This window comes from Salmonella sp. JXY0409-18 (assembly GCF_020268625.1).
Lineage (GTDB): Bacteria > Pseudomonadota > Gammaproteobacteria > Enterobacterales > Enterobacteriaceae > Salmonella > Salmonella enterica.
The window spans coordinates 633948-691618 of the sequence record NZ_CP084216.1 but is presented as its reverse complement, the minus strand read 5'-3'; the positions used below and the strand labels follow the sequence as shown (position 1 = coordinate 691618).

Genomic DNA, 57671 nt, shown 5'->3' with positions numbered 1-57671 from the left:
GCCAGAATTCGTGAGGCATAAATACGGAGCACTTCTGCCGGATGGTGTTCGGCCTGGGTCGATCTGTGGGCCTGATAAACACAGCGCCATCAGGCAAAATAATCGCTGGATCGCGGCTTCGCCTTATCCAGCCTGACAGGATACCTGTAAAACCGTTTAACGCCCCGCGCCTTTCCCGCGCTTCTTATTCGCAGCAAGCCCCTGCCGCTGATGTTCCACCGGCGTATGCTTGGTCAACGCCGGGCGCGTGTTGCGGTTCTGGCGACGCGCTTCGCGCATCTCTTCAATGGTCGGCGCAGGCACCAGACACTCACGGCGACCGCCAATCAAATGCTTTTTCCCCATCGCTTCCAGCGCCTGGCGAATCAGCGGCCAGTTCGCCGGATCGTGATAACGCAGCAGCGCCTTATGCAGGCGACGTTGCCTGTCTCCCTTCGGCACCACCACATCTTCACTCTTATAACCAATTTTACCCAGCGGGTTTTTGCCGGTGTAATACATGGTGGTCGAATTCGCCAACGGCGACGGGTAGAAGTTCTGCACCTGATCCAAACGGAAGCGGTGGCGCTTGAGCCACAGCGCCAGATTCACCATATCCTCGTCCCGCGTGCCCGGATGCGCGGAGATAAAATATGGGATCAGATACTGCTCTTTTCCGGCCTGTTTAGAGTAAAGGTCAAATAACTCTTTAAAGCGATCGTAGCTGCCCATACCCGGCTTCATCATTTTCGACAGCGGACCTTCTTCAGTATGCTCCGGGGCAATCTTCAGATAGCCGCCCACATGATGGCTCGCCAGCTCTTTAATGTAGCGAGGATCTTCTACGGCGATGTCGTAGCGCACGCCGGAGGCAATTAAGATTTTCTTAATGCCTTTCAGCTCACGGGCGCGGCGATAAAGATTGATCGTCGGCGTATGGTCAGTATCCATATGCGGACAGATATCCGGATAGACGCACGACAGGCGACGACAGGTCTGCTCCGCACGCGGCGACTTACAGCGCAGCATATACATGTTCGCGGTAGGACCGCCCAGATCGGAGATCACGCCGGTAAACCCCGGCACCGTGTCGCGGATCGCTTCGATCTCGTTGATGATAGAGTCTTCCGAGCGGCTCTGAATGATGCGCCCTTCATGTTCAGTGATCGAGCAGAAAGAGCAGCCGCCAAAGCAGCCACGCATGATATTGATCGAAAAGCGGATCATCTCATAGGCCGGAATACGGGCATTGCCGTAAGCCGGGTGCGGCACGCGCTGATACGGCAGCGCAAACACGCTATCCATCTCTTCAGTGGAGAGCGGTATGGCGGGCGGGTTGATCCAGACATAGCGGTCGCCGTGTTTTTGCATCAGCGCCCGCGCGCAGCCAGGGTTAGTTTCGTGATGCAGAATACGCGACGCATGGGCGTACAGCACCTTGTCGCCTTTCACCTTTTCAAAGGATGGCAGCAGGATATAGGTTTTTTCCCACGGCTTCGGACGCGGCGGCTGCACGGTAATCGCCTTAGCTTCCTGCTTTTTCGGCGCGACCGGCTTGTTATCCGCGCACGGCAGATCCTCGCCATAGGGATGGGGAATTGGATCGATTTTACCCGGCGTGTCCAGACGAGTGGAGTCGACGCCGCTCCAGCCAGGCAGAGCTTCTTTAACCATAATCGCAGTGTTACGCACGTCGCGAATCTGATCGATGGTTTCGCCCATTGCCAAACGGTGCGCCACTTCCACCAGCGGACGCTCGCCGTTGCCAAACATCAGCATGTCGGCTTTGGAATCGACTAACACTGAACGACGCACAGTATCAGACCAGTAGTCGTAATGCGCGGTACGACGCAGACTGGCCTCAATGCCGCCGAGGATCACCGGGACGTCTTTCCATGCTTCTTTGCAACGCTGGGTATAGACCAGCGTCGCGCGATCCGGGCGCTTGCCCGCGACGTTGTCCGGGGTGTAGGCGTCGTCATGGCGCAGCTTACGGTCGGCGGTGTAGCGGTTGATCATCGAGTCCATATTGCCGGCGGTCACGCCGAAGAACAGGTTCGGTTTACCCAGACGCATAAAGTCGTCTTTGCTGTTCCAGTCCGGCTGGGCGATGATCCCCACGCGGAAGCCCTGCGCTTCCAGCATACGACCGCAAATCGCCATGCCGAAGCTCGGATGGTCGACATAGGCGTCGCCGGTTACCAGAATGATGTCGCAGCTATCCCAGCCAAGTTGATCCATCTCTTCACGTGACATCGGCAAAAACGGCGCCGGCCCAAAGCAGGCGGCCCAGTACTGCGGCCAGGAGAAAAGGTCGCGATCCGGTTGGATCAGGGAGATAGCGCTCATAATGCTTCCAAAAAATTGGCAAAAAAATAATCAAAGGTCGGGGATTATAAGCCGGAATGGAAGAGAAATCGAATTGATTGGTGAGGCAGCACTCTGTAGCGGGGCCGATTGCCTGCCCCGCCGGTTATCGTACTTATGGACGAGCAGGCATATCTGCTACTTTGATAATAGGATTTTGTTCTTCGAGCAAATTCAACAGTACCGGCGTGACATGATACATGGATTCTGCAATCATGACTTTCCCTCGCAGGGTGATTCTCTCCCCTATAAACCGTTGATAATAATTGTATTTTTCAGGAGGAAGAATGAGCTGGACATAGCGATCCCAGTCAGGTTGGTCCATCATGGCCCCTGCCACACACTGAAGGTTTATTGTTTTTAATTCGAGATCTTTATCCGAGTGTTGGCCTTGGTTATCTTCAATGACGTGCTCGCGTTTGACCATCATACCTTCCAGTTCAATCGTGTCACCCTCTTTGTTGCAGGAAGAATCAAAGTTCACATAAGTGAGAACATATTTCCCTTTCTTTTCATCAAACTCAAAAGTGGAATTGTAATAAATACCTAAAGGTTCGCTGTATAAAAAGGAGTAGCGCTTATAGCTCTCGATATCGCGTTGACAGTTTCCGCCGCCATTGATCATTAAGTCTCTGTATTTTTGCCATACTTTTTCTAAATTGATTGGCTGATCTGCGCCAGTCGTAAGGTATTCTGCCGTATTGTCCATGACATATTTGATATTATTCGCTTTCAGCGCCTCACAAAAATCGGTTGTGTTCTGAATATACAGCGCCTTTTTACGCTGTGACTCAGGAGAAAGCAGCTCTTTGAGGAGTTTGATATTACGATGCTCTGTCTTGGTAATTAGGTAATCAACGTTCGCATAGCGTGGGCGATACCACGGCTGCTGTCGGAAGTACCGATCCATCTCACCGCCCGGTCTGAAAATATAACCGTGGCGAGCATAAATCTCATTAAGCATAATTTTAAGATCGGCTATCGAGGTTGCCCTGGTTTGCACGCTTCTTACAGGAAGCCAGGTCCGCGAGGCTTCAGGAAATCGGCCTTCCAGCGTGATGTGCTCTATCTGCGGTGCGAAAGCAAGATAGCTGCCGTAATCCATCAGCGTTCCCTTTGTCCCCATAGGAATGAGCCCTTTTCTTTTAGGCGTCACGAGAAAATCGATACAGCGCATATGTTCACTTCCAGTAATCACCGAATGATCATTCTCTTGTTCAAAAAACTGGATGTCACACCACGGCGCGCCATACATCGTAGAAAAATCGTCAGGAACCACGCGCTGCCATTTTCGAACGTCGGGCAACTCAGCGTAAAATCCGAGCCACTCATCTGCAGTGGCGGTATAATCATCGTTTTCGCTGCCATAAAAGGGTTCGCGACTGTCACCGAAAAAGGTAAAGTCATTTAGTGTGTAGTCTGTGACCTTGCCCTGAAAATAGATTTTTTTATTTTCGAACTCAGGGCGGAATTTTAGTTCCGCATTAGCTGAGAAGATAAACAGGCACACAAATATAAATAAAAAACATTTTTTCATTATTTACCACTCCCTGTACTTCTATTAACAATCAATGTAATTTCAATTATCAGAGCACGGCATATCAGTCTAAATCGGCGCACTGCTGTGCTAATTTTATACGCGCATTGGTACGCCGCGTATCTTCTGGTGGATACACCTTATCGATCATTGCGTTAAGCTTGTTACAGTCCAACCAAGCCATCCGGTAGGCAGTCATCAGGCTATGTATTTCATCCTGGTAATCAAGGCTGGCTACAATAAGGGCTTCCGGCAACGCCGTATGTTGCTGTTGCATGCTTTGCAGTATCCCCGCCAGAATATCCGGCGGCAGCGCGTCCTCTTTCGAGGCTGTATGCAATGTGCGTGAAATCAGGAAATTCCAGCCGTCCGTCAACTTATCCTGAGGGATGTGCTGCCAGTTCAGCATCTGCCCTTTCACCAACGCACGCAGCGTCTCGCCATCCGCATCACTAAACAGCGACGCCAGCAGATTTTTATTCGGATAAACTGATTGTCCCAGCACCTGCGGCGTCAGTTTTATCTGGGCAAGCAGCGCTTTAGTTTGCCCCTGCAACAAGAAATAATATGCGCGATACAGCGGATTTTGCGCTTCACGCCGCTGCCAGAAAAAGGCCAGAGTCTCTTTATCCTGAAGCTGTATCGCCCCCGAATAGGCTTCATCGGTGAGGAGATCGGGCATGACCCGTAGTAGAACGTCGGCCATCTCAAAAAAAGTCTGGCGAAATTCCTCAGGCTTAAAATGGGGCGTGGGGAGATATTCCAACGGATTTTGCTGCCGTACGATGGTGCGATTTGCCTGCGCCTGCTGAGAGTCGCCCGTGAGCTGCTCGCTAAAAATACGCACCGCAGTGATATTGCCACTCTCAAAAGCTGCAAAAAATGGCGCATTGACGAAATAGCCATCTTCCCGCGAAACACTAAAAGGCGATGCCACACGTGCAGTCAGAGCGCGCAAGTTTTTTTCTGATATGCCTGGCGCTTTTACCGCCTGAACCAGTGTCTGTTCCAACATACTGTTATCATGAATGCTCTCTAACTGGTCCAAGTCGCCTGCCTGAGCAACTGCGCAATATTTTGCTGTTGCCATTGATGGCTAATAGCACGCCACAGCTCCGGCATCACCGGGCACAGCACCCCAATGAACACAATATGGCACAGCAGCCATGCGGGCCACGGCTTGCGCAGCCAGGTTCCCAGCAGCAGCGCGGGCAGCAAGCCCGCCCAACTCAGAATCGGCAACAGGAGCATCAACATCCATACCGTGCCTGTTTGGCTCAACAACTGGGTGTACTGCAACGTGAGTAACAGCAATACCACGACTGCCCACTGTGGTAGTAATACCCACAGCAAAATCTGTCGGCTGCGTTTTTTGGAAAACATCAGGATCAGCAGTAATGCCACCGCAGCGGCATACCCCCACGGTAGAATACAAAACATCAGCAGTTCAGAGCCAAGCCATCGATTAATATAATCCATTTACTATTCCTTTAGTCACTTCGCGACTGGACATAGCGCATTCAGCCGTTGCCGCGTATCGTTTCGTGCTTGTTCGCCCCCCGCCACTGAAGCATTCAACACCTCACGCAATTGCTCACAGGAAAGCCCAGCCTGTAAAAAAGCGGCAGGAAACGTCGGTGTCCAGGGAAGATAGTGGGCGATTTGCTCGTTGGATAACGCTTTCTGCGCTTGCATCGCCTTAATGATCTGTATCAGCAATGCGTTCTCTAACGCTCCACCACGCAGTCGCAATATGGCCTGATGCAGAGGCTCATTATTTCCGTCTTCCATTGCTCGTTTCCAGTCCACTACGTTTGCATCAATAAGCGACTGAATCATTACCAGATTGCCATTGCTCAGTATGAAAGTGAGCAGGTTTTCACGATCCCACCTCTCAATCGGCGGTGTGATCAATATTTCTGGATTATGGGTTACCTCGCTTATTAGCGGTTCCGTTTTGGCTAACAACACCATCGCTTCGAGCCTGCGCAGAGGAATAGTGGGCGGATGTTTCTGCCAAAAATAAGCAACCAACTCGGTGTTACGTTGGATAATGGGATAAATATAGACAGCATCATTCAACAGTTCTGGCATAATATTCAGCAATAAATGACTAATTTCTAGCCTGTACTGCTCGCGATACTGTGATATATAGTTAGATTTATAAAGCGTCAGCAGTGGATTTTCTTTACGAGCGACAATGTTGCGATTCTCTCTGGCGGAAGATGTCTCGCCCACCAGTTGCTGGCTAAAAAAGCGTACTATCGGTACGTTATGTTGGCGAAGAGCGGTAACAAATGGCGTATAAAGAAATTCGGCATTCGGGATCGCCGCTTCAGGGCAAGATTCTGCCGCTGTCAAAAATGGCGAAATACCTCGTATTTTAGCCAGATAACGCAATAAATTTTCCGGTGTATCGCGGTGTTCTGCAGCCAGCGTCAAAACACTTGCCAATTGATAACAAGAGGCATCCTGCAAAACCTGAACATCCCCCTTCGCGCGCTCAAACAGTCGGGTAATTTTATAGTTATTCCAGTCTTCACCAATGTGATGCCATAATCGCGGGCCGTCCATCACATAAACGAAAACGAACAAAAAAATAGTATGGGACACGATAGTTCCCAGAATAAAAAATGGAGACTCTCGACTAGAAAAAATAGCAATTATTATCGAGGGCATCAATCCTAATATCAATAAATATACGATATAAATATTTTTTGAATCGATCCAGAATAATCCTCCCCACAATATACAAACAACGCTCACCTGCGGAAGAACAACACGCAAGAAAACCCGCCGATAGCGCAAAGAATCAAATGCGCCGACAATTAACCTCAATAATACGACGCCATAAATCCCCCACGCGCTCATCAATATTACTGAGTCCCACATCATCCACGCAAGTGATTCAACCATAAAGCATCCTTACTTTCCATGCTCACTACCGAATTCAAATCTCTCGTTTCTATTTTCTGATAACACAGCGAGCTAAACGCACTAATAACTATAGCCAATACGATGATTGTATATATTGCCCAGCACGGTGGATATTATCATCAACAACAAACTCCATCCGTTTCCAAAATTCATTATTGCCCGTTATTTTTTCTGATGATAAAACACATCGAATTCAAACTGCCATGAGAAAGGTTTCGGTTTGTTGCTATTATCAAAGGCAACGGCTTGCGCATACAGTTCGTCCGTCAATAATTCCGGCACGACGCTAATCAAACTGGTACAAATATCTCGCGCCAAAAGTTATTGTTGCAGAAAAATTTGTTCGTCAGCCATACTATCATTAAAAATACGATTCAGTAGGTCCAATAATGGATTGTTTTGTAAGAGCTGATGCCGATATTGCTTTGCCTGTACAGAATCGCCAATAAACCAGGAGGCAAACGCCCCAACGGCAGGGCGATTAAGCCGGTCGATGGCCAAAACCAACCAAATTTTTTCAGCTCCGTCCGCAATATCAAAAGGGGAAATGCGTTTTGCGACTGCATTGCTTGCGACATCAAATGATTTAAAAAAGCGCGGTCATCGGTCGTATCGATTTTTTGTAACAGCGTTTCTTCCGCCGCCTGCTGTGCCCGATAGGCATCGCGCCGATGATGCCTCTCGAGAATATCCCCTATGTGCGCTAACAACAGCAGCAATACGACCGCATGGCACCCGGCCCAAAGGTGGTGTGGTTGGCGTAATCGGTGGCTAAACAGTAGCGCCAGCAATAAACTAAGCCCCAGTATCCACCCTGCGCCAATCGGGAAGAAAAGCGTTTCATCACCCGCAGCAAACCATAGCAAAAGAACCAGCGTAATCTGTGGCAAAGCAATCCACAGCAACACGCGACGAGGCGTTTGGAACAAAAAAGCCAGGCAAATAACAATGAAGAACAGAATAAGATAGCCGCCTGCAGTAAACATCCAGAACGTCAGCAGCCGCCATCCCTCCTCACTGATTCTCATCGAATATCACTGGTCCGCCTTTACGACGCCGGATTCACCAGCATTTGCCCAATCGAGCCGCGGTCGGCCATTTCCAGCGTCTGGCTATTGAAATAGAACGGGAAGTGCGGCCAGGACGGCTGACCGTAGTAGACCAGCAGTTCGACTTGCCCATCCACCCAGACGGTATCTTTCCAGCCTCTATCTTCCGGGAACGGCATAGCGCCGTTGACGTTACGAATCAGGAAAGAGACGCCCTCAATATGGAACGACTGCGGCATATCGGCGCGTACCGTCCAGCGCTCCCAGGTGCCTTGTTGGGCGGTAATATCAATGCGATTCACATCCCATAGTTGGCCGTTAATCCCCGGATCGTCACCAAGACTGATGTCCCGGCTGCGGACAGGCGCGCCGCTCATGATCTCCGTCGGCAACAGACGCATCGGCAGATTATCGGTCACCAGCGGCAGCAATCCGGTTGGTCGTAACGTCAGCACCAGGGTAGAAACCAGAATACTGGAAGGCTCAAAGAAACCGCGAATCCGATCGACTATGCTGGCCGCCTCCCCGCAGGTGATCGAGACTTCGTCGCCGTTGGTCATATCAACCAGGATTTCACGTCGCTCGCCGGGCGCCAGTGACAACTGTTTGACGGAAACCGGCGCAGGTAAAAAGCCCTGATCGCCTGAAATCACATGCAGCGCCCGGCCATCGCTCATCTGAAGCTGATAGCGCCGCGAGTTCGAGGCGTTCAACAACCGTAACCGCACCCAGCCGCGGGACACTTCGACATAGGGGCTTTGCGCGCCGTTCACCAGCAGCGTATCGCCGACAAAACCACCGCTTCCCGGTTCGCTGTACTCCGGCGTCCCAAAGTTATCCAGCCGCTTATCCTGGATAATGACGGGAAAATCATCCACGCCGTAATGGTTCGGAATGGGCAGCGTTTTACTGATGTCGTCTTCGACCAGCCACATTCCGGCCAGGCCGTTATACACCTGCTGCGCGGTACGGTTAGGCGTGTTAGCGTGATACCACAGCGTCGCGGCGCTCTGACGAATCGGCAACACCGGCGCCCAGTCCGCGTTCGGCGACATCATACGCGCCGGGCCACCCATCAGCGGCCCCGGTACCAGTAAACCAGCAACCGTCATGGAGACATTTTCCGCCAGGCGGTTGCTATAGATGAGTTTAACGTCATCGCCTTTCCAGACGCGGATTGTCGGCCCCAGATAACGACCGTTCACTCCCCAGACCGGCGCGCGCGTGCCTTGCGTAAAGGACCAGTGCGCTCGCTGTAGCGTCATAAACAACGGCTGCCCGCGACGGGACTCCAGCAACGGCGGAACAGGCAACGGCTGTTGCTGACCGGCAGCATTCGCCCTGAGGGGAATCGCGCCTGCACATAGTGCGATTCCCGATGCCTGAAGAAACTGACGCCGACTGAATGACATATAAGCTCCATGTAAAACAGGCTAAAGAGTTGTGCCTGAAAAAATGATTTCTACAATAACAGAGTAAGGCTGCTTAAACCTTACCGGTCGCTTCACGTTCCGCAACCTCTTTATCAAGTTCCGCGATTTTTTGCTCCATTAACGCACGGCAGTGGGCCGCCAGCTCGCGAACCTGATCTTTACCATATTCGCTGACGTCGACTGGCGGCAGCATTTCCACAATAACCAGTCCGTTGTTCAGGCGGTTTAGATTGACTTTGTTAGAGGTGTTGGAAACGCAGACAGGAATGATCGGCACACCAGCCGCGATAGCCGCATGAAACGCGCCGGTTTTAAACGGCAGCAGACCGCGTCCCCGGCTACGCGTACCTTCAGGGAACATCCAGATAGAAATACGGCGCTTTTTAAAATGGTTAACCACTGCCGCAATGGTGCTATGCGCTTTGGCGCGGTTATTACGGTCAATCAACAGATTACCGGTCAGCCAGTACAGTTGCCCAAAAAACGGGATCCAAAGCAGGCTTTTTTTCCCCACCGTCACCGTTGGCGGCTGCACAATATTCGACGCCGTGACCATATCATAATTATTCTGGTGGTTAGCGATATAGATAGCATTGCCATAGCTTTCCGCGTCGGCGGGTTTGCGGCACTCCACTTTCAGGCCAAACAGCGGGGCCAGACGACCGAACATATGTCCAAACGTCGCCACGTGTTTTGGGTTACGTGGGCTGAAAAGGCAGTAAATAGAACCGAAAACACAGACCAGAATGGAGTAAATAACGGTAACAATAAGACGAAAAATATATAGCATAACAACCTCTGAAGGCCTAAGAGCCCGGCATTCTACGTCACTGAAATTCAGGTTAGGATTTTGGTAAGTGTGGCTCTCTGGAAAAACGTATTGTTAATCGCAATGCACGAATAAACAACGGTTTTACGGGAAATTTTAATGTTAATCCGATCTGAAACCGTAGGCCGGATAAGACGCTACTGCGTCGTCATCCGGCAACGGCAGAGCGCTGGATGGCGGCTTAAATGCCTTGTCCGGCCTACGGGTGCCCCTGTCTTACTCTTCGCTGTCGCCATGACTTACGCGATGCGGTGAATCAATCTCAATGCGATCGATACGCTGCAGGCCGCGCATTAATGTGCCACGGCGTCCGCGTTCGCCGACCACCTTTTGTAACTCTTCAGGGCGCAGTTTGATTTTGCGCTTCCCGACATGGATAGTCAGAGTGCTTTGTGGCGGCAGCACGTACAGGTGCGCCAGTCCATCATCGCCTTTCGCCGCTTCCGCAGAGGGGATATTAATGATCTTATTCCCTTTGCCTTTCGACAGCTGCGGCAGAGAGTCAACCGGGAACATCAACATCCGTCCGGCCTGGGTAATCGCCAGCAGCATATCGTGCTCGTCTTCAATCACCAGCGGCGGCATGACGTGCGCATTTTCCGGCAGTGTAATCAACGCTTTACCGGCACGGTTACGGGCAACCAGATCGTTAAACGTACAAACGAAGCCATAGCCCGCATCCGACGCCATCAGCAGTTTCTGGTCATCGCCTTCCATCAGCATATGCTCTACGGTCGCCCCCGGCGGCAGCGTGAGTTTGCCGGTCAGCGGTTCGCCCTGCCCGCGCGCCGACGGAAGCGTAATGGGATCAATAGCATAGCTGCGACCGGTGGTATCAATAAACACCACCGGTTGATTGCTCTTACCTTTCACCGCGGCTTTAAAGCTGTCGCCCGCTTTATAGTTAAGCCCCGGCGCATCAATATCATGACCTTTGGCGCTGCGCACCCAGCCCATCTGCGACAGCACGATAGTCACCGGTTCGGACGGCAGCATATCGTGTTCGCTCATCGCTTTAGCTTCTTCGCGCTCACGCAGCGGAGAACGGCGATCGTCGCCATAGGCATCGGAATCTGCCTGTAGCTCTTTTTTCAGCAAGGTATTCATTTTGCGTTCGGACGCGAGAATGCCCTGCAACTGGTCCCGCTCTTTTTCCAGCTCGTCCTGCTCACCGCGAATTTTCATCTCTTCCAGTTTGGCGAGATGACGCAGTTTCAGTTCGAGAATCGCTTCCGCCTGGGTTTCGCTGATGCCGAAACGCGACATCAGCGCGGGTTTCGGCTCATCCTCGTTACGGATAATCTCAATCACTTCGTCGATGTTGAGAAACGCCACCAGCAGACCTTCGAGGATATGCAGGCGCTTAAGCACTTTCTCCAGACGATAGTTCAGACGACGACGCACCGTGTCGCGGCGGAACACCAGCCACTCGGTGAGGATCTCCAGCAGGTTTTTCACCGCCGGACGACCATCCAGACCGATCATGTTCAGGTTAATACGGTAGCTTTTTTCCAGATCGGTGGTGGCGAACAGATGGTTCATCACCTGTTCCATATCCACACGGTTGGAGCGCGGGACAATCACTAAACGCGTCGGGTTTTCGTGATCCGATTCATCGCGCAGGTCGTCCACCATCGGCAGTTTTTTATTACGCATCTGCGCAGCAATCTGCTCCAGCACTTTCGCGCCAGACACCTGATGCGGCAGCGCGGAAATTACCACGGCGCCGTCTTCTTTGGTCCATACCGCGCGCATACGCACAGAGCCCCGCCCGTTTTCGTAAATTTTACGAATTTCCGCACGTGGGGTAATGATCTCCGCTTCGGTCGGGTAATCCGGCCCCTGGACGATATCCAGCAACTGATCCAGCGTCGTTTTCGGCTGCTCAATCAGCGTAATCGCCGCTTTCGCGACTTCGCGCAGGTTATGCGGCGGAATATCTGTTGCCATGCCCACCGCAATACCGGTGGTGCCGTTCAGCAGGATGTTCGGCAGACGCGCCGGTAACATTTTCGGTTCCTGCATCGTGCCGTCGAAGTTTGGCACCCAGTCCGCCGTCCCCTGGCCGAGTTCGCTTAACAGCAGCTCGGCGTATTTGGACAGGCGAGATTCGGTATAACGCATTGCCGCGAATGACTTCGGATCATCCGGCGCGCCCCAGTTTCCCTGCCCGTCGACCAGCGGGTAACGGTAAGAGAACGGCTGCGCCATCAGCACCATGGCTTCATAGCAGGCGCTGTCGCCGTGCGGATGATACTTACCCAGTACGTCACCGACGGTACGGGCGGATTTTTTAAATTTAGCGCTGGCGTTCAGCCCCAGCTCTGACATCGCATAGACGATGCGACGCTGTACCGGCTTCAGGCCGTCGCCAATAAACGGCAACGCACGATCCATGATCACGTACATGGAGTAGTTTAAGTAGGCGTTTTCCGTAAATTCATGTAGCGCAAGGCGCTCTGCCATATCGCTCATTGATTGTGATTCCTCAACTGTTAGCCCGAATAATACCCGGTATCTCTCAGGCAATATTGCCGCAGATACTACCCTATCTGGCGCGTTGAGTCACAAAGAAAAGGGCCGCGAGCGCGGCCCTGATGGAGTTTATTTGGCAACTTTAGAGATCTGTTTTACGTCGATTTCGACAGAGTTCCAGTCTTTATCCACTTCGCCCTGAATTTCAACGGTATCCTGCGGGGTTACGGTCAGGCCGTTCCAGCGCTTGTGGTCAATATCCACATTGATAGTACCGGTCGCATCTTTAAACACATACAGGTCGTCGGAAATGCGCTCGACGATATTCCCGCGCAGCGTTACCCACGCATCGTCACGCAGCGATTTAGCGCTCTCTACCGTCGTGCTGCTGCCGTTCGGGCCGACAAATCCGCCGCCTTGCGTTTGCGTTGCCGACGGGCCGGAGAAACCGCCCTGCTGAGCCGCCAGAACCGGGGTAGAACACAGTGCCATAACGGCAACGATTGCAGCTAATTTTTTCATGATTACTTTTCCCTTTCATGTCGTTTCAGATCCATTTAATAAGGTAATCCTTAACAACTTCTTAAGGCAAAAAAAGAATCTTTTTTTCTGTACATCGCCTGCGGCGACAAGGTTAACTGACGGCAACGCGAGTTACCGCAAGGAAGAACAGATGCGAATTTTACTGGTAGAAGATGACACACTTATTGGCGATGGCATAAAAGCGGGCCTGAGTAAAATGGGTTTCAGCGTCGACTGGTTTACCGAGGGACGTCCGGGCAAAGAGGCGCTTTACAGCGCGCCTTATGATGCGGTTATTTTAGATTTGACGCTGCCAGGCATGGACGGACGGGATATTTTGCGCGAATGGCGCGAAAAGGGTAAACAGGAACCGGTCCTGATCCTGACGGCGCGCGACGCGTTAGCAGAGCGCGTCGAGGGGCTACGTCTGGGCGCCGATGACTATTTATGTAAACCTTTCGCGCTCATTGAGGTCGCCGCCCGTCTGGAGGCGCTGGTACGCCGCGCCAGCGGTCAGGCCAGTAGCGAATTGCGCCACGGCCAGGTGACGCTCAATCCAGGCAATCTCGTCGCGACGCTTGCCGGCGAACCGCTGGCCTTAAAACCAAAAGAGTTCGCGTTGCTGGAACTCTTACTGCGCAACAAAGGTCGCGTGCTGCCGCGCAAGCTTATTGAAGAGAAGCTGTATAACTGGGATGACGACGTGTCCAGCAATGCAGTGGAAGTCCATGTTCATCATTTACGCCGCAAGCTCGGCAGTGAATTTATTCGCACCGTACACGGCATCGGCTATACCCTGGGTGACGCATGAAATTGACGCAACGTCTCAGCCTGCGCGTCAGGCTGACGCTTATTTTTCTGATTCTGGTCTCCATCACCTGGGCAATCTCCAGTTTTGTGGCCTGGAGAAAGACGACGGATAATGTCGACGAGCTGTTTGACACACAGTTGATGTTGTTCGCCAGACGGCTTAGCACCCTCGATCTTAACGAGATCAACGCCCCGCAGCGCATGGCGCATACGCCAAAGAAATTAAAACATGGGCATATCGATGACGATGCGCTGGCATTCGCCATCTTTTCCGCTGACGGCAAAATGTTGCTGCATGATGGCGACAACGGCCAGGATATTCCGTATCGCTATCGCCGCGAAGGTTTCGACAATGGCTATCTGAAGGATGACAACGATCTCTGGCGTTTTTTGTGGTTGAACTCGGCGGACGGTAAGTATCGTATCGTCGTCGGTCAGGAGTGGGATTACCGCGAAGTTATGGCGCTGGCGATCGTGGCGGCGCAATTAACGCCGTGGCTGCTCGCCCTTCCCTTCATGCTACTGATTTTATTACTCCTGCTTCACCGCGAGCTCAGACCGTTGAAAAAACTGGCGCAGGCGCTGCGCTTCCGGTCGCCGGAATCGGAAACGCCGCTCGACGCCAAAGGCGTACCGAGCGAGGTTCGCCCACTGGTCGAAGCGCTTAATCAGCTTTTTAGCCGCATCCACTCCATGATGGTGCGCGAACGGCGATTTACCTCCGACGCTGCCCATGAATTGCGCAGCCCGCTGGCCGCGCTGAAAGTACAAACCGAGGTGGCGCAGCTCTCGGGCGACGATCCGCTCTCACGCGATAAAGCGCTGACCCAGCTCCATGCGGGGATCGATCGCGCCACGCGGCTGGTCGATCAGCTACTGACATTATCGCGCCTCGACTCGCTCAATAATTTGCAGGATGTGGCGGAGATTTCGCTGGAAGAGCTGCTGCAGTCCGCGGTAATGGATATTTATCATCCGGCGCAGCAGGCGAATATCGACGTGCGTTTACAGCTTAACGCCCATGACGTCATACGTACCGGCCAGCCGCTACTCTTAAGCCTGTTAGTGCGTAACCTGCTGGATAATGCGATTCGCTACAGTCCGCAGGGCAGCGTCGTCGACGTTACCTTACATGCCCGCAGCTTCACCGTCAGAGATAATGGCCCTGGCGTAGCGCCAGAGATTCTGACGCATATCGGCGAGCGTTTTTACCGCCCGCCTGGCCAAAGTGTGACCGGCAGCGGTCTGGGATTATCAATCGTCCGCCGCATCGCTACGCTGCACGGCATGACGGTGTCGTTTGGCAACGCCGCGGAAGGTGGATTTGAGGCCGTAGTACGCTGGTAGCAGAGATTTTTGCCAAAAACGCAAAAGACTTTGCACATTTTGCTAATTTCACCGCCCCGCCCGTCAGCGTAGAATCAGCAGCAAACGCATTTCTTGAGGACACAAAATGAGTAACATCCTGATTATCAACGGGGCGAAAAAATTCGCGCACTCCAACGGCCAGTTGAATGACACCCTGACCGAAGTTGCCGATGGGCTTCTGCGCGATCTGGGTCATCAGGTTAAGATCGTCCGCGCCGACAGCGACTATGACATTAAAGAAGAGGTGCAGAATTTCGTCTGGGCTGACGTGGTGATTTGGCAGATGCCAGGCTGGTGGATGGGCGCGCCATGGACAGTAAAAAAATATATGGATGATGTCTTTACCGAAGGTCACGGCACGCTCTATGCCAGCGATGGCCGCACGCGTTCCGATGCCGCTAAAAAGTACGGTTCCGGCGGTCTGGTGCAGGGGAAAAAATATATGCTGTCACTGACGTGGAACGCGCCGATGGAAGCATTTACCGAAAAAGATCAGTTTTTCCACGGCGTAGGCGTAGATGGCGTCTATCTGCCCTTCCATAAAGCCAACCAGTTCCTGGGCATGGACGCGCTGCCAACGTTTATTGCCAACGACGTGATTAAAATGCCGGATGTTCCGCGCTATACCGCAGAATATCGCAAGCATCTGAGCGAAATTTTTGCTTAACTGGTCATCCTGGAATTAGAAGGAGTTAACCATGCTTACCGTCATTGCCGAAATTCGCACGCGTCCGGGCCAACATCACCGTCAGGCCGTCCTCGACCAGTTTGCGAAAATTATTCCAACCGTTCTTAAAGAAGAGGGGTGCCACGGTTACGCGCCGATGGTGGATCATGCCGCGGGCGTGAGTTTTCAGACTTTGGCGCCTGACTCGATCGTGATGATTGAACAGTGGGAAAGCGTTGCGCACCTTGAGGCGCATCTGCAAACCCCGCATATGAAAGCCTACAGCGACGCGGTAAAAGACGATGTGCTGGAAATGAATATTCGTATTCTGGAATCCGGCGTTTAAGTTATTACCCTCGTCTGACGTCGCCCTGATGCGATGCGCAAGTGTCGCCATCAGGCTGCGGCGTCATGTCGGATTCGCTTATCCGGCCTGCGGCATGCAGACCGGATAAAGCGTGCAACAACCGTTACACGTCGAGATCCGCGAGATCGCCTTTTTCCTGTAGCCAGTTGCGTCGATCTTCAGAACGTTTCTTCGCCAGCAGCATATCCATCATCGCATTAGTACGCTGATCGTCTTCATCGCTAATGGTGAGCTGCACCAGGCGGCGAGTATTTGGATCAAGCGTGGTTTCGCGTAACTGCATCGGGTTCATTTCACCCAGGCCTTTGAAACGCTGTACGTTCGGCTTGCCTTTCTTACGCTTCAGTTGTTCCAGTACGCCCGCCTTCTCTTCTTCCGTCAGCGCGTAATAGACCTCTTTACCCAAATCGATACGGTATAGCGGCGGTAGCGCGACGTAGACATGACCATTCTTCACCAGCGCGCGGAAATGTCTGACAAACAGCGCGCAAAGCAGAGTAGCGATATGCAAACCATCGGAGTCCGCATCCGCCAGGATACAGATCTTGCCGTAGCGCAGCTGACTCAGATCGTCGCTGTCCGGATCGATACCGATCGCCACGGAGATATCATGCACCTCTTGCGAGGCCAGCACTTCATCGGAAGAGACTTCCCAGGTGTTAAGGATCTTACCTTTGAGCGGCATGATCGCCTGATATTCGCGATCGCGCGCCTGCTTGGCGGAACCGCCCGCCGAATCCCCTTCGACAAGGAACAACTCGGTCCGATTAAGATCCTGCGCGGTACAGTCCGCCAGTTTCCCCGGCAACGCCGGACCGCTGGTGAGCTTTTTGCGCACCACTTTTTTTGCGGCGCGCAGTCGCCGCTGCGCGCTGGCAATCGCCATCTCTGCCAGTTGTTCCGCCGCCTGCACGTTCTGGTTCAGCCACAGGCTGAAGGCATCTTTCACCACGCCGGAAACAAATGCCGCACATTGACGCGACGACAGACGCTCTTTAGTCTGCCCGGCAAATTGCGGGTCCTGCATTTTCACGGAGAGCACATAAGCGCAGCGATCCCAGATATCTTCCGCCGACAGTTTGACGCCGCGCGGCAGAATATTGCGGTATTCGCAAAATTCGCGCATCGCGTCGAGCAGGCCCTGGCGCAGACCGTTGACGTGCGTCCCCCCCTGCATGGTCGGGATCAGGTTGACGTAGCTTTCCGTCAGTAATTCGCCGCCTTCCGGCAGCCACAATAGCGCCCAGTCAACCGCTTCCGTTTCACCGTTAAAATTACCGATAAACGGTTTTTCCGGCAGCGTCGGCAGGCCGTTTACCGCTTCGCCCAGATAGTCGTTCAGGCCATCCTGGTAGCACCAGCGCTGCTCGCTGTTATTCACTTCATCTTTAAAAGTGATTTCCACGCCGGGACACAGCACCGCTTTTGCTTTCAGAACGTGCATTAAGCGAGAGACAGAAAAACGCGGGCTGTCGAAGAAACTTTCGTCGGGCCAGAAATGGACGCTGGTGCCAGTATTACGTTTACCGCAGGTGCCGACAACCTGCAAATCCTGCACTTTTTCGCCGTTTTCAAACGCGATGTTATAGACCTGACCGTCGCGGCGCACGGTCACTTCCACGCGCTTTGACAGGGCATTCACGACCGAAATCCCCACCCCATGCAGACCACCAGAGAACTGATAGTTCTTATTGGAGAATTTACCGCCGGCATGAAGCCGACAGAGGATCAGTTCTACCGCCGGAACCCCCTCTTCCGGATGGATATCCACCGGCATCCCGCGTCCGTCGTCAATCACTTCCAGCGATTGATCGGCATGTAAAATGACATCCACGCGTTTGGCGTGACCTGCGAGTGCTTCATCCACACTATTATCAATCACTTCCTGACCCAAATGGTTGGGGCGGGTCGTATCGGTGTACATCCCCGGGCGGCGGCGTACCGGCTCAAGCCCAGTGAGTACCTCAATGGCATCAGCGTTATAAGTTTGCGTCATGGTTTAATTAGCAATTCGAATTGATTGTCAGCAACTGTGCAGTCCAAGAAAATCGACAATCTGGTTGAAATAATCTTCGAAGCCCGTGAATGCGTGATTACCACCCTCGGTCACTGTCTGACGGCAGGAGGCGTAATATGCCACCGCCTGGCGGTAATCCAGCACTTCATCGCCCGTCTGTTGCAGTAGCCAGATCAGGTCCGGCGCTTCCAGCGGGTCAATCTGCATGACTTTAAGATCATAAATATGGCGAGACTCTAGCACATATTGCTGCCCGGTGTAGGGGTTCTCGTTCTGACCGAGATAGTCGGTCAGTAATTCAAAGGGCCGCACGGCGGGATTCACCACCACAGCCGGCAGCATAAAACATTGCGACAGCCAGGTGGCGTAATAACCACCCAGCGACGATCCTACCAGCCCTAATGGCGCACCGCCATGCTCAAGCACGAGAGATTCCAGCAACTCCGCCGCATCGGCAGGATACGGCGGGAGTTGAGGGACGATCATCTCAACATGCGGATGACGCTCCGCCAGCCAGTTTTTTAGCTGGCACGCTTTTGCCGAGCGAGGGGAACTGTTGAATCCGTGCAAATAGAGAAGCGTAGACATCAGTATCCTTCCGAAGCGGTATCGGGTCGGAACCGGGTATCCTGCAGGCGATGCACTTCCGTCTCCAGGACGCCGTTCGCCCGGAGCTCCAGCGTACGCCAGCCCGGCGCGATAGTATCCAGCGTAAAGTTCGCGCAGTGTGGTTTGAACTGTACGCAGGTTGACGGCGACGCCAACAGACGGCGACCGTTCCAGTCAAGATCCAGCTCCTGGTGAATATGTCCGCATAACAGATATTTTACACGCGGGAAATTCGCCAGCACGCTATCCAGCTCACCGGCATTACGCAAGCTGTGCTGATCCAACCAACTGCACCCTGCCGGCAACGGATGATGGTGCAAAAGGAGCAATGTCTGTCTCTCTGGCGCATCGGCGAGCTTACGCTCAAGCCATTCCAGTTGGAACTCGCTCAGTTCGCCATGCGGAACGCCAAACACCTGGCTATCCAGCAACAAAATCTGCCATTGTTCACCGATTAACACGCGTTTAGCCGGGGAAATCCCCGCCTCTTGCAGCGCGCTGTACATTGCCGGCTGAAAATCATGATTGCCCGGTAGCCAAACGCAAGGCGCGCGAAAGCTTGCGATACCCTCAGCAAAATGCTGATAAGCCGCAGCGGATTGATCCTGCGCCAGATCGCCGGTGGCCACGATCAGATCATATTCATACTGTTGCGCCCGAATAGCCTCCAGCACAGCCTGGTAACTTTCCCAGGTATTGACGCCTAACAGCGTTTCATGCTTTTCGGCAAACAGGTGAGTATCTGTAATTTGTAAAATCCTGACTCGGGCCTCACCAGCCAGAGGTAGGGTTAACAGGCTTTCCAAATGGTGTCCTTAGGTTTCACGACGCTAATAAACCGGAATCGCCATCGCTCCATGTGCTAAACAGAATCGTAGCCAGTCGGCCAGAAACTGATTAATTTGATGCTTTTCGTCGCGTTGATGCAACTTTTTATTTGGATAATCATACCGCGCTTTGAAGCGAAAGATCTGCTGGCTTGAACACACTTCAGCCACCATCGCATCATGGTAGAGGCGCACCGTCAGCGACGGCAGGCTCCAGTAGGTGATGGCTGGCGCCGTTTGCTCGATCGTTACAAGCGTAGTGTATCGGGTCGATTCCACAATCGTTAACCGATATTGTACGTTACCCACCTGATAGCTCACCGTTTCACCGGGGGCGTCATTGCGCGGCAGCAGGCGGCGCAATTGCGAAAAATTGGTTTCGCACAAACGCATCATTTCTGGGAAGTCAGGTGTATAACGCTTCATTTTTTCCACTCGTTTTTTAACTCTTGATGATGCAACTGAAGCCATTGCAAAGCGATGACTGCGGCTGCGTTGTCGATTTTCCCCTCTTCTACCCACTGGTATGCCTGTTCCCGGCTTACCACATGAACCCGAATATCTTCGTTTTCATCCGCCAGACCATGAATACCTGCCGCGGTCGTGGCGTCCACTTCACCCACCAGAATAGATGAGCGCTCGCTGGTTCCTCCTGGACTCGCCAGGTAACTGATGACCGGTCGGGTGCGGCCTACGGTCAGCCCCGCTTCTTCCATCGCCTCTCGCCGGGCGACCGCCTCAATGGTTTCGCCTTCTTCTATCATGCCGGCGACCATCTCCAGCAGCCACGGCGTAACGCTTGTGTCATACGCGGCAATACGAATCTGTTCGACCAGCACCACCTCGTCGCGTTCAGGGTCAAAGGGTAGCAAGACGGCGGCGTGCCCGCGCTCAAAAATTTCGCGCTTTACCTCGCCACTCATTTCTCCGTTGAATAAACGATGGCGGAATCGATACACATCCAATGAAAAAAAACCGCGATAGCGCGTTTCCCGTGCAATAATTTCTACATCGCTTTTGGTGAAAGTAACTGGCAAGTTGTCTGATTTACGCATTGTGCTGCCCTGCTAGCAATAATGATTAAATGATGAATTTCAAGGGTGGTTGACTGCTGTTTTATCACCCTTGTGGTAAATTGGTGCCAATTAAGGCTCGTATGGCACGTAACGCCAACTTTTTGCAGTGGCGGATTCTGCTAGAATCAGCAATTATTTTTACAAATTGATCAGCGCTAAATACTGCTTCACAACAAGGAATGCAAATGAAGAAATTGCTCCCCATCCTTATCGGCCTGAGCCTGTCGGGGTTCAGCACACTAAGCCAGGCAGAGAACCTGATGCAAGTTTATCAGCAAGCACGCCTGAGCAACCCGGAATTGCGTAAATCCGCTGCCGATCGCGATGCTGCATTCGAAAAAATTAACGAAGCGCGTAGTCCTTTACTGCCGCAACTGGGTTTAGGTGCCGACTACACCTACAGCAACGGTTATCGCGATGCGAACGGTATCAACTCCAATGAAACCAGCGCTTCCCTGCAATTAACGCAGACGTTATTTGATATGTCGAAATGGCGTGGGCTCACCCTGCAAGAAAAAGCAGCAGGCATTCAGGATGTCACCTATCAGACCGATCAGCAGACGCTGATCCTCAATACCGCGAACGCGTATTTTAAGGTATTGAACGCTATTGATGTGCTTTCCTATACCCAGGCACAAAAAGAGGCTATCTACCGTCAGTTAGATCAAACGACGCAACGTTTTAACGTGGGTCTGGTCGCCATTACCGACGTGCAAAACGCCCGTGCGCAATATGATACCGTACTGGCGAATGAAGTGACCGCCCGCAACAACCTGGATAACGCGGTAGAAGAGCTGCGCCAGGTAACCGGCAATTATTACCCGGAGCTGGCGTCGCTTAACGTCGAGCATTTTAAAACCGACAAACCCAAAGCTGTTAATGCGCTGCTGAAGGAAGCGGAAAACCGTAACCTGTCGCTGTTGCAGGCGCGTTTAAGTCAGGATCTGGCGCGCGAGCAAATCCGTCAGGCGCAGGATGGTCATCTGCCGACGCTGAATTTAACGGCCTCAACCGGCATTTCTGATACCTCTTATAGCGGTTCTAAAACCAACTCCGCCCAGTACGACGATAGCAACATGGGGCAGAATAAAATCGGCCTGAACTTCTCCCTGCCGCTGTATCAAGGCGGGATGGTTAACTCGCAGGTAAAACAGGCGCAGTATAACTTCGTCGGCGCAAGCGAACAGCTGGAAAGCGCGCACCGTAGCGTGGTGCAGACCGTACGTTCTTCCTTTAACAATATTAACGCCTCCATCAGCAGCATCAATGCGTATAAACAGGCAGTCGTTTCCGCGCAAAGTTCTTTGGATGCAATGGAAGCCGGTTACTCGGTCGGTACACGTACCATTGTTGACGTACTGGATGCCACCACCACTCTGTATGATGCCAAGCAGCAACTGGCCAACGCGCGTTATACCTATTTGATTAATCAGTTAAATATCAAATATGCGCTCGGTACGCTGAACGAGCAGGATCTGCTCGCGCTTAACAGTACGTTGGGTAAACCTATCCCGACGTCGCCGGAAAGCGTAGCGCCGGAAACGCCAGATCAGGATGCTGCCGCAGACGGTTATAATGCCCATAGCGCCGCGCCGGCAGTACAGCCGACCGCCGCTCGCGCCAACAGCAATAACGGCAATCCATTCCGGCATTGATAAGTTATTCGCTGGCGCTGCGCTTATCAGACCTGTGCCCTTGTAGGTCTGGTAAGCGCGGCGCTACCTGTCATAAAGCCGCGCCTGAACGTAAGACAACGTAAAGATCCTGCTATTCCGCCGCATTCTCGCCTTTTCTCGCTTCAATTTCGACCAGTCATCCTCTATTCTGAACGCATGTTGTATTTACCACTGGGTCCTGGAAGACAAATATGAAACGGACAAAATCCATCCATCACGCATCATTTCGCAAAAGCTGGAGCGCGCGGCATTTAACGCCGGTCGCCCTGGCGGTTACGGCTGTTTTTATGCTGGCTGGCTGTGAAAAAAGCGATGAAACCGTATCGCTGTATCAAAACGCTGATGACTGTTCAGCGGCGAATCCGGGCAAAAGCGCGGAATGTACAACCGCGTATAACAATGCGCTGAAAGAGGCCGAACGTACTGCGCCTAAGTACGCTACACGCGAAGATTGCGTCGCTGAGTTTGGCGAAGGTCAGTGCCAGCAAGCGCCTGCACAGGCTGGCATGGCGCCGGAAAATCAGGCGCAGGCCCAACAATCCAGCGGCAGTTTCTGGATGCCGCTTATGGCAGGTTACATGATGGGGCGTCTGATGGGCGGCGGCGCAGGCTTTGCGCAACAGCCGCTGTTTAGCTCGAAAAACCCGGCCAGCCCTGCATACGGCAAATATACCGATGCGGCAGGTAAAAACTACGGCGCGGCGCAACCGGGCCGGACAATGACCGTACCGAAAACCGCGATGGCGCCGAAACCGGCCACCACAACAACCGTTACCCGCGGCGGTTTTGGCGAATCCGTCGCCAAACAGAGCACCATGCAGCGTAGCGCTGCCGGTACTTCAACACGTTCGATGGGCGGCTGATACGCATGGAAAGAGTCAGTATTACCGAGCGCCCGGACTGGCGCGATAAAGCGACTGAATACGGGTTTAATTTTCACACTATGTATGGTGAACCGTACTGGTGTGAAGACGCTTATTACAAGTTAACGCTCGCCCAGGTGGAAAAACTGGAAGACGTTACCGCCGAGCTGCACCAGATGTGCCTCAAGGTAGTAGAACGCGTCATCGCCAGCGATGAGCTGATGACGAAGTTTCGTATTCCAAAACATACCTGGGGTTTTGTTCGCCAGTCCTGGCAAACGCAACAACCGTCGCTCTATTCCCGCCTCGATCTGGCCTGGGACGGCATTGGCGAGCCTAAGCTGCTCGAAAATAATGCCGACACGCCAACGTCGCTGTATGAAGCGGCGTTTTTTCAGTGGATTTGGCTGGAAGATCAGATCAACGCGGGCAATCTGCCGGAAGGCAGCGATCAGTTTAATAGCCTGCAGGAAAAGCTGATTGAACGCTTTGCTGAACTTCGCGAGCAGTACGGTTTTCAGTTGCTGCATCTCACCTGCTGTCGCGATACGGTTGAGGATCGTGGCACCATTCAGTATTTACAGGACTGCGCGGCCGAAGCGGAAATCGCCACCGAATTTCTCTATATCGACGATATTGGTCTGGGGGAAAAAGGCCAATTTACGGATCTGCAGGATCAGGTCATTGCGAACCTGTTCAAGCTCTATCCGTGGGAATTTATGCTGCGCGAGATGTTTTCCACCAAGCTGGAAGATGCCGGCGTGCGCTGGCTGGAACCGGCCTGGAAAAGCATTATCTCCAATAAAGCGTTGTTGCCGCTGTTGTGGGAGATGTTCCCGGACCATCCGAATCTGTTGCCTGCGTATTTCGCCGAAGACGAACATCCGCCAATGGATAAATATGTCGTGAAACCGATCTTCTCCCGCGAAGGGGCGAACGTATCGATTATTGAGAACGGTAAAACGATCGAATCCGTGGAAGGCCCGTATGGCGAAGAGGGTATGATCGTGCAACAGTTCTATCCGCTGCCAAAATTCGGCGACAGTTACACCCTGATTGGTAGCTGGCTGATTAACGATCAGCCAGCCGGAATTGGTATCCGTGAAGATCGGGCGCTGATCACCCAGGATCTCTCCCGTTTCTATCCGCATATTTTTGTCGAAGGATAGATTCTCCTGTAAGCCCGATGCGCGTAGCGCCATCGGGCAACCATTCCGCGCCTTATCCGGCCTACCCCACCTGCACCGACAACATACTTATACTGCCCATCTCAATACCGTCGACCGGGATGGTGATAGGTTCCTTGCCGTCCCAGGCGCCAAGTACATATAGCAAAGGTAAAAAGTGCTCCGGCGTCGGGTTCGATAAGACCCCCCCTTCATGTTGCAGATAATTCACCAGCGGGTGCTGTTCTACCGGCCCCTGCCACGTCAGATTGGCTTTAACAAAGTCATTAAATGACGCCGCCCAGGGATACGGTATATTGTCACCGTGCCAACGCACAGTCCGCAGGTTATGAACCACATTCCCGCTGGCCACCAGCATCACGCCTTCGTCACGCAGCGTCGCCAGCTTACGACCCACCTCAAAATGCCATGCCGCCGGTTTGGTACTATCAACACTAAGCTGCACCATCGGGATATCCGCATTCGGGTACATCTTGATCAATACGCCCCAGGAGCCGTGATCAAATCCCCACGCTTCTTTATCGAGCGCGACGGGAACGGGAGCCAACAGTTCAACCAAACGCTGCGCCAGCGCAGGCGATCCAGGGGCCGGATAATGCGTGTCATACAGCGCCTGCGGAAAACCGCCAAAATCATGGAGAGTTTGCGGCCTTTCCATCGCTGTGACGCCCGTCCCGCGGGTATACCAGTGCGCCGACACCACCACTATCGCCTGTGGTCGAGGCAGGGCTTCCCCCAATCGCCGCCAGGCGCGGGTATAATCGTTATCGTCCAGCACGTTCATCGGGCTGCCATGCCCCAAAAACAATGCTGGCATACACGTTAAAGACATGATGTTATCCTTACAGGAAAGACATTTTGTTAACATCACCATACGCTTTCTTCACAGAGGAAGAACTCAGATAACTATGATGAAGATCATCAGTTATTTTGAAGGTCAGGTTCGGACGGCAAATTGATAAGGAGTAATGGATGTCAGTACCACTTATTCTGACCTTACTGGCGGGCGCCGCCACCTTTATTGGCGCGTTTCTTGGCGTTCTCGGCCAAAAACCGTCTAACCGCGTGCTGGCTTTTTCGCTGGGCTTCGCCGCAGGGATCATGCTGCTCATCTCACTGATGGAGATGCTGCCCGCCGCGCTTGATACCGAGGGAATGTCGCCCGTACTGGGCTACGGAATGTTTATTATCGGCCTGTTGGGCTACTTCGGGCTGGACCGCCTGCTTCCTCACGCTCATCCGCAGGATCTGGTGCAAAAGAGGCAGCAGCCGCTTCCCGGCTCGATAAAACGCACTGCGATTTTATTGACGCTCGGCATTAGCCTGCACAACTTTCCGGAAGGGATCGCCACCTTTGTCACTGCCAGCAGCAATCTTGAACTGGGTTTCGGCATCGCACTGGCGGTGGCGTTGCACAATATTCCTGAAGGTCTGGCGGTTGCCGGTCCGGTTTATGCCGCGACGGGCTCAAAACGTACCGCGATTTTTTGGGCCGGTATCTCCGGCATGGCGGAAATTCTTGGCGGCGTGCTGGCGTGGCTGATTTTGGGCAGTCTGGTTTCGCCAATCGTTATGGCGGCTATCATGGCGGCAGTCGCCGGTATTATGGTGGCGCTCTCCGTCGATGAACTGATGCCGCTGGCAAAAGAGATCGATCCTAACAATAACCCCAGCTATGGCGTGCTTTGCGGTATGTCCATCATGGGGCTCAGTCTCGTCATTTTGCAGACGATAGGTATCGGTTAAGAGAAACCTCGCGCCGGATGCAGGCCTTTAGCCAGGCAACATCCGGCTGCCCGTCAAGGATATGCGCTATTTCTGCTCATTCATCACGCTGTCGCCTTCGTTCGTCTGGCGAAAACGTTTCGTTCGCGCTTCAAGTAATGCATCTCTGTCTTGCCGAAACGCTCTGCAATAACGCTTCATATGGCAAATATACCCTACTACCACCAGAACGATTAATATTATCCAATACCAGGCAATAAACATCCTTTTTACCCTTAAAATTTAACATCACTAAACATTTAACGTTAAAATTTTACATACCCTTATTTTGACGTATTCATATACTGGCATATTTGTGGAACAAATAAATGATTTTGATCATATAAATCAGTGGTGAAACACAATAATGAAAGAGGTATTAAGCAGAAAACAATGTCGATAAGATCACACTTCGTACTAATTTATATTGTTCTTAAAATATCACACTCCTACTATCGACTCACTCAGGCAATTAAAAAATATTGATACAAAATATACTTTAAAATAAGTAATAGCATCATGACTTATATTTAAAGACCAATCATTTACCTCATTTATCATTAATAAAAACATAGTATATACAGAAGTATTATATTTAGAAGTTGTATATAAGGAGATATATCCATGTTTGACCAATACCGGAAAACAATACTTGCCGGTGCCGTCGCACTGACATGCGGACTCACCGCAGCCAGTACATTTGCCGCAGGTTTTCAACCGGCGCAGCCCGCAGGAAAATTAGGCGCAGTCGTTGTCGATCCTTACGGTAATGCCCCTCTCACCGCACTGGTGGAATTAGATAGCCATGTTATTTCAGACGTTAAAGTTACTGTACATGGCAAAGGGGAAAAAGGCGTTCCCGTTACTTATACTGTTGGGAAAGAGTCTTTAGAAACCTATGACGGTATTCCTATTTTTGGCCTTTATCAGAAATTTGCCAACAACGTCACGGTAGAATATAAAGAAAACGGCAAAGCCATGAAGGATGACTATGTGGTGCAGACGTCCGCCATCGTCAACCATTATATGGATAACCGTTCTATTTCAGATCTCCAGCAAACGAAAGTTATTAAAGTTGCGCCAGGATTTGAAGATCGCCTTTATCTGGTAAATACCCATACCTTTACGCCGCAGGGCGCTGAATTTCACTGGCACGGCGAAAAAGATAAAAATGCGGGCATTCTTGATGCCGGTCCGGCGGGCGGGGCTTTGCCTTTCGATATCGCCCCTTATACGTTTGTGGTCGACACCCAGGGTGAATACCGCTGGTGGCTGGATCAAGATACCTTCTACGACGGCCACGATATGAATATCAACAAACGCGGCTATCTGATGGGTATTCGTGAAACGCCTCGCGGCACCTTTACCGCGGTGCAGGGCCAACACTGGTACGAGTTTGACATGATGGGGCAAATTCTTGCCGATCATAAACTGCCGCGCGGGTTCCTGGATGCGTCTCATGAATCCATCGAAACCGTGAACGGCACCGTACTGCTGCGCGTCGGCAAACGCGATTACCGCAAAGAAGACGGCATACATGTTCATACTATTCGTGACCAAATCATTGAGGTTGATAAGTCTGGCCGCGTAGTAGACGTTTGGGATTTAACCAAAATCCTCGACCCTATGCGTGATGCGCTGCTCGGCGCGCTGGATGCGGGCGCAGTATGCGTGAACGTCGATCTGGCCCATGCCGGACAGCAGGCGAAACTTGAACCGGATACGCCGTATGGCGATGCGCTTGGCGTTGGTGCCGGTCGTAACTGGGCGCACGTCAACTCTATCGCTTATGACGCGAAAGACGACTCCATCATCCTTTCTTCCCGCCATCAGGGTATTGTAAAAATTGGTCGCGATAAGCAGGTGAAATGGATACTGGCACCGTCTAAAGGCTGGAATAAGCAGCTAGCCAGTAAATTGCTGAAACCGGTAGACGATCATGGTAAGCCGTTGACCTGTGACGAAAATGGCAAGTGTAAGGACACCGATTTCGATTTCACCTATACCCAACATACGGCATGGCTTTCCAGCAAAGGCACGTTAACGGTCTTTGATAACGGCGATGGTCGCGGCCTGGAGCAACCGGCTCTACCGACCATGAAATATTCCCGTTTTGTCGAATATAAGATCGATGAGAAGAAAGGCACCGTACAACAAGTTTGGGAATACGGTAAAGAACGTGGGTATGATTTCTATAGTCCTATTACCTCGGTTGTTGAATATCAAAAAGACCGCGACACCATGTTCGGCTTTGGCGGTTCTATTAACCTGTTCGACGTTGGTAAACCCACAGTCGGCAAACTGAATGAGATTGACTATAAAACGAAAGAAGTGAAAGTTGAAATTGATGTGCTGTCGGATAAACCCAACCAGACTCACTATCGTGCGTTACTGGTTCATCCAACGCAAATGTTTAAATAAATCACGGGAAGGAATTAATATGTCATCTAAATGGATTACCTCTTTATTTAAAAGCGTAGTATTAACCGCGGCATTGGTCACTCCTTTTGCAGCATCGGCTTTTACCGAGGGCACAGATTATATGGTTCTGGAGAAACCGATTCCTAATGCGGATAAAACGCTGATTAAGGTATTTAGCTACGCCTGCCCTTTCTGCTACAAATATGACAAAGCCGTAACAGGTCCGGTTTCTGATAAAGTAGCCGATCTTGTTACGTTCACCCCGTTCCACCTGGAAACAAAAGGCGAATATGGCAAACAGGCCAGCGAAGTATTTGCAGTCCTGATCGCCAAAGATAAAGCTGCCGGGATTTCGTTATTTGATGCTAAATCACAATTCAAAAAAGCGAAGTTCGCCTGGTACGCGGCTTACCATGATAAGAAAGAGCGCTGGTCAGATGGGAAAGATCCGGCAGCATTTATTAAAACCGGGCTGGACGCCGCAGGCATGAGCCAGGCTGATTTTGAAGCGGCGCTGAAAGATCCTGCCGTTCAGGAGACTCTGGAAAAATGGAAAGCCGCCTATGACGTTGCCAAAATTCAGGGTGTTCCGGCTTACGTCGTCAACGGCAAGTACCTTATCTATACCAAAAACATCAAATCCATCGATTCTATGGCTGAACTCGTCCGGGAACTGGCCACTAAAAAATAAGCAGGGAAACGATTATGGATTTTATTAAGGGATTATGGCGAGACCTACGCGCAAGACCAGTAGATACGCTGGTGAGATGGCAGGAACAGCGCTTTCTGTGGCTGTTAATGGCCATCGCGATGGGAGGGTTAATTATCCTGGCGCACTCGTTCTTCCAAATCTATCTCTACATGGCGCCATGCGAACAGTGTGTTTACATTCGTTACGCGATGTTTGTGATGGTAATTGGCGGGGTGATTGCGGCGATAAATCCCAAAAATATCGTGCTGAAGCTGATTGGCTGCATCGCGGCGTTTTATGGCAGCATTATGGGCATTAAGTTTTCTATTAAGCTTAATGGTATCCATCATGCGGTACATAATGCGGACCCCGATTCACTTTTTGGCGTGCAAGGATGTTCGACTGATCCGACCTTTCCTTTCAACTTACCGTTGGCGGAATGGGCACCGGAGTGGTTTAAACCTACCGGAGACTGCGGTTATGACGCGCCTATCGTCCCTGATGGCGTAACGCTCAGTAGCGTACAGCAGTGGTTTGTCGATCTCTACCAGCAGTCCGAAGGCTGGTATCTGCTTCCGCCCTGGCACTTTATGAACATGGCGCAGGCATGTATGTTGGCCTTTGGGTTGTGCCTGATTCTGCTGCTGGTGATGAGCGGCGCCTGGGCATTGAAACTGGCCAGAGGCAAATAACCTGAATAGATAAACCAAAGCAGAGGTCTGCATTCAGGCCTCTGCTTTTCTCACAATAATTTTACCATTCAGCTTATTCGTCGTTCTTTGAAACTGAACAGTATGGCACCGAAGGAATACAAAAAAGCCGATAACATCTCATCGGCTTTTTTCAACCATGTGACCCGTCCTGAATAGCGTTGACACGTTCCAGACTTAAATCCGGAGAACGTGATGATGACTGAGTTCAAACGCACCCAACGCGATTATCCTCTATCCTTTAAAATAGCCGTCGTTGAGCAGGTCGAAAAAGGCGAGATGACCTATAAACAGGCCCGGCAGCGATATGGCATTCAGGGGCGCTCCACCGTACTTGTCTGGCTGCGTAAATATGGCCGGCTTGACTGGAGACCCGGACTTCCTGACCCGGTGAAGAGGAAACTGCCTGTGGCTCAGACAACTATCCCGCTGACACCCGAGCAAAGAATCAGGGAACTTGAAGAGCAGCTTGAGCTGGCAAACCAGAAAGCTGAGTTTTTTGAGTCCGTTATCAACGTCCTGAAAAATGATTACGGGGTAAGTGTTGTAAAAAAGCGGCCCGGCAAGTCCTCACGCAAAGTCAGGCCCCCAAAATAACAGTTACGCGTGCATGTCAGTTCCTGGGGCACAGCAGACAGGCGTGGTACCAGTACAATACAAGATGTAATAAACGGCAGGAGCATCATGCTCAGGTTCTTGATTTTGTTGCCCGTACCCGGTGCCGTCAGCCGCGAATCGGTACGCGTAAACTGCACTATCTGCTGAACATGCAGGCCGATAAAACGCTGAATATCGGACGGGACCGTCTGTTTAATCTGCTGGGTGAATACCGGCTCCTGGTACCCGTGAAACGGGCATATCACAAAACCACCAACAGCCATCATCGCTTTTACCGGCATCCTAACTTGCTGAAACCCGGCCCTGAACAGGTTACCGCCCTTGAGCCAGAACAGGTCTGGGTCGCCGATATTACTTATCTTCCACTACGCAGCGGCACGGCCTATCTGAGTCTGGTCACCGATGCCTGCTCCAGAAAAATCGTGGGTTACCATGTCGGGGAAAACCTGCAGACAGAAAATGTGGTAAAGGCGTTCAGGCAGGCTCTGAGGCGGAGAAAAACGACAGGTCCGCTGGTACATCACTCTGACAGAGGACTGCAATACTGTTCGGTACTTTATCAGTCAGTTCATGAGCGAAACGGAATAACCTGTTCAATGACCGATGGTTACGACTGCTACCAGAATGCGCTGGCTGAGAGAATAAACGGGATACTGAAAAATGAGTTTTTACTCTCGCGTCCTGCAGACCTGGCGCAAGCGCGGGAAATAGTAAAAGAGTCCGTGGCAATTTATAACCATGAACGGCCACACCTGGCCCTGAAATACAAAACGCCCGATGATGTTCATCAGGCGTTTTACAGACAAAAAACTGTCAACCTATATCAGGACTAGTCAATGATCCGTTCGATCAGCTGGCTTTGCGCTCATGTGCCTGGCGGTAAGCCACCAGATCTTCAATCGTGACCACCGCCATATTATGCTGGCCTGCAAACGCGATACACTCCGGCGCGCGCGCCATCGTCCCATCGTCGTTAGTCAACTCGCACAGTACACCTGCAGGTTTAAAACCGGCCAGCGTCATCAGATCGATGGTCGCCTCCGTATGACCGCCGCGCGTCAGCACGCCGCCCGCCTGAGCGCGCAGTGGGAAAACGTGCCCCGGACGGTTAAGATCGGACGGTTTTGCGCCATCCTTAATTGCCGCACGCACCGTAGTGACACGGTCAGCGGCGGAAACGCCGGTGGTCACGCCTTCTGCGGCTTCAATGGTCACGGTAAAACCGGTGCCGTAGGCGCTGGTGTTGTTTTCCACCATCATTGGCAAGTCGAGCTGCTTACGACGATCTTCAGTAATACACAGGCAAACAATACCGCTACCGTGACGAATGGTTAACGCCATCTGTTCTACGGTCATCGTCTCTGCGGGGAAAATCATATCGCCTTCGTTTTCACGATCTTCATCATCAAGCACCATCACACCGCGTCCTTCACGCAGCGCATCCAGTGCAAGTTCAACACGTTCAAAAGGCGTACCAAAAGAGGAAAGTAGCGTCTGATTCATGGTAAAAAAACCTCATTAACATTATGGTTACCAGAATCAGGGCAGTCTTAGGAGTGCCGACAAGCGGCAAAAAAATAACGTGAGCGGGTCCATGCCCGACTGGATCGTTACCCTCTCCCATCCGGACTTTAACCGTCGGCCCCGGAATTACACCGGATCTGCTGACCTTTTCGCTATGGCAAAAAGCGCTCGCGGGCTTTCAACCTGCTCTCCGCGTTCCGTCACGGCGCGCCGTGATGAGAAATGCGTTAAACATCGCTGATTTACCGCCGGTGGGGAATTTCGCCCCGCCCTGAGAATAAGCGGGTTAACTATAACGCTATTGATTACCTTCATCAACGCCTTTACTCCGTATGACGTCACACAATTCTGGTTTATGGCGTCCACATATCGCACTACAATAAGAGCTAACACTTACCAGTTCAGGGAAACCACAATGATTGACCCGAAAAAAATTGAGCAAATCGCACGTCAGGTTCATGAGTCAATGCCGAAAGGTATTCGCGAGTTCGGGGAAGATATCGAGAAAAAAATCCGTCAAACGCTGCAATCTCAGCTGACGCGTCTCGATCTGGTGAGCCGCGAAGAGTTTGATGTCCAGACTCAGGTCTTGCTGCGCACCCGGGAAAAACTGGTGCTGCTGGAGCAACGCCTCAGCGAACTGGAAGCTCGCGACAAGCCTGAAGAAGTAAAACCCGCGCCCGCCATCCCGCCAGTCGATCCACAAGAGTAAAAACGTGAACGGGCCTGACGGCCCGCTCATATAAGATCTGAATAATGCCCTGCACCTGTAAAGGGAGCCTGCATTAGTGTTCTAATTCTAACCTTTTCGCCTGAGTCGCCTGCTGGCAGTAAAGCGCGTAACGCTTGCAAAACCAGTCGCGGTGCTCCTCGTCCATATTGCCGGTTACCGCCTGGATATCAACAGGACGCCCCTCCGCCTGCATTCTGGCAAAACTGCGCGCCAGAAAATCGAAATTATTCAATGAATAGACGTTATTGTTGTTCATCAGCATACCCTCCAGTTATTGAATTCTGTTAAGGCTATATGCTTTTTCTAATTTCAGTATTTCCCTATATGTACGGCGGTTTTATACATAACGTGCGCAAATTTAATGCGCAAAATCACAATATTCACCAAAGATAACGACGGATAAATCGCTTTTCGGACTTAAGGAGATATGGGTCACATGATATTGTAACGCAATGAAATAACAAGCATGAAAATTATCACGCGAACACCCTTCTGAAGGCGGCAACAAGGATAGAAAATATGACCTTATTTGCGGAGTATAACAGCCCCTATCTGTTTGCCATCGCGTTCGTTTTCTTTATCGGCGTGCTGGAGATGATTTCTCTGATTTTTGGCCACTTTCTTTCAGGCACGCTCGACGCCCATCTCGATCATTATGACGCCCTGTCATCTGGCCCTGCGGGCCAGGCGCTTCATTATCTGAATATTGGACGCGTTCCCGCCCTGGTCGTCCTCTGTCTATTGGCCGGTTATTTCGGCCTCTTCGGTATCCTCATCCAGCATGGCGGGATCATGCTCTGGCAAGCGCCGCTCAGCAATCTGCTGCTGGTCCCGTTGAGCATTGTCCTGTCGGTCTTTGCCGTGCATTACAGCGGAAAAATCCTCGCGCCCTGGCTACCCAGAGATGAAAGCTCCGCCCTCAGGGAAGAGGAATTTATCGGCGGCATGGCGATTATTACCGGCCACGCCGCCGTCGCCGGTACACCTTGCGAAGGAAAATTTACCGATAAGTTCGGCCAGATTCACTATTTACTGCTGGAACCCGAAAAGGGAAAAGAATTTAAAAAAGGAGACAAGGTGCTGATTGTCTACCAACTTTCCGCAACGCGTTATTTGGCTGAGCGTACCTTCTATGTCTAATTGAGAGGAACTTACATAATGGATGATGTTTTTGGCATATTGCCATCATGGATGTTTACCGCCATCGTTGCGGTTATCGTCTTACTAATTATCGGGATCATTTTTGCTCGCCTCTATCGCCGCGCATCTGCGGAACAGGCGTTTGTCCGTACCGGGCTTGGCGGGCAAAAAGTGGTGATGAGCGGCGGCGCTATTGTGATGCCAATCTTTCACGAAATTATTCCGATCAATATGAATACCCTAAAACTTGAAGTCAGCCGTGCTACCGTCGACAGTCTGATCACCAAAGATCGTATGCGCGTTGACGTGGTCGTTGCTTTCTTCGTGCGTGTAAAACCCTCTGTTGAAGGTATTGCCACCGCCGCACAAACGCTTGGTCAGCGAACTCTGTCGCCGGAAGATCTGCGTATGCTGGTTGAGGATAAATTCGTTGACGCCTTACGCGCTACCGCAGCCCAGATGACGATGCATGAGCTACAGGACACGCGTGAAAACTTCGTTCAGGGCGTACAAAACACCGTTGCGGAAGATTTGTCGAAAAACGGCCTGGAGCTGGAAAGCGTCTCATTAACCAACTTTAACCAAACGTCCAAAGAGCATTTCAATCCAAACAACGCCTTTGATGCCGAAGGGCTGACGAAACTGACGCAGGAAACCGAACGCCGCCGTCGTGAACGTAATGAAGTGGAACAGGATGTGGAAGTGGCGGTGCGCGAAAAGAACCGCGACGCGCTTGAGCGCAAGCTGGAAATCGAGCAGCAAGAAGCCTTTATGACTCTGGAGCAGGAGCAACAGGTTAAAACCCGCACCGCCGAACAAAACGCCAAAATTGCCGCTTTTGAGGCCGAGTGCCATCGTGAAGCAGAACAGACGCGCATACTTGCTGAGCGGCAGATCCAGGAGACGGAGATCGAACGTGAGCAAGCAGTACGGTCCAGGAAAGTTGAGGCCGAGCGTGAAGTACGTATTAAAGAGATCGAACAGCAACAGGTGACAGAAATCGCCAACCAGACGAAATCTATCGCCATTGCCGCCAAATCCGAGCAGCAATCGCAAGCGGAAGCGCGCGCCAACGACGCGCTGGCCGATGCGGTTCGCGCCCAGCAAAACGTAGAAACCACCCGCCAGACCGCCGAAGCGGATCGCGCCAAGCAGGTCGCTCTGATCGCCGCGGCACAGGATGCGGAAACCAAAGCGGTCGAACTGACCGTTCGGGCAAAAGCAGAGAAAGAAGCGGCAGAATTGCAAGCCGCCGCCATCATCGAACTGGCGGAAGCAACGCGTAAAAAAGGTTTGGCGGAAGCCGAAGCACAACGGGCGCTGAATGACGCTATCAACGTGCTTTCTGACGAACAAACCAGCCTCAAATTTAAACTAGCGCTCCTACAATCGTTGCCTGCTGTTATTGAGAAGTCTGTTGAACCGATGAAATCCATCGACGGCATTAAGATTATTCAGGTCGATGGCCTCAATCGCGGCACTACGGCGGGCGACGTCGCCGCTGGCGGCGCTAACGGGGGAAACCTGGCAGAACAAGCGTTATCTGCCGCGCTCACCTATCGTACCCAGGCGCCGCTGATCGATTCGCTGTTAAACGAGATTGGCATCGCCGGCGGCTCGCTAAAGGCGCTGACCACGCCGTTGGTTTCATCGACAACGGATGAGATTAATCGCGAAGCAACGGTAAAAGAGCAATAACCCCCCGCCATATCTCCTGTCCCTGGTCATAAGACCGGGGATTTTTTTATCTTTTTTCCACCTTGTCTGTACAAAGCGTTATGACCAGCAGGCCATTTTGCGTGGGCGATCCAGTAACGCAAAATCGGCGGGAGAAAGCCCTTGCGCCAGACAGGCCACTCACCAACAATCGCGATGTCAGCAAGGGGCTGAAACGGGAAAGCCCCTCCCGAGGAAGGGGCTTTAATAAGGAAAGGGTTATGATGCACCAGGTCATCATACTGATTGTTCTGTTACTGATAAGTTTCCCAGCTTACTAACAGCCAATCAGAGGGGGGAGAGATCCCCTCTCACCCTTATTCCTTTACTTTAGGTCGAAAAAAAAGCAGCGTCAACCGCGAGATACGCGTCGAAACAAAATGTCCGACGCGCCTTCAAAATCAGCGCCCGCCGCGTCTGTAACGCCTGATGTCGCGGTTTTACTTCTCGCTCTCGGTCTGGATCTTTTTGATGATATTGGTCGTGGAACAACCATCTTCGAAGTTCAGCACCATGACTTCGCCGCCGTTGGCCCAGACCTCTTCGCTGCCCGCGATCTCTTCCGGCTTATAGTCGCCGCCTTTTACCAGCAGATCCGGCAGAATACCGGCAATCAGTCGTTGCGGCGTATCCTCTTCAAAAGAGACAACCCAGTCGACCGACTCCAGCGCGCCCAGCACAATCATACGCTGTTCGAGCGGATTAACCGGACGGCTTTCGCCTTTCAGACGTTTAGTCGAGGCGTCACTATTGACCGCAACAATCAGGCGGTCGCCCAATTTGCGCGCGTTCGCCAGATAAGAGACGTGGCCCGCGTGCAGAATATCGAAAACGCCGTTGGTCATGACCACTTTCTCGCCACGCTTACGCGCGCTGGCGACGGCCTGTCTCAACTCCTCTTCGGTCATAACGCCGAAGCCGGTATCCGCGCGTCCGCGCACTGCGTTTTCCAGCTCAATAGGGGAAACCGTTGACGTCCCGAGTTTACCTACCACTACGCCCGCCGCCGCATTGGCGAAATAACACGCCTCCTCCAGGGTATTTCCCGCCGCCAGCGTCGCCGCCAGCACGCCGATCACCGTATCGCCCGCACCGGTAACATCATAAACTTCCTGCGCCTGCGTCGGCATATGTAGCGGCGCTTTATTCGGTTGCAGCAGCGTCATTCCCTGTTCGGAACGCGTGACCAACAGCGCGGAAAGGTCGTAATCGGCAATGAGCTTCATACCACGTTCAACCAGTTCGTCTTCGCTTTTACATTTCCCCGCGACCGCCTCGAATTCAGAAAGGTTTGGCGTCAGCAGCGTGGCGCCGCGGTAACGTTCAAAATCCGTTCCTTTCGGATCGATGAGCACCGGCACGCCCGCCTGGCGCGCCAGGGAAATCATAGTCTGCACGCTGGTCAGAGCGCCTTTGGCATAATCGGACAATACCAGCGCGCCGATCGATCCCAGCGCCTGGTTGATACGCTCATGCAACGGCTGCGGGTCCACGCCCTCAAAGCCTTCTTCAAAATCAAGACGAATGAGCTGCTGATTACGTGATAGTACGCGCAGTTTGGTAATCGTCGGATGCGTCGGCACAGAAACGAAGTCGCACTTCACATTGACCTCCGCCAACGTTTTGCTCAGCGCGCGCGCGGCGTCATCAATACCCGTCAGGCCGACCAGACGGGCGTTCGCTCCCAGAGACGCAATGTTCATCGCCACGTTCGCCGCGCCGCCCGGACGTTCCTCAACGGTATTTACCTTAACCACGGGCACCGGCGCTTCCGGTGAAATACGGCAAGTGGGGCCATACCAATAGCGATCCAGCATTACATCACCCACAACCATGACGCCTGCACGTTCAAACGCTGGCAGATTTACTTTCATTCCTGTCTCCTGAGAGATTCAAAATTTGCGCGCGATAATAGCATAATTCAAACGGCTACCAGCCACTTCCGCCAGCTTGCCTGCACCAGCGCGCGCTCTTTGCTAAAACACGTCTGCGCCACATGACCGGGAAGCTCCTGCAACGCCAGGTGGTGCAGTTCATCACGCAGTGTGGTGTAGGCTACCGTCAGCGCCTGCGCTTCGTGTTCATCCATAATGCCGTTTTGCGCCAGAAGCTCCAGGATGCGCACGTTATCAGACCAGCGCGTTAATTTAGGTTTTTCATGAGCGTAGCGCAGTACCAGATATTGCGCGATAAACTCAATATCCGTAATACCGCCTTCATCAGCTTTAATATCAAAACGATCGCGATGCTTATTGCCGAGATGCGCCCGCATTTTCTCGCGCATTTCACGCACTTCAGTCTGCAATGTCTTGCCGTCGCGCGCCGTCGTCATGATAGTGCGGCGTACCGCATCAAACTGTGAGGTAAGTTGTGGGTCGCCATATACCACGCGAGCGCGTACCAACGCCTGATGTTCCCAGGTCCAGGCTTCATGCTGCTGATAATCGGCAAACGCGTCCGCTGAAGTCACCAGCATTCCCGCCGCGCCAGAGGGGCGTAGACGCGCATCTACCTCATACAAAATGCCGGAGGAGGTGCGCGTACTGAACAGATGCATAATGCGCTGCGCCAGGCGCAGATAAAACTGCCGCCCGTCGATTTCGCGTTCGCCGTTGGTCATGACGTCCATCGGACAGTCATGCAGGAAGATGAGATCCAGATCGGAACTGTAGCCCAGCTCCCATCCGCCCAACTTGCCATAACCGACAACCGCAAACCCCCGCCCCTGGCGCTCGTCCAGATGCGCTGGCTGACCATAACGCGCAACCATTTGCGTCCACGCCTGCTGCACCACAGCATCAATCATCGCCTCCGCCAGCCATGTGAGGTGATCGCTCACTTTCATCACCGGCAGCGTACCGGCAATATCCGCCGCCGCAATCCGCAAAAGCTGTGCCTGTTTAAACTGGCGTAATGCCTCCAGTTGTTGTTCTTCGTCTTCTTCCGGCACGCGCAGCAAATATTGGCGTAATTCGTCGCGATAAGCGTCTGTAGCCGTCGGCTGATAAAGCGTGCCGGGGTCGAGCAGTTCATCAAGCAACAACGGATAACGCGCCAGTTGGCTCGCTATCATTGGCGAAGCGGCGCAGAGCATAATCAGGTGTTTCAGCGCGCCGGGAAATTCGCTCAGCAGCTCCAGATAGGTGGTGCGAGTGACAATCCCCGCCAGCAACGGCGTTATCCGCGATAGCGTAACAGCGGCGTCTTCGCGGGAACAGACATCAGCAAGCAGGTGCGGCATCAGTTGGTCTAGCACCTGCCGCCCGCGCGGGCCGATAGGGCGTTTATCCAGTTCCTTACGGAAGTCAGCGATGAGGGTCAGAACTTGTCGCCGATCCTCATCGGCTAAATGCGCCAGCACTGGCGTCGAATCATCCTCCTGTAGCGCATCCTGCCATACTTCACGCCACGGCTCTGAACGTTCTTCCTCCTGCGGGGTATCGGCTTCATCATCGCCAATTAATTCGTTGAATACGCGGCGTACATTAGCCATATGATCCGTCAGTTCGCCAACAAGCTGCGGCCAATTCTCCGCCTTCATTCCCCAGGCCAGCCGCGCCCGATTCAGATCGTCGGCAGGCAGCGTTTGCGTCTGTTCGTCATTGATGCTTTGCAGCAGATTCTCCAGACGACGTAGAAAAAGATAGGCCACGCGCAGTTGCGCCACGTCATTCTCAGGCAGCAAATGCAGCGCAGCGATAGCATCCAACGTCGGCAGTAACGAACGCGACTGTAGCGACGGCTCGCGCCCGCCGCGGATGAGCTGGAATACCTGCACGATAAACTCAATTTCACGAATACCGCCCGCGCCAAGTTTAATGTTGTCCTTCAAACCGCGGCGTCGCACTTCGCGGGCGATCATCCCTTTCATATTACGTAGCGACTGGATGACGCTGAAATCGATATAGCGGCGGAAAACGAAAGGCCGCAGCATGGCGCGTAATTCACGAGACCAGGCGTCGTCGTTATCGCCCATTAGCCGCGCTTTCACCATAGCGTAGCGTTCCCAGTCGCGTCCTTGTTCCTGATAGTAATCCTCCAGCGCGGCAAAACTCAGGACCAGCGGGCCGCTGTCGCCAAACGGTCGCAGGCGCATGTCCACCCGATAGACAAAACCATCCATTGTGGGCTGATCCAGCGCTTTGATCAGCCGCTGCCCGAGACGCGTAAAAAACTGGGCGTTATCGAGTTCACGGCGTCCGCCCCGGGTCTCGCCATGTTCCGGCCAGGCGAAAATCAGATCGATATCAGACGAAAAATTCAGTTCGCCGCCGCCCAGCTTGCCCATGCCTAAAATCAACAGCGGCTGCGGAACGCCCTGCGGGTTACAGGGGGTTCCCCATTCGCGGCAACAGGCGGCATACAGCCAGTCGCGCGCCCCCACAATGAGCGTCTCCGCCAGATGGCTCAACTGTTGTAAAATAGTCTCATCGTCCACCAGCGACAGCGTCTGCGCCCAGGCGATGCGTACCATGATGCGACGACGAAAAAGCCTCAGTTCACGCATCAGCGAGGCGTCGTCACAGACACCTGCCAACGCCTCCTGTAACCAGCCAGCGTAATGTCGCCATTCATCAGCCTGCGGCGATGCGGATTCCAGTTCGGCAAGCCACTCCGGATGCGCTATCACGCTATCCAGCGCAAAATCGCTAAATGTAAGTACTGACTTCGCCTGCGCGCTAAGCGATGTCTCAGTAAATCCTTCTGGTAGGCGCTCAACAACGGTCTGCCAGTACTGCGATAAGGGTGAAGAGAGCGGCGTCATTTAGGGGATATCCTTTAAATAATGCCGGATGGCGGCGTTTCGCCTGATCCGGCCTACAAGTCCGCATACCGTAAGCCTGATAAGCGCAGAGTCATCAGGCGCTTTCTACGGTTCTGATTATCGTTTTCCGCTGTGCAACCAGAACGGCTGCTGGTTAATGGCCTCATTACGGAAATGTTCAATTTCAATACGTTGCCCGGTAATAATGGCGTGACGCAATCCCTGCCAGTTCTCCAGCCATGCCTGCGCGACCATCGCATCATAATACCCGGCCAGCAGTAAAACGCTGTCAATATCGCGAGTCAAACGCGGCAACTGGTCGCGATACTTATCACCCAGCGGTTGTCCAAAAACCTTCTTTAATTCAGCAGCATGACGAGAAAGATGAATGTCGGCGAAACGCTTAAAAGAATCGGCCATTTTGGTCTGCGCCTTCGCGTCCAGAAATGGCTGCCAGGCTTTCGTCACCAGCCATTCCGTCAATGCCAGTTTCGCCATCGCCGTTTGCGTACTATAAACGGCTGTGACGGCGGACACCGCGGATGTCATCGTCGCTTCCGCCTGGGTAAGTAGATCACGTAAGTGAGCGCTCGCTTTACGTGGAACAATGCCCCCAAAGAGCATTAAGGCATGGCGCACTAATCCCATAGCATCCAGCACGTGTTCTTTCGCCGACTCGTCGCCGCGCAGCCAGAGCTCTTCATGGTACTGCCACTGTGACAACGCCAGATCCAGCGAGGCCTCCAGCCCTTGCTCTACCGTGGCTTTCGCGGCAGTCCGCAGAATTGCCGTTGGTGTATTCTCTCGCGGCGCATTCCCCTGCGCCAGGTGATAACCTCGCGCCGCCTTACTCAGACTGCCCTGACGCAAACCGGTTTGCGACAGCAGTTGCTTCGCCAGTTTTAACACGGCGCGCGTATCGCCGCGAAGCAACTCAAGCTCCAGCTCACAAATCGGTTCGGCAAACTCGCCCGCTTTTACGTCGCCGAGATCGAGCGCAATTTCAATCCTGCTGCCGTCAACGTCCAGACACCATTTTTCCCGGTAAAAATCGGTACTGAACAGCGGCTGTACGCTTGATGCCAGGCCGGCGGGCAGGTTGCCATCCGGCCAGACCTCCGCCGGAAGTTGCGTCAGATCCAGCACGGGTTCGCTTAGCGCGACATTGTATTCGGGTCGCTGGTGCAGCCCCCCCGTTACCCGGCCGGCAATTTTCATGGTCATTTCATAGCGCCCATTTTCACCACGAATACGCAGCCCCATATCATGGCGGCGTAGCCAGTTATCAGGCGTTTCGAAGTAGATATTCAGCAACTGGCTGGGCGCATGATGCTCGCCGCCGAGCGTATGAAGATGATTTCGCAGCGCATCTACGGCGTCGTGATTGACGATAAACTTTAATTCGATTTCCTGAGCCATGGCCTTGTACTTATGGGTTATGTCACATCTGGGAAGATTCTTGGCGAACTTACCCGCATTATTTTTGTCAGTAGATAGTATTTTGCGCCAAATTGCCATGCAACGAGCAATTTGACGGGCGTAAAAGTTTGACGTAGCGGCAAAGGCGACACAGATGATTCCGATTGATGTCGACTACTTTGCGTAGCGACACTGATGCCGTTACTATCGTTCCACTTTCTCTGACAATAACGACAGCCTGATGCCAAAATTACGCCTGATTGGACTAACTTTACTTGCGCTTAGCGCCACCGCCGTCTCTCATGCTGAAGAGACGCGTTACGTTTCTGATGAACTGAATACCTGGGTCCGCAGCGGTCCGGGAGATAATTATCGCCTTGTGGGTACCGTCAACGCCGGCGAGGAAGTCACGCTCTTACAGAGCGATGCCAACTATGGTCAAATCAAAGACAGTTCTGGTCGTACTGCCTGGATACCGTTAAAAGAACTGAATACCACGCCAAGCCTGCGTACCCGCGTGCCGGATCTGGAAAATCAGGTCAAAACGTTGACCGATAAACTCAACAATATTGATACCACGTGGAATCAGCGCACCGCCGATATGCAGCAGAAAGTGGCGCAAAGCGACAGCGTCATCAACGGGCTAAAAGAAGAGAACCAGAAGCTGAAAAACGAGCTGATTGTCGCGCAGAAAAAAGTTAGCGCCGCGAATCTGCAGCTGGATGACAAACAGCGCACCATTATTATGCAGTGGTTTATGTATGGCGGCGGCGTATTGGGTATTGGCTTGCTGTTAGGGCTGGTGCTGCCGCATATGATCCCAAGCCGTAAACGCAAAGACCGCTGGATGAACTAAATCGCCTTCTCTGCGGCACTGTCTTATCATTAGAGGATGATCGTTTTTAAAAGGAAAGTGGCGTGAAGATTTATCTGGTCGGTGGTGCGGTTCGGGATGCGTTGTTAGGGCTACCGGTTAAAGATAAAGATTGGGTCGTTGTCGGCGCCACGCCGCAGGAGATGCTTGATGCGGGCTACCAGCAGGTAGGCCGTGATTTTCCTGTGTTTCTCCATCCGCAAACTCACGAAGAATACGCGCTGGCGCGTACCGAGCGTAAATCCGGTTCCGGCTACACGGGCTTCACCTGTTATGCCGCGCCGGACGTTACCCTGGAAGCCGATCTCCAGCGTCGCGATCTGACCATTAATGCTCTGGCGCGCGACGATGACGGCCAGATTATCGACCCTTACCACGGGCGCCGGGATCTGGAGGCGCGTCTACTGCGCCATGTCTCTCCCGCGTTTGGCGAAGATCCCTTGCGCGTATTGCGCGTGGCGCGTTTTGCCGCCCGTTACGCTCATCTGAGTTTCCGTATCGCCGATGAAACACTGTCGCTAATGCGCGACATGACCGCGGCAGGCGAGCTGGAACATCTGACGCCGGAACGGGTATGGAAAGAGACGGAAAATGCGCTTACCACCCGCAATCCGCAGGTTTACTTCCAGGTATTGCGCGACTGCGGCGCCCTGCGCGTCCTGTTTCCGGAAATCGACGCCCTGTTTGGCGTACCCGCGCCGGCAAAGTGGCATCCGGAAATTGATACCGGAGTTCATACGCTGATGACGCTGTCGATGGCCGCTATGCTCAGTCCGCAGCTTGATGTCCGTTTCGCCACGCTTTGTCATGATCTGGGCAAAGGCTTAACGCCGAAAAACCTCTGGCCGCGCCATCATGGCCACGGCCCGGCGGGCGTGAAACTGGTCGAACAGTTATGCCAGCGTTTGCGCGTCCCCAATGACCTGCGTGATTTAGCTAAACTGGTCGCCGAATACCACGATCTGATCCACACCTTTCCGATACTCCAGCCGAAAACGATCGTTAAGCTGTTTGACGCCATTGATGCATGGCGTAAACCGCAGCGCGTCGAGCAGATTGCGCTGACCAGCGAAGCCGATGTCCGTGGACGTACCGGATTTGAAGCGTCGGATTACCCGCAGGGGCGCTGGCTGCGCGAAGCCTGGCAGGTGGCCCAAGCGGTATCGACGAAAGAGGTGGTGGAGGCCGGATTTAAGGGCATTGAGATTCGCGAGGAGCTGACGAAGCGACGAATCGCAGCGGTCGCCAACTGGAAAGAGAAACGCTGCCCGAACCCCGCCAGTTAAACGCCATCCAGCACACTAAATTGCCTGATGGCGCTGCGCTTATCAGACCGACAAAACAGTTAGGCCGGACAAGGCGGTACGCCGCCATCCGGCAGGTCAATCATCAGAAGAAGACAACGTAAACGGCAGCCGCCACCACAAAGCGGTAAATCGCAAACGGAATAAACGAGATACGCTTAATCAGTTGCAGGAAGGTCTTGATGGCGATCAGCGCCACCACAAACGCCGTCACAAAGCCCACTGCGAACATCGGAATATCCGCTGCGGTCAGGAATGACCAACTTTTGTAGAGATCCAGAACCGTTGCGCCCATCATCATCGGCACAGCCAGTAAGAACGAGAACTCAGAGGCGGCGTAACGGCTGACGCCCATCAGCATCCCACCGGAAATGGTCGCTCCGGAACGCGAGAAGCCCGGCCACAGCGCCAGACACTGGAAACAGCCAATCATAAACGCCTGACGATACGTCATATCATCCAGCCCCGGCGCGCGCGGTTCTTTCGGCTTCAGGCACTCGGCGGCAATCAGCAACAGACCGCCTACCACCAGCGCGTACATCACGTTAATCGGGTTAAATAGCGACTTGATCGTGTCATGAAAGACTAACCCCAGCACCACCGCCGGAATCATGCCCAGCAGGATGTGAATCAACGTTAATCGACCTTTACTTTCACCTTCACGCTGTAGCGGGCGGCCGAAGTGAATACCGATGAGACCAAACAACCGCCGCCAGAACATCACCACGACCGCCAGAATAGATCCAAGTTGAATCACCACTTCGAATGTCTTGGCCGTATCGCCTTCAAACCCCAGCAGATGACCCACAATAATCATATGGCCCGTGCTGGATACCGGCAAAAACTCCGTCAATCCTTCGACCACACCCAAAATTGCCGCTATCAGCAGCGAGTGCATATCGCTCATCAATAAACCCCTAAAATGAAAAACACTGCAAAAATGGATCTCGCGTTAAGACCCCATATATAACCGTTTGGTTTAAAAAATATAAAATTATTTATTTTTATTTCAGATTATTGCCACGCTCAATAATTACCCCTACGTTCGCCGCGCGCGCGACGGCGCCAGGCTTGCTCAGTTTGATGCGAACCCACGGAGAATTAAATCGGCTAAGCAGCAGATCCGCCACCTCTTCCGCCACGCGCTCGACCAAAGCAAAACGCCCGCCTTCGACATGATTTATCACCGTGTCGGCGATATCCGCGTAACTTAGACAATCTGCGACATCATCGCTTTTCGCCGACTTACGGTTATCCCACGCCATTTCGATATCGAACACCAGTTTTTGCTCGATAGTCTGTTCCCAGTCGTAAACACCGATAGTGGTGATTACCGAAAGTTGCTCTATAAATACAATATCCATCACGACCTGCCTGCTTTTTGGCTAACCCGGATACCACTTCCGGCGAAATGTGCGTATTATCCACAGAAATAGTAAATAAAACGACACTTTCAATACGGAACAGCTTATGAGTGCAATCGCGCCTGGAATGATCCTCTTCGCGTACCTCTGCGGCTCAATTTCCAGTGCCATTCTGGTTTGCCGCATCGCCGGGCTGCCCGATCCGCGAGAAAGCGGTTCCGGCAACCCGGGCGCGACGAACGTATTACGAATCGGTGGCAAGGGAGCGGCTGTCGCGGTACTTATTTTTGACATCCTTAAAGGCATGTTGCCCGTCTGGGGCGCGTATGCGTTAGGCGTTACCCCTTTCTGGCTGGGGCTTATCGCTATCGCCGCCTGTCTGGGGCATATCTGGCCGGTCTTTTTTGGCTTTAAAGGCGGGAAAGGCGTAGCAACCGCGTTTGGCGCCATTGCGCCTATCGGCTGGGATTTAACCGGCGTTATGGCTGGCACCTGGCTGCTGACGGTCCTGTTAAGCGGTTATTCATCGTTAGGGGCGATTGTCAGCGCCTTGATTGCGCCGTTTTACGTCTGGTGGTTTAAACCGCAGTTCACCTTCCCGGTATCGATGCTGTCATGTCTCATTTTGCTGCGCCATCATGACAACATCCAGCGTCTGTGGCGTCGCCAGGAGACGAAAATCTGGACGAAGCTGAAAAAGAAACGCCAGAAAGATTCGGAGTAGTTTTTTACGCTATGCCGTGCCTGCGCATCGCCGGATAAATAGCTCGGTGATAGGCGTACATATCGAATCCGCCGCGCGTCACCCTTCCACCATTGGCGTGGTTAGGCGCGATTTTCGGCCTGATCTTCCTGGTGCTGCTGATCGTCACCGGGCTGTTGTGGATGCCCGTCGTTTTGCTGTAAACCCGTTGGGGCGGCATGATGTCGCCCCCTTTTTCCGCTTTTACGCCGCCGGCAGCTCGGCCAGCGGCCAGCGCGGACGTACCGTTACGCCAAGATCCGCCGTAACGCCCGCCTTAAACCGCACCATTCCGGCATAGGCGATCATCGCCCCGTTGTCAGTACAAAACTCCGGACGCGCATAGAACACTTCGCCGCGGCGTTTTTGCATCATTTCGGCAAGCTTCGCGCGCAGCGTGCGGTTAGCGCTGACGCCGCCCGCCATGACCAGACGCTTAAAACCGGTGCTTTCCAGCGCGCGCTTGCACTTGATCATCAGCGTATCCACGACCGCATCTTCAAAAGCGCGCGCGATATCAGCGCGAGTTTGTTCGTCGTCGCCATTACTACGAATGGTGTTAGCGGCAAAGGTTTTCAGACCGGAAAAACTAAAATCCAGCCCCGGGCGATCGGTCATCGGGCGCGGAAAGACAAAACGCCCCGCCGTCCCCTGCGACGCCATTTTCGACAGCATCGGGCCGCCAGGATAATCCAGCCCCAACAATTTGGCGGTTTTATCAAACGCTTCACCGGCGGCATCGTCAATCGACTCTCCCAGCAGTTCGTACTGACCGATTCCGGTCACGCTAATGAGCTGCGTATGTCCGCCGGAGACCAGTAGCGCCACAAACGGGAAATCCGGAGGGTTATCTTCCAGCATCGGCGCCAGCAGATGACCTTCCATATGGTGTACAGGAATGGCCGGCACAGTCCAGGCAAATGCCAGTGAACGCCCGACGGTTGCGCCGACCAGCAGCGCGCCGACCAGGCCCGGGCCTGCGGTATAGGCCACCGCGTCGATATCGCTCGCCGTCAAACCGGCTTCTTTTAATGCCGCCTGAATCAGCGGCACGGTTTTACGCACATGATCGCGGGAAGCCAGTTCAGGCACTACGCCGCCGTAGTCAGCATGTAATTTCACCTGACTATACAATTGGTTGGCTAACAGACCTTTTTTGTCGTCGTAAATAGCGATGCCGGTTTCATCGCAGGATGTTTCAATACCCAGTACACGCATGACTTGTTTTACCTCGCTCTAATACCGCGCAGTGTAGGTCGAATGCGGGTGGATGTATACCCTCAGTCCCGACTTCGTGTATACTCCCTCACCTTATAAAAGTCCCGTTCAAAAAAGGCCGCGGTGCTTTACAAAGCAGCAGCAATTGCAGTAAAATTCCGCACCATTTTGAAATAAGCTGGCGTTGATGCCAGCGGCAAACCGAATTAATCAAAGGTGAGAGGCACATGCCGGTAATTAAAGTACGTGAAAACGAGCCGTTCGACGTAGCTCTGCGTCGCTTCAAGCGTTCCTGCGAAAAAGCAGGTGTTCTGGCGGAAGTTCGTCGTCGTGAGTTCTATGAAAAACCGACGACCGAACGTAAGCGCGCTAAAGCTTCTGCAGTGAAACGTCACGCGAAGAAACTGGCTCGCGAAAACGCACGCCGTACTCGTCTGTACTAATCTTTTGAGAGCGGGCTGCTCTCAATTCAGATCGAGTTGTAGTTGTAAGGCCGTGCTTCCGAAAGGAATGCGCGGCTTGTTTTCGTTTATGCATTAGCATATACACAAAATCATTCATGCTGCGTCCAGGCGGCAAGAGAGCAAGTCCCCGGCGCTTACGCAAGTCAGCGACAGGGATGAGCGAACGTAGCCAACACTACGGCAGCCTGAAGAATGACGTGTATAAAAGGGGCATATGGCTGGACGAATCCCACGCGTATTCATTAATGACCTGCTGGCGAGAACCGATATCGTCGATCTGATCGACGTGCGCGTAAAACTCAAGAAACAGGGCAAGAACTATCACGCGTGTTGTCCATTCCATAATGAGAAAACCCCTTCTTTCACCGTAAACGGTGAAAAACAGTTTTATCACTGCTTTGGATGCGGCGCGCATGGCAATGCGATCGACTTTTTGATGAATTACGACAAGCTCGAATTTGTCGAAACCGTCGAAGAATTAGCGGCCATGCATAACCTGGAAATTCCCTATGAAGCAGGCACCGGGCTTAGCCAGATAGAGCGCCATCAACGGCAAAACCTCTATCAGTTGATGAATGGTCTGAATGACTTTTATCAGCAGTCGCTTACCCATCCTGCGGCAAAACCTGCGCGTGACTATCTGCAAAAGCGCGGTCTGAGCGCCGAAATTATTCAGCGTTTCGCCATTGGCTTCGCGCCGCCTGGTTGGGATAACGCGTTAAAGCGCTTCGGTAATAACAGCGATAACAAGGCATTGTTGCTGGATGCCGGAATGCTGGTCAATAACGAGCAGGGCAGCACTTACGATCGTTTCCGTAATCGGGTCATGTTCCCTATTCGGGACAAACGCGGCAGGGTGATTGGTTTTGGCGGTCGAGTTCTGGGGAACGACACGCCGAAATACCTTAACTCTCCGGAAACGGACATTTTCCATAAAGGCCGCCAGCTATATGGTCTTTATGAGGCTCAGCAATATAGTGCTGAACCGCAACGCTTGCTTGTGGTCGAAGGTTATATGGATGTCGTCGCACTAGCGCAATACGACATTAACTATGCGGTTGCTTCGCTGGGTACCTCAACCACGGCAGACCATATGCATATGTTATTCCGGGCGACGAACAACGTAATTTGCTGTTACGACGGCGACCGGGCTGGCCGTGATGCCGCCTGGAGAGCGCTGGAAACAGCAATGCCTTATATGACCGACGGTCGGCAGGTACGCTTTATGTTTTTACCTGACGGCGAAGACCCGGATACGCTGGTGCGTAAAGAAGGCAAGGCGGCTTTTGAAGCGCGGATGGAGCAGGCGCAGCCGCTCTCTACGTTTCTGTTTAATAGCCTCCTGCCGCAGGTGGATTTAAGCTCGCCGGATGGCAGCACGCAGTTAGCCGCGCTGGCGCTGCCGCTCATTAATCAGGTGCCTGGCGACGCGCACCGTATTCAGCTGCGCCAGACGTTGGGGCTGAAGTTAGGCATTTTCGATGATAGTCAGCTTGATCGTTTAGTGCCAAAACAGGCGGAAAGCGGCGTTTCCCGCCCGGCTCCACAGCTAAAACGCACGACCATGCGTATACTGATAGGATTACTGGTGCAAAATCCGGATCTCGCGCCGTTAGTGCCGCCCTTAGACGCGCTGGATCAGAATAAGCTGCCTGGACTTGGCTTATTTAAAGAATTGGTCAAAACTTGTTTGGCTCAGCCAGGTCTTACTACCGGACAACTTCTGGAACTCTACCGTGGCACAAATGATGCTGCGACCCTTGAAAAATTATCGATGTGGGACGATATAGCAGATAAGGCGATTGCCGAAAAGACCTTTACCGACTCACTCAACCATATGTTTGATTCGCTGCTGCAACTGCGACAAGAAGAGCTGATCGCTCGCGATCGCACTCACGGTTTAAGCAGCGAAGAACGCCGAGAGCTCTGGACGTTAAACCAGGAGCTGGCCAGAAAATGAATTTAACGGCTTAAATGCCGCATATCGATCGGGAAGCCCCCGACAGCCGCAGTGAGAGGCAGCGGCCAAAATATAAGTATGCCCTCGCTTTAAATGTCGACAGCTATACCGTCGACACCAATCAAACGAATAAGTGTGGATACCGTCTTATGGAGCAAAACCCGCAGTCACAGCTGAAACTTCTTGTCACCCGTGGTAAGGAGCAAGGCTATCTGACCTATGCTGAGGTCAATGACCATCTGCCGGAAGATATCGTCGATTCAGATCAAATTGAAGATATCATCCAAATGATCAACGACATGGGTATTCAGGTAATGGAAGAAGCGCCTGATGCCGATGATCTGCTGCTGGCTGAAAATACCACCAGCACCGATGAAGATGCGGAAGAAGCTGCTGCACAAGTTCTGTCCAGTGTTGAGTCTGAAATCGGTCGTACGACTGACCCGGTACGCATGTATATGCGTGAAATGGGCACTGTTGAACTGTTGACCCGGGAAGGCGAAATCGACATCGCTAAACGTATCGAAGACGGGATCAACCAGGTTCAATGCTCCGTTGCCGAATACCCGGAAGCCATTACCTATCTGCTGGAACAGTACGATCGCGTTGAGGCTGAAGAGGCTCGTTTGTCCGATCTTATCACCGGCTTTGTCGATCCGAACGCGGAAGAAGAGATGGCGCCGACCGCAACTCACGTCGGTTCTGAACTCTCCCAGGAAGACCTGGATGATGACGAAGACGAAGATGAAGAAGACGGCGACGATGACGCCGCCGATGACGACAACAGCATTGACCCTGAACTGGCACGCGAAAAATTCGCTGAGCTGCGCGCGCAATACGTCGTTACGCGCGACACCATCAAAGCGAAAGGCCGCAGCCATGCTGCCGCGCAGGAAGAGATTCTGAAGCTGTCTGAAGTGTTCAAACAGTTCCGTCTGGTACCGAAGCAATTCGACTATCTGGTCAACAGTATGCGCGTGATGATGGATCGCGTGCGTACTCAGGAACGTCTGATCATGAAGCTCTGCGTCGAGCAGTGCAAAATGCCGAAGAAGAACTTTATCACGCTGTTTACCGGTAACGAAACCAGCGAAACCTGGTTCAACGCCGCTATCGCGATGAACAAACCGTGGTCGGAAAAACTGCACGATGTCGCGGAAGAAGTGCAACGCTGCCTACAAAAACTGCGGCAGATTGAAGAAGAGACCGGTCTGACCATCGAACAGGTGAAAGACATCAACCGTCGCATGTCCATCGGGGAAGCGAAAGCCCGCCGTGCGAAGAAAGAGATGGTTGAAGCGAACTTACGTCTGGTTATTTCTATCGCTAAGAAATACACCAACCGTGGCTTGCAGTTCCTTGACCTGATTCAGGAAGGCAACATCGGTCTGATGAAAGCGGTTGATAAATTTGAATACCGTCGTGGTTACAAGTTCTCCACCTACGCAACCTGGTGGATCCGTCAGGCGATCACCCGTTCTATCGCCGATCAGGCGCGCACCATCCGTATTCCGGTGCATATGATTGAGACCATCAACAAACTCAACCGTATCTCCCGCCAGATGCTGCAAGAGATGGGCCGCGAGCCAACGCCGGAAGAGCTGGCCGAGCGCATGCTGATGCCGGAAGATAAGATCCGCAAAGTGCTGAAGATTGCCAAAGAGCCTATCTCCATGGAAACGCCGATCGGCGACGATGAAGATTCGCATCTGGGTGATTTCATCGAGGATACCACCCTCGAGCTGCCGCTGGACTCTGCCACTACCGAGAGCCTGCGTGCCGCCACTCACGACGTTTTGGCTGGCCTGACCGCTCGTGAAGCGAAAGTGCTGCGTATGCGTTTCGGTATCGATATGAACACCGACCACACGCTGGAAGAAGTGGGTAAACAGTTCGATGTTACCCGCGAACGTATCCGTCAGATCGAAGCGAAGGCGCTGCGTAAACTGCGCCACCCGAGCCGTTCTGAAGTGCTGCGCAGCTTCCTCGACGATTAATTCGCCGCATACGTATAAACGCCGCCGCAAGGCGGCGTTTTTTTATCAGGTCATGCGCGAGCGCCCTATTTGGCCTGCAGAATCTCTACACAGCGCGAGTATTCGCGCCCTCATTCCCCATTGCTATAGCCCACGCATAATGAGCGCTTGATCCAGTTCGCGATAGGCCTCGACCAGTTTTTCCGTTTTAATTCGGTTTAAGCCGCTGGGATTCGGCAACACCCACACCATCGTCGCGCCAATGGCGATCTTTTGTTTACCCCAGGCGATACCGCGCTGGCTGAATCCCTGTTCAAAAGCCTGTTTACCAAGCACCGCCAGCGCTGCGGGCTGGTAGTCCTCTATTTTTTCAATCAGGTTGCGTCCGCCGCTACGTAATTCATGCAACTTCACCTCAGTCGCTTGTACTGTCGGTCGGTCGACGAGTTTCGTTACCCCGCAGCGAAAATCCAGTAATTTTTCCGCCTCTTCCGGTTTCAACTGTCGATCGGTGAAACCGGCCAAATGAATAACTTTCCAAAAACGATTCGCGGGATGCGCAAACGGAAAGCCGGTATTCGCCGAGGAGAGTCCCGGATTGATGCCGCAAAAAACCACCCGTAGCCCTGGCGCCAGTATGTCCTTAACCATTATTACTCCTGAGCAATACAACGTACTTTAAGTATAACGGGTTGAAAACACATTGTTTATAAAAACAGCACCCGCACGGTTACGGCTGGATTACAGCGTAAAGTTACATTATAATCCACCGCCACGGCCCTTTAGCTCAGTGGTTAGAGCAGGCGACTCATAATCGCTTGGTCGCTGGTTCAAGTCCAGCAGGGGCCACCAAATTTTAGCTTTAAAATCATACAATTAAGCCACTCTAAAGAGTGGCTTTTTTGTTTCTGACAGAGCTCGCCCCATACCGCTATTTACGATGCCAATAGGCTGCCGCACGTACCAGGTGTGGATCAAACTCCTTTTCAAAGCACTGACTTAAACGTTTTACCGTTTTGCCTTCGCCAGTAATCCAGATGAAATAGTCCGATTCTGGTATTGTCAGCTGCGACAGGCGCGTTTGCATTACCTGTTCATTGCCGCCAACAACATATTCCACAGTAATATCCGTCAAATGGGCGAGATAATCGCGATATGCGGCATCCTGAATGCTCACCAGCGCGGTTACCGCAGGGCGCGCAGGCAGACGACTAAGCGATTCCAGACGACGACGCAGCGCAGGCATACCGGACTCATCGCAGACATAAACCTGACAGGCATAATCTTCCGGCACCACCAGCGAACCGCGCGGCCCGCCAATCGTCAGTGTATCGCCTTCACGGGCTTCCATTGCCCAACGGCTGGCTACGCCGCCATCGTGGATAAAGAAATCCAGCGCCAGCTCGCGACGCGCCTCGTCATACAGCGGCGTGTAATCCCTGGAGACCGGACGAACGCCCTCCCCCCAGATAATGCCTTCCTCAGTGACTGTCGGGGGCGTAAAGCGACAGCCTGGCTCAGGGAAAAAAACTTTCGTGTGATCGTCAAAGCCCAGGGAGGTAAAGCCGTCCAGCGCCTCGCCGCCAAGTACGATCCGCTGAAATCCTGCGCTAATACGTTCTACCCGCAGAACGGTCAGCTCGCGAAAACGCAGTTCATTACGAACACGCTGTGGGTAGCGTACGGATGATGTCGTCATTTTTTGCCTTCGTGAAGTAATACGATATATCTAAATTAAATTTTTAAATGATAATGATTGTTAATCAGTAAAAATGCAACTGTTTTTTGATAGTGTTCTGGCAACGAGTCGCTAACTATAACCTTAGAATAAAACGTTATAAATTAATAGATTATAGCAACAATCGCTTTTACCCTTGCTAAAACCCATCATTTAGATATAAATTAGATATATCTAAATAAGCAGGAGGCAATGATGCAAAATCAACATGAAGGGTGTTGCAAAAACCGGGATCATAAGCACGATGGTTGCTGCAAAGATCGCGAACATCAGCATGAAGGCTGCCATAGCGCGCATCAGCATGAGAACGCCAGTTGCGGCGGCGAACACCGTCACGGACACGGCTGTGGTCGTCATGGACAGGGCGGTGGTCGACGCCAGCGATTTTTTGGCCACGGGGAACTTCGGCTGGTCATTCTTGATATCCTGACCCGGGACGCCAGCCACGGCTATGAACTGATTAAAGCGATAGAAAACCTAACGGGGGGCGGCTATACGCCAAGCGCTGGCGTGATCTACCCTACGCTGGATTTTTTACAGGATCAGCAATTTATCACGATTAGCGACGAAGAAGGCGGGCGGAAAAAAATCGCGATTACCGCGAACGGCGCGCAATGGCTTGATGAAAATCGCGAACACCTGACGCATATTCAGGCGCGGCTAAAAGCCCGTTGTGTGGGCATGGAGTTACGTAAAAATCCGCAGATGAAGCGGGCGCTGGATAACTTCAAGGCCGTGCTGGATCTGCGGATAAACCACAGCGATATCAACGACGCGCAAATCAAACGCATTATCGGCGTGATTGATCGCGCGGCGCTGGAAATCGCCGAACTGGATTAAGCGGGCTGCGTGTCCTCTTCGCGGACGCGGAACACGTTAACCAGCTCTTTTAAATGTAACGCCTGTTCGTTCAGCGACGCTGCGGCGGCAACAGACTCTTCCACAAGGCAGGAGTTTTGTTGCGTGGCGGCGTCAATCAGGCCAATCGCGCTGTTAATCTGCGAAATACCGTCAGTTTGCTCGCGGCTGGCCTGCCCAATCTCACGTAATATCACATCCATCTCTTCGACGTTATCCACCATGCCATTAATCAGGGCGCTGGCTTTCTCCACCAGGTGCATCCCTTCCTGAGTCTGACTGGTTGAATCTTCAATCAAATTACGGATTTCACTGGCTGACGAGGCGCTCTTTTGCGCCAACTGGCGAACCTCTCCGGCGACAACGGCAAAACCACGTCCATGTTCGCCCGCGCGCGCCGCTTCAACCGCCGCGTTCAGCGCCAGAATATTGGTCTGAAAGGCAATGGAATCAATGATATTGATGATATCCGACATACGATTTGCCGTATCGTTAATGACGCGCATTTTCTGCGTCACTTGATTCATCATCTCCCCATTGTTTTTCACCACGCTGGCGGCGCCGGCAGAGAGTTTGGTCGCTTCACTGGTATGGTCAGCCGTATTTTTAACCGTGGCGGTAATCTGTTCCATCGACGCCGCCGTTTCTTCAACCGAGCTGGCCTGCTCTTCCGTACGCGCCGCCAAATCCTGGTTACCGGCGACAATTTGCGCCGCCGCCGTGGAGATACTCTCCGAACCGTTTTGCACTTCCTGTACGATATCCAGCAGACGCGTTTTCATCGCCATTAACGCTTGCAGTAGTACGCCTGTTTCATCTTTATAGTCGGTGGTGATATGACGAGTCAGATCGCCATCGGCAATCGCCTCGGCAAAGCGTACTGCGTCATCAAGCGGCCGGGTAATAGAACGCACAATATACCATCCCATTACGCCTCCGGCGGCGATGCTTATCAGCGCCAAAGTGATTAACAGCGTCCGATTATTTTTAAAATCCTCTTTGACCTGCACGCTCGCTTCATGCATCTGCGCGTCCTGAACAGCGATAAGTTCCTGGACTTTGTCCTTATAGACCTTTTGCACCTGCACCGTTCTGGTCATCATCTCCTGAATGGCCGCCTGACGATTATTGCTTTGAATATCTTTCAAAATACGGAATCTGGACTCCAGATATTGCTGGCGCGCTTCACGGATCTCATTAATGATTTTCTGTGAATCCGCATCGTGACTATTTTCCCTGGAAAGCTCATCCAGTAACGCCGAAATGCGCTGGCTTATCTCACTGAGTTCTTTCTGCGAGCTCTGGCTCCAGCGCCCCTCTTCATCCAGTAACATGAGCTGCTGCGCGATGATGAAATCATTAAAATTATCGATTAACAGATTGGCTTTTACCGTGGTGGGATAATCATTGGTAATAATGTCCTGCATACCCGTATTAGCCCGATCAAGGCTAAACAAAGACAGAGCGGAACTCACCACCATGAGAACAATGAATAAGCCAAAGGCCATAAATAATTTTGAACGTATTTTAATGTTATGCAAAAACATATTTTCTCCCTGGGATTGCATATCCTCATACAGGAAGATTTATCGGCAATAATGTTACTAACTTTATGATATTGATCGCTTTTTTATTTCGGAACATTATTAGTAAGTAATTTTTATTGTTCACAGAAAGATGAACCAATAGTGACATAAATTGGCACCAATAATGAAAGAAATACGCTAAAAGGTTAACCATTTCTTATTTATTAACTGAGCTTATACCTATTAATAGGTAGGAAGAAAGAAGGAATAAATATCACATTATTTTTAACATCACAGGCCACTGATACTCTCTGTGATGGCAGGCACCGCCTTCTATCAGAGCGCATCCGCCCGGTAAGCTTGTTGCTACCGGGCGGATGTCATTACCGTTGCTACCTACAAATAAACTTAATGCAGTACCGTGACCGCATCCTCCAGCCGGCTGGCACGGTGTTTTACCATTGCGGAGACTTGTGCGCTCTCTTCCACCAGCGCCGCATTTTTCTGGGTTATGCGGTTCAACTCGTCCACGGCGCGAGTCAGGCTGGAAAGCCCATCTGTCTGTTCCTGCGTCGACTGACTGATACGTGCGATAAGCAGGGTGACATTTTGCACCTGGGCTACAATGTCATCCATGGTACGGCCTGCGGCGTGAACCTGCTCGGAGCCTGACTGCACCTTTGTTGCGCTGGCGTCAATTAATTTACGAATATCGTTCGCCGCGTTAGCGCTGCGGCTGGCAAGATGGCGTACCTCGCCAGCAACCACGGCAAACCCTTTCCCCTGCTCGCCCGCTCTCGCCGCTTCTACCGCCGCATTCAGCGCCAGGATATTCGTCTGAAAAGCGATATCGTTAATTAGCGTGGTGATCGTCCCGATACGTTGCGTACTGTGAGCGATATCATCCATCGTTTTAATCACCGTATCCATCGCCTCACCTCCCTGAGTCGCCGCGCTACTGGCCGCCATGGAAAGCTTATCCGCAGCGGAAGCCGTCTCGGAATTGAGCTTCACGGACTCCGCCATCTGGTTCATGGTCGTTACCGTTTCCTGAACATTCTCCACGGTCTGACGGGTGTGTTCGTTCAGATCATTGTTACCCTTCGCCAGCCTTTCACTGCCGTTTCTGACGCTGGAAACCTGACTTGATACGTCATTGATCAGCCAGCGGCACATCAAGCCAAGCTGCCCTACGGCCCTCAGCGTCAGCCCCAACTCATCGCTACGATTAAGATGTTGTACGCTGTTGCGTTCGCCGGTCGCCACTTTCAGCGCCTGCGTCGCCACATTTTCAATGGGACGCACAATTTGCCATTCAAATAGCGCCGTACCTGCCAGCATCGCCAACGCGCCCAACAGCAACGCCTGCCATGACGCATCCGTACCGAACAGAGCCAACGCCAGCATTACGGCCATTAGCCCCATAATGCTACGCACTCGCCAGCGAACAGGCATAGCGGGCAGTTTGCCCAGCAAACCCTGACGAACCACCAGGCCTTTATGAATACGTTTATTACACCGCCCTTCATTTAGCGCCTGATATAAAGGCTC

53 protein-coding genes, 1 tRNA gene, 2 pseudogenes and 1 riboswitch (2 of these 57 cut by a window edge) are annotated in these 57671 nt (G+C 52.5%); of the genes and pseudogenes, 27 read left to right on the top strand and 29 right to left on the bottom strand.

Annotation, left to right across the window (positions count from 1 at the left end; translation table 11 throughout):
* Positions 1 to 21 carry the final stretch of an HIT family protein gene (locus tag LDB27_RS03330; protein ID WP_023231037.1) on the top strand. Its footprint begins 435 nt before the window's first position, so only the last 21 of its 456 coding nucleotides appear in the window; its start codon lies off the left edge, out of view; its stop codon occupies positions 19 to 21.
* Positions 22 to 156: 135 nt separating this feature from the next.
* Here the strand turns inward: LDB27_RS03330 and LDB27_RS03325 are convergent, their stop codons facing one another.
* The 10 genes from LDB27_RS03325 to LDB27_RS03280 form a co-directional block, all read right to left on the bottom strand.
* The gene (locus tag LDB27_RS03325; RefSeq protein ID WP_001274469.1) at positions 157 to 2328 is read right to left on the bottom strand and encodes a YgiQ family radical SAM protein; all 2172 of its coding nucleotides are present in this window, start codon (positions 2326 to 2328) and stop codon (positions 157 to 159) included.
* 133 nt (positions 2329 to 2461) lie between these two features.
* Positions 2462 to 3883 (bottom strand): DUF4459 domain-containing protein, encoded by a 1422-nt coding sequence (locus LDB27_RS03320; RefSeq protein WP_001528005.1) that lies wholly within the window; start codon positions 3881 to 3883, stop codon positions 2462 to 2464.
* Between the two features lie 64 nt (positions 3884 to 3947).
* Positions 3948 to 4898 carry a hypothetical protein gene (locus LDB27_RS03315; RefSeq protein WP_223174867.1) on the bottom strand — a complete coding sequence of 317 codons (951 nt, stop codon included), beginning with the start codon at positions 4896 to 4898 and terminating at the stop codon, positions 3948 to 3950.
* A gap of 20 nt (positions 4899 to 4918) precedes the next feature.
* The gene (locus tag LDB27_RS03310) at positions 4919 to 5362 is read right to left on the bottom strand and encodes a hypothetical protein (RefSeq protein WP_023972175.1); all 444 of its coding nucleotides are present in this window, start codon (positions 5360 to 5362) and stop codon (positions 4919 to 4921) included.
* Between the two features lie 15 nt (positions 5363 to 5377).
* Positions 5378 to 6283, bottom strand: a complete 906-nt coding sequence (locus tag LDB27_RS23875) for a hypothetical protein (RefSeq protein WP_024160462.1) — start codon at positions 6281 to 6283, stop codon at positions 5378 to 5380.
* Between the two features lie 911 nt (positions 6284 to 7194).
* Positions 7195 to 7806, bottom strand: coding sequence for a hypothetical protein (locus tag LDB27_RS03300; RefSeq protein WP_223173014.1), 612 nt, complete (start codon positions 7804 to 7806; stop codon positions 7195 to 7197).
* A 62-nt stretch (positions 7807 to 7868) separates the two neighbouring features.
* Positions 7869 to 9281 (bottom strand): cell division protein FtsP, encoded by a 1413-nt coding sequence (ftsP, locus tag LDB27_RS03295; RefSeq protein WP_000010658.1) that lies wholly within the window; start codon positions 9279 to 9281, stop codon positions 7869 to 7871.
* 73 nt (positions 9282 to 9354) lie between these two features.
* Positions 9355 to 10092, bottom strand: a complete 738-nt coding sequence (gene plsC / locus LDB27_RS03290; RefSeq protein WP_000965733.1) for a 1-acylglycerol-3-phosphate O-acyltransferase — start codon at positions 10090 to 10092, stop codon at positions 9355 to 9357.
* A gap of 255 nt (positions 10093 to 10347) precedes the next feature.
* Positions 10348 to 12606: a DNA topoisomerase IV subunit A gene (gene parC, locus LDB27_RS03285; RefSeq protein ID WP_001281857.1), complete on the bottom strand. Its 2259-nt coding sequence runs from the start codon at positions 12604 to 12606 to the stop codon at positions 10348 to 10350.
* A gap of 129 nt (positions 12607 to 12735) precedes the next feature.
* The gene (locus LDB27_RS03280; protein WP_000731553.1) at positions 12736 to 13128 is read right to left on the bottom strand and encodes a YgiW/YdeI family stress tolerance OB fold protein; all 393 of its coding nucleotides are present in this window, start codon (positions 13126 to 13128) and stop codon (positions 12736 to 12738) included.
* A 151-nt stretch (positions 13129 to 13279) separates the two neighbouring features.
* Between LDB27_RS03280 and qseB the strand changes: the two genes are divergently transcribed.
* From qseB to LDB27_RS03260, 4 genes are all read left to right on the top strand, one after another.
* Positions 13280 to 13939, top strand: a complete 660-nt coding sequence (qseB, locus tag LDB27_RS03275; protein ID WP_001221574.1) for a quorum sensing response regulator transcription factor QseB — start codon at positions 13280 to 13282, stop codon at positions 13937 to 13939.
* A complete protein-coding gene (gene qseC, locus LDB27_RS03270) occupies positions 13936 to 15285 on the top strand; it encodes a quorum sensing histidine kinase QseC (protein WP_225519918.1) in 1350 nt (449 codons plus the stop codon). Before qseB ends, qseC begins: the two co-directional genes overlap by 4 nt.
* 106 nt (positions 15286 to 15391) lie before the next feature.
* Positions 15392 to 15973, top strand: coding sequence for an NAD(P)H-dependent oxidoreductase (locus LDB27_RS03265; protein WP_000065416.1), 582 nt, complete (start codon positions 15392 to 15394; stop codon positions 15971 to 15973).
* Positions 15974 to 16004: 31 nt separating this feature from the next.
* Complete coding sequence (locus LDB27_RS03260) at positions 16005 to 16319, top strand: putative quinol monooxygenase (protein WP_000958587.1); 315 nt, start codon at positions 16005 to 16007, stop codon at positions 16317 to 16319.
* Between the two features lie 124 nt (positions 16320 to 16443).
* Here the strand turns inward: LDB27_RS03260 and parE are convergent, their stop codons facing one another.
* The 5 genes from parE to nudF are packed head-to-tail and all read right to left on the bottom strand — an operon-like array spanning position 16444 to position 20848.
* The gene (gene parE / locus LDB27_RS03255; protein WP_000195318.1) at positions 16444 to 18336 is read right to left on the bottom strand and encodes a DNA topoisomerase IV subunit B; all 1893 of its coding nucleotides are present in this window, start codon (positions 18334 to 18336) and stop codon (positions 16444 to 16446) included.
* A 27-nt stretch (positions 18337 to 18363) separates the two neighbouring features.
* Complete coding sequence (gene yqiA, locus LDB27_RS03250; protein WP_000105725.1) at positions 18364 to 18945, bottom strand: esterase YqiA; 582 nt, start codon at positions 18943 to 18945, stop codon at positions 18364 to 18366.
* Positions 18945 to 19772: a 3',5'-cyclic-AMP phosphodiesterase gene (gene cpdA, locus LDB27_RS03245; protein WP_000444735.1), complete on the bottom strand. Its 828-nt coding sequence runs from the start codon at positions 19770 to 19772 to the stop codon at positions 18945 to 18947. Before cpdA ends, yqiA begins: the two co-directional genes overlap by 1 nt.
* Positions 19773 to 19796: 24 nt before the next feature.
* Positions 19797 to 20219, bottom strand: a complete 423-nt coding sequence (locus LDB27_RS03240) for a DUF1249 family protein (RefSeq protein ID WP_000833404.1) — start codon at positions 20217 to 20219, stop codon at positions 19797 to 19799.
* On the bottom strand, positions 20216 to 20848 hold the full coding sequence (nudF, locus tag LDB27_RS03235; RefSeq protein WP_001231950.1) for an ADP-ribose diphosphatase: 633 nt from the start codon (positions 20846 to 20848) through the stop codon (positions 20216 to 20218). Before nudF ends, LDB27_RS03240 begins: the two co-directional genes overlap by 4 nt.
* A 200-nt stretch (positions 20849 to 21048) precedes the next feature.
* On the opposite strand from nudF, the gene tolC reads away from it, so the two are divergent.
* From tolC to LDB27_RS03220, 3 genes are all read left to right on the top strand, one after another.
* Positions 21049 to 22524 carry an outer membrane channel protein TolC gene (gene tolC / locus LDB27_RS03230; RefSeq protein WP_015899378.1) on the top strand — a complete coding sequence of 492 codons (1476 nt, stop codon included), beginning with the start codon at positions 21049 to 21051 and terminating at the stop codon, positions 22522 to 22524.
* 212 nt (positions 22525 to 22736) lie between these two features.
* Complete coding sequence (locus tag LDB27_RS03225; RefSeq protein ID WP_000831528.1) at positions 22737 to 23408, top strand: DUF1190 family protein; 672 nt, start codon at positions 22737 to 22739, stop codon at positions 23406 to 23408.
* A 5-nt stretch (positions 23409 to 23413) separates the two neighbouring features.
* A complete protein-coding gene (locus LDB27_RS03220; protein ID WP_000442833.1) occupies positions 23414 to 24577 on the top strand; it encodes a glutathionylspermidine synthase family protein in 1164 nt (387 codons plus the stop codon).
* Between the two features lie 61 nt (positions 24578 to 24638).
* Here the strand turns inward: LDB27_RS03220 and ygiD are convergent, their stop codons facing one another.
* Entirely contained in the window at positions 24639 to 25427 is a 789-nt protein-coding gene (ygiD, locus tag LDB27_RS03215) for a 4,5-DOPA dioxygenase extradiol (protein ID WP_001530830.1), read from the bottom strand.
* Between the two features lie 140 nt (positions 25428 to 25567).
* On the opposite strand from ygiD, the gene zupT reads away from it, so the two are divergent.
* On the top strand, positions 25568 to 26341 hold the full coding sequence (zupT, locus tag LDB27_RS03210) for a zinc transporter ZupT (RefSeq protein WP_000115874.1): 774 nt from the start codon (positions 25568 to 25570) through the stop codon (positions 26339 to 26341).
* Between the two features lie 66 nt (positions 26342 to 26407).
* On the opposite strand, the gene LDB27_RS03205 is transcribed toward zupT, so the two are convergent.
* Entirely contained in the window at positions 26408 to 26584 is a 177-nt protein-coding gene (locus LDB27_RS03205) for a hypothetical protein (RefSeq protein WP_000469257.1), read from the bottom strand.
* Positions 26585 to 26983: 399 nt separating this feature from the next.
* On the opposite strand from LDB27_RS03205, the gene LDB27_RS03200 reads away from it, so the two are divergent.
* The 4 genes from LDB27_RS03200 (at position 26984) to LDB27_RS03185 (ending at position 31632) form a co-directional block, all read left to right on the top strand.
* A complete protein-coding gene (locus tag LDB27_RS03200; RefSeq protein WP_000460265.1) occupies positions 26984 to 28780 on the top strand; it encodes an aryl-sulfate sulfotransferase in 1797 nt (598 codons plus the stop codon).
* Positions 28781 to 28799: 19 nt separating this feature from the next.
* Complete coding sequence (locus tag LDB27_RS03195) at positions 28800 to 29471, top strand: thiol:disulfide interchange protein DsbA/DsbL (protein WP_000096230.1); 672 nt, start codon at positions 28800 to 28802, stop codon at positions 29469 to 29471.
* A 14-nt stretch (positions 29472 to 29485) separates the two neighbouring features.
* Complete coding sequence (gene dsbI / locus LDB27_RS03190) at positions 29486 to 30163, top strand: protein-disulfide oxidoreductase DsbI (protein ID WP_000345576.1); 678 nt, start codon at positions 29486 to 29488, stop codon at positions 30161 to 30163.
* Positions 30164 to 30376: 213 nt separating this feature from the next.
* Positions 30377 to 31632 (top strand): IS3-like element ISSen1 family transposase gene (locus LDB27_RS03185; RefSeq protein WP_086011183.1). Its coding sequence is split into 2 segments (ribosomal slippage): positions 30377 to 30728 and positions 30728 to 31632, totalling 1257 coding nucleotides; the frame shifts between segments, so codons are not numbered across the junction.
* Between the two features lie 16 nt (positions 31633 to 31648).
* Here LDB27_RS03185 and ribB read toward each other — a convergent pair.
* Positions 31649 to 32302, bottom strand: a complete 654-nt coding sequence (ribB, locus tag LDB27_RS03180) for a 3,4-dihydroxy-2-butanone-4-phosphate synthase (protein WP_001076978.1) — start codon at positions 32300 to 32302, stop codon at positions 31649 to 31651.
* A gap of 105 nt (positions 32303 to 32407) precedes the next feature.
* Positions 32408 to 32606, bottom strand: a riboswitch (FMN riboswitch).
* Positions 32607 to 32738: 132 nt separating this feature from the next.
* Here ribB and ubiK point away from each other — a divergent pair.
* Positions 32739 to 33035, top strand: a complete 297-nt coding sequence (ubiK, locus tag LDB27_RS03175) for a ubiquinone biosynthesis accessory factor UbiK (protein ID WP_000566826.1) — start codon at positions 32739 to 32741, stop codon at positions 33033 to 33035.
* A gap of 73 nt (positions 33036 to 33108) precedes the next feature.
* Here ubiK and glgS read toward each other — a convergent pair whose 3' ends face one another.
* Positions 33109 to 33318: a cell surface composition regulator GlgS gene (gene glgS, locus LDB27_RS03170; protein WP_000928927.1), complete on the bottom strand. Its 210-nt coding sequence runs from the start codon at positions 33316 to 33318 to the stop codon at positions 33109 to 33111.
* Between the two features lie 257 nt (positions 33319 to 33575).
* Here glgS and LDB27_RS03165 point away from each other — a divergent pair, with 257 nt between their 5' ends.
* The 3 genes from LDB27_RS03165 to LDB27_RS03155 all read left to right on the top strand — a co-directional run bounded on the left by LDB27_RS03165 (position 33576) and on the right by LDB27_RS03155 (position 36193).
* Entirely contained in the window at positions 33576 to 34196 is a 621-nt protein-coding gene (locus LDB27_RS03165) for an OB-fold-containig protein (protein ID WP_000171745.1), read from the top strand.
* 18 nt (positions 34197 to 34214) lie between these two features.
* Positions 34215 to 35894 carry a flotillin family protein gene (locus tag LDB27_RS03160; protein WP_000342873.1) on the top strand — a complete coding sequence of 560 codons (1680 nt, stop codon included), beginning with the start codon at positions 34215 to 34217 and terminating at the stop codon, positions 35892 to 35894.
* A 239-nt stretch (positions 35895 to 36133) separates the two neighbouring features.
* Positions 36134 to 36193, top strand: a complete 60-nt coding sequence (locus tag LDB27_RS03155; protein WP_192936148.1) for a type I toxin-antitoxin system Ibs family toxin — start codon at positions 36134 to 36136, stop codon at positions 36191 to 36193.
* Positions 36194 to 36352: 159 nt separating this feature from the next.
* Here the strand turns inward: LDB27_RS03155 and hldE are convergent, their stop codons facing one another.
* From hldE to LDB27_RS03140, 3 genes are all read right to left on the bottom strand, one after another.
* Positions 36353 to 37786 carry a bifunctional D-glycero-beta-D-manno-heptose-7-phosphate kinase/D-glycero-beta-D-manno-heptose 1-phosphate adenylyltransferase HldE gene (gene hldE, locus LDB27_RS03150; RefSeq protein WP_000867682.1) on the bottom strand — a complete coding sequence of 478 codons (1434 nt, stop codon included), beginning with the start codon at positions 37784 to 37786 and terminating at the stop codon, positions 36353 to 36355.
* 47 nt (positions 37787 to 37833) lie between these two features.
* Positions 37834 to 40677, bottom strand: coding sequence for a bifunctional [glutamate--ammonia ligase]-adenylyl-L-tyrosine phosphorylase/[glutamate--ammonia-ligase] adenylyltransferase (gene glnE / locus LDB27_RS03145; RefSeq protein WP_000188297.1), 2844 nt, complete (start codon positions 40675 to 40677; stop codon positions 37834 to 37836).
* A gap of 117 nt (positions 40678 to 40794) precedes the next feature.
* Positions 40795 to 42096, bottom strand: a complete 1302-nt coding sequence (locus tag LDB27_RS03140; RefSeq protein WP_000046225.1) for an inorganic triphosphatase — start codon at positions 42094 to 42096, stop codon at positions 40795 to 40797.
* 241 nt (positions 42097 to 42337) lie between these two features.
* On the opposite strand from LDB27_RS03140, the gene LDB27_RS03135 reads away from it, so the two are divergent.
* From LDB27_RS03135 to LDB27_RS23905, 3 genes and pseudogenes are all read left to right on the top strand, one after another.
* Positions 42338 to 42952: a TIGR04211 family SH3 domain-containing protein gene (locus LDB27_RS03135; protein WP_001125344.1), complete on the top strand. Its 615-nt coding sequence runs from the start codon at positions 42338 to 42340 to the stop codon at positions 42950 to 42952.
* A gap of 62 nt (positions 42953 to 43014) precedes the next feature.
* Positions 43015 to 44256, top strand: coding sequence for a multifunctional CCA addition/repair protein (locus LDB27_RS03130; protein WP_000708456.1), 1242 nt, complete (start codon positions 43015 to 43017; stop codon positions 44254 to 44256).
* Positions 44257 to 44276: 20 nt separating this feature from the next.
* A pseudogene (locus LDB27_RS23905) lies at positions 44277 to 44361 on the top strand (hypothetical protein); the annotation flags it as partial.
* Here the strand turns inward: LDB27_RS23905 and bacA are convergent.
* Together bacA and folB are read right to left on the bottom strand one after the other, a co-directional pair.
* Entirely contained in the window at positions 44360 to 45181 is an 822-nt protein-coding gene (gene bacA, locus LDB27_RS03125) for an undecaprenyl-diphosphate phosphatase (RefSeq protein WP_001281933.1), read from the bottom strand. The pseudogene LDB27_RS23905 and the gene bacA overlap by 2 nt on opposite strands.
* A 97-nt stretch (positions 45182 to 45278) precedes the next feature.
* Positions 45279 to 45638, bottom strand: coding sequence for a bifunctional dihydroneopterin aldolase/7,8-dihydroneopterin epimerase (folB, locus tag LDB27_RS03120; RefSeq protein ID WP_000355776.1), 360 nt, complete (start codon positions 45636 to 45638; stop codon positions 45279 to 45281).
* 106 nt (positions 45639 to 45744) lie between these two features.
* On the opposite strand from folB, the gene plsY reads away from it, so the two are divergent.
* Both plsY and LDB27_RS03110 read left to right on the top strand, forming a co-directional pair.
* The gene (gene plsY / locus LDB27_RS03115) at positions 45745 to 46362 is read left to right on the top strand and encodes a glycerol-3-phosphate 1-O-acyltransferase PlsY (RefSeq protein WP_001272785.1); all 618 of its coding nucleotides are present in this window, start codon (positions 45745 to 45747) and stop codon (positions 46360 to 46362) included.
* Between the two features lie 37 nt (positions 46363 to 46399).
* Positions 46400 to 46462 (top strand): annotated as a pseudogene (locus tag LDB27_RS03110) (hypothetical protein); the annotation flags it as partial.
* A 122-nt stretch (positions 46463 to 46584) separates the two neighbouring features.
* Here the strand turns inward: LDB27_RS03110 and tsaD are convergent.
* On the bottom strand, positions 46585 to 47598 hold the full coding sequence (gene tsaD, locus LDB27_RS03100) for a tRNA (adenosine(37)-N6)-threonylcarbamoyltransferase complex transferase subunit TsaD (protein ID WP_001264396.1): 1014 nt from the start codon (positions 47596 to 47598) through the stop codon (positions 46585 to 46587).
* Positions 47599 to 47825: 227 nt separating this feature from the next.
* On the opposite strand from tsaD, the gene rpsU reads away from it, so the two are divergent.
* The 3 genes from rpsU (at position 47826) to rpoD (ending at position 52019) form a co-directional block, all read left to right on the top strand.
* Entirely contained in the window at positions 47826 to 48041 is a 216-nt protein-coding gene (gene rpsU, locus LDB27_RS03095) for a 30S ribosomal protein S21 (protein WP_001144069.1), read from the top strand.
* Positions 48042 to 48276: 235 nt separating this feature from the next.
* Positions 48277 to 50022, top strand: coding sequence for a DNA primase (gene dnaG / locus LDB27_RS03090; protein ID WP_000918865.1), 1746 nt, complete (start codon positions 48277 to 48279; stop codon positions 50020 to 50022).
* A 14-nt stretch (positions 50023 to 50036) separates the two neighbouring features.
* Positions 50037 to 52019: an RNA polymerase sigma factor RpoD gene (gene rpoD / locus LDB27_RS03085; RefSeq protein WP_001120159.1), complete on the top strand. Its 1983-nt coding sequence runs from the start codon at positions 50037 to 50039 to the stop codon at positions 52017 to 52019.
* A 123-nt stretch (positions 52020 to 52142) separates the two neighbouring features.
* Here rpoD and mug read toward each other — a convergent pair whose 3' ends face one another.
* Positions 52143 to 52649, bottom strand: a complete 507-nt coding sequence (gene mug, locus LDB27_RS03080) for a G/U mismatch-specific DNA glycosylase (RefSeq protein WP_000237776.1) — start codon at positions 52647 to 52649, stop codon at positions 52143 to 52145.
* Positions 52650 to 52774: 125 nt separating this feature from the next.
* Here mug and LDB27_RS03075 point away from each other — a divergent pair.
* A tRNA-Ile gene (locus LDB27_RS03075) sits at positions 52775 to 52850 on the top strand.
* A 79-nt stretch (positions 52851 to 52929) separates the two neighbouring features.
* On the opposite strand, the gene LDB27_RS03070 is transcribed toward LDB27_RS03075, so the two are convergent.
* Positions 52930 to 53697 (bottom strand): siderophore-interacting protein, encoded by a 768-nt coding sequence (locus LDB27_RS03070; protein ID WP_000213763.1) that lies wholly within the window; start codon positions 53695 to 53697, stop codon positions 52930 to 52932.
* A gap of 231 nt (positions 53698 to 53928) precedes the next feature.
* On the opposite strand from LDB27_RS03070, the gene LDB27_RS03065 reads away from it, so the two are divergent.
* Positions 53929 to 54576: a PadR family transcriptional regulator gene (locus LDB27_RS03065; protein WP_000983434.1), complete on the top strand. Its 648-nt coding sequence runs from the start codon at positions 53929 to 53931 to the stop codon at positions 54574 to 54576.
* Here the strand turns inward: LDB27_RS03065 and LDB27_RS03060 are convergent.
* Together LDB27_RS03060 and LDB27_RS03055 are read right to left on the bottom strand one after the other, a co-directional pair.
* Complete coding sequence (locus LDB27_RS03060) at positions 54573 to 56141, bottom strand: methyl-accepting chemotaxis protein (RefSeq protein ID WP_000478462.1); 1569 nt, start codon at positions 56139 to 56141, stop codon at positions 54573 to 54575. The genes LDB27_RS03065 and LDB27_RS03060 overlap by 4 nt on opposite strands.
* 387 nt (positions 56142 to 56528) lie before the next feature.
* On the bottom strand, positions 56529 to 57671 hold the 3' portion of the coding sequence (locus LDB27_RS03055; RefSeq protein ID WP_000094638.1) for a PAS domain-containing methyl-accepting chemotaxis protein. The gene runs 378 nt beyond the window's last position; the window shows 1143 of its 1521 coding nt (coding positions 379–1521); the start codon falls outside the window, past its right edge — the gene reads right to left on this strand; its stop codon occupies positions 56529 to 56531.

What these genes read in the sequence shown, in the direction of transcription:
- LDB27_RS03325 (WP_001274469.1), bottom strand. Translation starts at nt 2,328, where the DNA reads ATGAGCGCTATCTCCCTGATCCAACCGGATCGCGACCTTTTCTCCTGG.
- LDB27_RS03320 (WP_001528005.1), bottom strand. Translation starts at nt 3,883, where the DNA reads ATGAAAAAATGTTTTTTATTTATATTTGTGTGCCTGTTTATCTTCTCA.
- LDB27_RS03315 (WP_223174867.1), bottom strand. Translation starts at nt 4,898, where the DNA reads ATGTTGGAACAGACACTGGTTCAGGCGGTAAAAGCGCCAGGCATATCA.
- LDB27_RS03310 (WP_023972175.1), bottom strand. Translation starts at nt 5,362, where the DNA reads ATGGATTATATTAATCGATGGCTTGGCTCTGAACTGCTGATGTTTTGT.
- LDB27_RS03300 (WP_223173014.1), bottom strand. Translation starts at nt 7,806, where the DNA reads ATGTTTACTGCAGGCGGCTATCTTATTCTGTTCTTCATTGTTATTTGC.
- ftsP (WP_000010658.1), bottom strand. Translation starts at nt 9,281, where the DNA reads ATGTCATTCAGTCGGCGTCAGTTTCTTCAGGCATCGGGAATCGCACTA.
- plsC (WP_000965733.1), bottom strand. Translation starts at nt 10,092, where the DNA reads ATGCTATATATTTTTCGTCTTATTGTTACCGTTATTTACTCCATTCTG.
- parC (WP_001281857.1), bottom strand. Translation starts at nt 12,606, where the DNA reads ATGAGCGATATGGCAGAGCGCCTTGCGCTACATGAATTTACGGAAAAC.
- LDB27_RS03280 (WP_000731553.1), bottom strand. Translation starts at nt 13,128, where the DNA reads ATGAAAAAATTAGCTGCAATCGTTGCCGTTATGGCACTGTGTTCTACC.
- qseB (WP_001221574.1), top strand. Translation starts at nt 13,280, where the DNA reads ATGCGAATTTTACTGGTAGAAGATGACACACTTATTGGCGATGGCATA.
- qseC (WP_225519918.1), top strand. Translation starts at nt 13,936, where the DNA reads ATGAAATTGACGCAACGTCTCAGCCTGCGCGTCAGGCTGACGCTTATT.
- LDB27_RS03265 (WP_000065416.1), top strand. Translation starts at nt 15,392, where the DNA reads ATGAGTAACATCCTGATTATCAACGGGGCGAAAAAATTCGCGCACTCC.
- LDB27_RS03260 (WP_000958587.1), top strand. Translation starts at nt 16,005, where the DNA reads ATGCTTACCGTCATTGCCGAAATTCGCACGCGTCCGGGCCAACATCAC.
- parE (WP_000195318.1), bottom strand. Translation starts at nt 18,336, where the DNA reads ATGACGCAAACTTATAACGCTGATGCCATTGAGGTACTCACTGGGCTT.
- yqiA (WP_000105725.1), bottom strand. Translation starts at nt 18,945, where the DNA reads ATGTCTACGCTTCTCTATTTGCACGGATTCAACAGTTCCCCTCGCTCG.
- LDB27_RS03240 (WP_000833404.1), bottom strand. Translation starts at nt 20,219, where the DNA reads ATGAAGCGTTATACACCTGACTTCCCAGAAATGATGCGTTTGTGCGAA.
- nudF (WP_001231950.1), bottom strand. Translation starts at nt 20,848, where the DNA reads ATGCGTAAATCAGACAACTTGCCAGTTACTTTCACCAAAAGCGATGTA.
- tolC (WP_015899378.1), top strand. Translation starts at nt 21,049, where the DNA reads ATGCAAATGAAGAAATTGCTCCCCATCCTTATCGGCCTGAGCCTGTCG.
- LDB27_RS03225 (WP_000831528.1), top strand. Translation starts at nt 22,737, where the DNA reads ATGAAACGGACAAAATCCATCCATCACGCATCATTTCGCAAAAGCTGG.
- LDB27_RS03220 (WP_000442833.1), top strand. Translation starts at nt 23,414, where the DNA reads ATGGAAAGAGTCAGTATTACCGAGCGCCCGGACTGGCGCGATAAAGCG.
- ygiD (WP_001530830.1), bottom strand. Translation starts at nt 25,427, where the DNA reads ATGTCTTTAACGTGTATGCCAGCATTGTTTTTGGGGCATGGCAGCCCG.
- zupT (WP_000115874.1), top strand. Translation starts at nt 25,568, where the DNA reads ATGTCAGTACCACTTATTCTGACCTTACTGGCGGGCGCCGCCACCTTT.
- LDB27_RS03205 (WP_000469257.1), bottom strand. Translation starts at nt 26,584, where the DNA reads ATGTTTATTGCCTGGTATTGGATAATATTAATCGTTCTGGTGGTAGTA.
- LDB27_RS03200 (WP_000460265.1), top strand. Translation starts at nt 26,984, where the DNA reads ATGTTTGACCAATACCGGAAAACAATACTTGCCGGTGCCGTCGCACTG.
- LDB27_RS03195 (WP_000096230.1), top strand. Translation starts at nt 28,800, where the DNA reads ATGTCATCTAAATGGATTACCTCTTTATTTAAAAGCGTAGTATTAACC.
- dsbI (WP_000345576.1), top strand. Translation starts at nt 29,486, where the DNA reads ATGGATTTTATTAAGGGATTATGGCGAGACCTACGCGCAAGACCAGTA.
- ribB (WP_001076978.1), bottom strand. Translation starts at nt 32,302, where the DNA reads ATGAATCAGACGCTACTTTCCTCTTTTGGTACGCCTTTTGAACGTGTT.
- ubiK (WP_000566826.1), top strand. Translation starts at nt 32,739, where the DNA reads ATGATTGACCCGAAAAAAATTGAGCAAATCGCACGTCAGGTTCATGAG.
- glgS (WP_000928927.1), bottom strand. Translation starts at nt 33,318, where the DNA reads ATGCTGATGAACAACAATAACGTCTATTCATTGAATAATTTCGATTTT.
- LDB27_RS03165 (WP_000171745.1), top strand. Translation starts at nt 33,576, where the DNA reads ATGACCTTATTTGCGGAGTATAACAGCCCCTATCTGTTTGCCATCGCG.
- LDB27_RS03160 (WP_000342873.1), top strand. Translation starts at nt 34,215, where the DNA reads ATGGATGATGTTTTTGGCATATTGCCATCATGGATGTTTACCGCCATC.
- hldE (WP_000867682.1), bottom strand. Translation starts at nt 37,786, where the DNA reads ATGAAAGTAAATCTGCCAGCGTTTGAACGTGCAGGCGTCATGGTTGTG.
- glnE (WP_000188297.1), bottom strand. Translation starts at nt 40,677, where the DNA reads ATGACGCCGCTCTCTTCACCCTTATCGCAGTACTGGCAGACCGTTGTT.
- LDB27_RS03140 (WP_000046225.1), bottom strand. Translation starts at nt 42,096, where the DNA reads ATGGCTCAGGAAATCGAATTAAAGTTTATCGTCAATCACGACGCCGTA.
- LDB27_RS03135 (WP_001125344.1), top strand. Translation starts at nt 42,338, where the DNA reads ATGCCAAAATTACGCCTGATTGGACTAACTTTACTTGCGCTTAGCGCC.
- bacA (WP_001281933.1), bottom strand. Translation starts at nt 45,181, where the DNA reads ATGAGCGATATGCACTCGCTGCTGATAGCGGCAATTTTGGGTGTGGTC.
- folB (WP_000355776.1), bottom strand. Translation starts at nt 45,638, where the DNA reads ATGGATATTGTATTTATAGAGCAACTTTCGGTAATCACCACTATCGGT.
- plsY (WP_001272785.1), top strand. Translation starts at nt 45,745, where the DNA reads ATGAGTGCAATCGCGCCTGGAATGATCCTCTTCGCGTACCTCTGCGGC.
- tsaD (WP_001264396.1), bottom strand. Translation starts at nt 47,598, where the DNA reads ATGCGTGTACTGGGTATTGAAACATCCTGCGATGAAACCGGCATCGCT.
- rpsU (WP_001144069.1), top strand. Translation starts at nt 47,826, where the DNA reads ATGCCGGTAATTAAAGTACGTGAAAACGAGCCGTTCGACGTAGCTCTG.
- dnaG (WP_000918865.1), top strand. Translation starts at nt 48,277, where the DNA reads ATGGCTGGACGAATCCCACGCGTATTCATTAATGACCTGCTGGCGAGA.
- rpoD (WP_001120159.1), top strand. Translation starts at nt 50,037, where the DNA reads ATGCCGCATATCGATCGGGAAGCCCCCGACAGCCGCAGTGAGAGGCAG.
- mug (WP_000237776.1), bottom strand. Translation starts at nt 52,649, where the DNA reads ATGGTTAAGGACATACTGGCGCCAGGGCTACGGGTGGTTTTTTGCGGC.
- LDB27_RS03070 (WP_000213763.1), bottom strand. Translation starts at nt 53,697, where the DNA reads ATGACGACATCATCCGTACGCTACCCACAGCGTGTTCGTAATGAACTG.
- LDB27_RS03065 (WP_000983434.1), top strand. Translation starts at nt 53,929, where the DNA reads ATGATGCAAAATCAACATGAAGGGTGTTGCAAAAACCGGGATCATAAG.
- LDB27_RS03060 (WP_000478462.1), bottom strand. Translation starts at nt 56,141, where the DNA reads ATGTTTTTGCATAACATTAAAATACGTTCAAAATTATTTATGGCCTTT.